This is a genomic window from Micromonospora sp. NPDC051543 (genome assembly GCF_044454415.1).
Lineage (GTDB): Bacteria > Actinomycetota > Actinomycetes > Mycobacteriales > Micromonosporaceae > Micromonospora.
In genome coordinates, this window is sequence record NZ_JBITDT010000012.1 from 1 (window position 1) to 55,028 (window position 55,028).

Sequence of the window (55,028 nt, forward strand, 5' to 3'; positions counted from 1 at the left end):
CGACTACGGCCTACTGCCCTACCGCCCCGGCCTGCTCACCCTGCAACGCTGACCTGACCCACCACCACCCGTGGGGCGGGCCCGGCACCACGCCGGGCCCGCCCTCGTGGCGGCACAGCTCACGAAGAACTACTTCCAGCGCGGGCCGTCGCGTACCAATCTGGCGCTGAGCAGGACGAGTCCGAGCAGGCCGACGAGCCACGCCGCCTCGACGAGCACGGGTCGTACGCCCACCGCCTCGGGGAAGTACGACGTGGTCTGCAACAGCGCGATGACGCTCCCGTTCGGGTGGATGACGCTGATGGTGCGGTACGGCTGCGGGAGGAGAGCGGTCGCCACGGCGCCGCCCGAGGCCGCGTTGCCGATCGCGATGAAGATCAGCCAGGTCGGAACCACGGCCCACCGGCCGATCAGGATCACCATCAGCGTGCTGAAGAGGCCGGTGACGGCGATCTGGGCGGCCAACGTACCCCAGAGGGCCGGAAGGGACGCCGGAAGCGCCCCGAGGATCGGACCCACGGTGACCGCCAGCGCGATCCCGCCCACGACGGCGAGGCCGACGAGGATGGCGAGCCAGGTCCGCAGGGGCAGCCGGCCGACGTTGATCCGCAGTTGCAGGGCCGTCAGGAAGCCGAGCAGGGTCGCGGCGATCATCACGTAGAACGCGGCCAGACCCGAGCGGTCGGTGTCGGGCAGCGGCCGGACGTCCGTCACGAGCAGTGTCCGACCGCCCTGCTCGTTGAGCTGTAGAGCGGCGTTGCGCAGCATCTGGGCGAGTGTGTTGCCGGCGGCGCTGGCGACCAGCAGCCGCGACCCGCCGGGTTCCACCACCAGCGCCGCGTAGACCCGTTGTCGCTCGATGGCGCGCTGGGCTTCCCCGGCGTTCGGATAGGTCTGGTACCGCAGCGCGCCGCGCATGCGCGACCGCAGGTCCTGCGCGATGCCCGCGTCGGCAGTCGCGTCCCCGACGAGCGCCGTCGGGATGCGGTTCGGCGGCGGTCGGTCCAACGCCAGGGTGTACGAGGCCACGAAGGCGACGGCCAGCGCGATCCCGACGGCCACGACGGTCAGCACCGTCCGGAGCTCCCCGGGTCTGTGCTCCCCGTCAGCCGTGTTCTCCGTCAAGAAGATTCCCCCTGGTTCGCTTCGCGGTAATGACGAGCATGCCCTTGTCTTGTCGCACCCGTGCCGCGAACAGGGTGATCACCTGCGGATCGAATGGGGAAAGGCGAAACCAAATGTCCACCGTACGGCTCGACGCACGTGCCGATGATCTGAATTCGGTGCGCAGGACAGCGCGACCCATCGTCGACAAGGGATACTCTGCGGGCCCACGCCGATGGTCAATTGACCTCGCGAGCAAGGAGAACCCCACCTCACCATGCCTAGAAGACTGCTCTGCGTGCTGATGTCCGCCAGTCTCGCCGTTGGTACGGCGCTCGGCGTGACACAGCCGGCGCAGGCCGCCGATCCCTCCGTCGACGGTGGTGGCCGGGCGAACGCCGGCGTCGCTCCGGGCGCGCGCAGCGCCGCGATGGCCAAGAGCGCCGCCATCCCAGCGGGTTACACGGTCCGGGGAATCGACGTCTCCAGCCACGACCACAACCTCGGCCCGATCAACTGGCCGGCCGTCGCGGCAAGCGGCGTCAAGTTCGCCTACGTCAAGGCTACGGAAGGTCGGACGTACCTCAATCCGTATTTCGCCGAGGACTACGCGGCGGCCAAGGACGCCGGACTTCTCGTCGGCGCGTACCACTTCACCCGGCCGGACAAGCGCGACCCGATCAACGAGGCGAACTTCTTCGTCGACAATGCCAAGTTCGCCAAGGACGGTCAGACCCTCGTGCCGATGGTCGACATCGAGTGGCCGTACTGGAGCGGGGCGCCGACCTGTTACGGGCTCACCCCGACCGAGATGTCGAGCTGGATCAAGTCCTTCACGGACCAGGTCAAGGCACGCATCGGCCGGCCCCCGATGATCTACACGAACACCAACTACTGGAATCCCTGCACCGGCAAGAACGCGTCGTTCGGCGCCAACCCGTTGGACATCGCCGGCTACACCACGGCTCGCCCGCCGCTGCCGGCGGGTTGGACCACGGAGACCATCTGGCAGTACGCCGCCGGCAACCCGAGCCAGGCCGGCAACTACAGCCAGAACGTCTTCAACGGCACCTACGCGGCTCTCACCAAGCTCACCGGCGCACCGGTGGCCGCGCCTCCCGTCGCCCTCCGCTCGCGGGCGAACAAGCGCTACGTGGTGGCCGAGAGCGCCGGCGCCAAGCCGCTGATCGCCAGTCGCACGACTGTTGCCCGGTGGGAGCAGTTCGACGTGATCAGTGCGGGCGGCAGCTACGTGGCACTCCGCTCACGGTCCAACGGTCGGTACGTGAGCGCGGAGAGCAAGGGCACCAAGCCGCTGATCGCCAACCGGACCAAGGTCAGCACCTGGGAGAAGTTCACCATCATCAACAACTCGGACGGCACGATCAGCCTGCGCGCCGCGGCCAACGGCAGGTACGTGGTGGCGGAGAGCAAGGGCACCAAGCCGCTGATCGCCAACCGTACGTCGATCAGTAGCTGGGAGAAGTTCGACCGGATCTCCCTCTGATCGCCGCCGCCCGCCCGGTGCCCCCTTCGCGGGGGTGCCGGGCAGGCGGTTCCGGGGCTACCGCTGCCCGCCGTCCAGGTAACGCAGCACCGCGGTGACCCGGCGGTCGGCGCGGTCGTCCGGCGGCAGTTGAAGTTTGGCGAAGATGCTCCGGATGTGTTTGTGCACCGCCCCGTCGGTGACGAACAGCCGCTCGGCGATCGCGGTGTTGCCGAGCCCTTCGGCCATCAGTCCCAGCACCTCGCGCTCGCGGGGCGACAGCTCGGCCAGCGCCGTGTCGGTCCGCCGGTTGCGGGCGAGCAGTTGGGCCACCACCTCGGGGTCGATCACGCTGCCGCCGTCGGCGACCCGGCGTAGCGCGCTGAGGAACTCCTCGACCCGGCCCACCCGTTCCTTCAAGAGGTAGCCGAGGCCGTCGGCGCCCACCGAGAACAGTTCGGTGGCGAACGCCTGCTCCACGTACGCCGAGAGGACCAGCACCGCGAGGCCCGGGCGACGTCGCCGGGCCTCCACGGCGGCCACGATGCCCTCGTCGGTGTGGGTCGGCGGCATCCGTACGTCCACGATCGCCACGTCCGGCGCGTGCTCGTCGACGGCGACCAGGAACTCGCCCGGCGTACCCGCCGTGGCCACCACGTCCAACTCCTCCGCCCGCAGCAGCAGCGCCAACCCCTCGCGCAGCAGCGGGTCGTCCTCCGCGATCACGATCCGCACGGCAGCTCCACACGCATCCTCGTCGGTCCTCCCGATGGGCTGGTCAGTGTCATCCGCCCGTCGTACGCCTCGATCCGCCGGCGGATGCCGGTGAGGCCGGAGCCACGCGCCTCGGCGGCGCCGCCGCGCCCGTCGTCCTCGACGGTCACCAGGAGCTGACCCTGTTCACGACGGACGGCGACGTCCACCTGGCTCGCGCCGCTGTGCCGGACGACGTTCGTCAGCGCCTCGGCCACCACGAAGTACGCGGTGGCCTCGACCGATGCCGCGCAGCGGACGGCCACGTCGACCGTGAGCCGGCAGGGCACCGCGCAACTCGCGGCCAGGCCCGCCAGCGCTCCGGGGAGACCTCGATCGTCAAGCACGGGCGGCAGGATGCCCCGCACCACCGTACGAAGTTCGCCGAGGGCCTGTTCCGCCGCGTCCTGCGCCTGCCCGAGGATCTCGTCGGCGCGGTCGGGGTCACGCCGCACGGCCCGCCGCGCCGCCCCCAGCAGCACGTTGACCGCGACCAGCCGATTCTGCGTTCCGTCGTGCAGCGACCGCTCGATGCGGCGAAGCTCCAGCGCGTGGGCGTCCAGCGCGGCGGCCCGGGTGGCGGTCAGCGCGGCCACCCGCAGCGACAGGTCGATCCCCGGCGGCGGAGGCAGCAGCAACCGGCCCGGCCAGGCCTGGACACGGGCCAGCGCCGGACCGAACGCGATCGCGGCGACCAGCCAGCCCACCCCGAGCAGGCCCACCAGGAGCGCTTCGGACAGCCCGTCCACGCGCCACCAGACGATCCCCGGAGCGCCGTCCTCGGGTGCGACCAGCCGGTACCACAGCGGAAAGGTGATTTCCTGGAGTGCGTTGAGCGGCAGGGTGAGGTTGACCAGCCCGGACAGCAATCCGATGACCGAGTGCAGCGTGAGCCAGCCGACTTCCCGGCGGACGAACGGATCGCCTGCCGCCTCCCGCAGCCCCTCCTGCACCGGCCCCGGCGCCGGGATCGGCGCGCCCCAGCGGGACAGCCGGGCCCGCTCCCGATCGGCCACCGAACGCACCGCGCGCAGGGCGCCGGGCACCAGTCCTCGGCCCAGTCCGGTCAGGCAGATCAGCGCCACGACCGCCGCCCACAGCAGCGCGCCCAACGCGAGCAGGGCGGTGCCGAGCCCGCCGACGAGGTGTTCGAGGGCGTCGACGGAGGCCCGGAACCGGCCTCGCACGTATGCCATCGCCACCCACCTCCCGCGCCAACATAGGTCACGGTGGGCACCCTCGGCAGCGGCCGCGGCGGAAAGTACAGCCTGCTGTACCAGCGGTTGTCGAGCTGCGGGGATCGTCGCCGCGGGCTACCGCTTCGCCGCCCAGAAGACGTAGACCGCGCCGTACGGCACCGACGTCGTGGCGCCGTCCGTGCAGGCGCCCGCCGGGGCGGCGCCGCCCGAGGTCAGGAGCCGACTGATGTACGCCACGTTGCCGAGAATGCCGGTGCCGCTGTGGCTGTCCACCGTCAGCAGCAGCTCCGGAATCGTTCCCGCTCGCGGGCTCTCCGCCGTCTTCTTGGCGGTGATCAGGGAGTTGTCGCGCAGGGACTGCCAGCTCGGTCCCTTGAAGTGGTGGATCCGGCCGCCGGTCCCGACGAGCTGGGCCTCCGGCACGGAGGCCCCGGTGAACACGCCACCGGTGCAGGTGTAGGTCTGCGTCCCCTTGGTGACGACGTACGCGCCCACCGGCCGGGCACCCGCCGGCGGCTTGATCGCCGAGGCGATACGCGGGATGTCGACCCGGCGGGCGTCGGCACCCACGGCGGCCGGGGCGGGCGCCTCGGCGGCGGACGCCTGATGGGTCACCGCACCGGCCGCCGCGAGGACACCGGCCACACCGAGGACCAGGAGTCCCCGGAGACGGGATCGAGACGTCTTGCGCATGGGATTCCTCCGATTCGGGTGGGCGAATCCGCGCCCACGTGAATCCTTACGGGCGGAGTCCGGACGGCGATCAAAACCGCGCCAGATCTGATCGACCGTTCACCCCGAAGGCGTACCGGAGACGGGTTCAGGCGGTGGTGGCCGCCACCCGCCGGACGGACCCGGCGCGGGCCGCCCAGCGCCCGTCCTCGTGGCGTACCTCGATGGGGTGCGCGAAGGCCGCCGAGACCTGCGCGGTCGTGACCGTCTCGTCGGCCGGGCCGGCGGCGACCACGCTGCCTCCGTTGATCAGCATCGCGTGGGTGGTCGTCGCCGGAAGTTCCTCGAGGTGGTGGGTGACCATGATCGAGGCGAGGCTGGGGTGGGTCTCGCGGAGCAGATCGATGGTCTCGAGCAACTGTTCGCGGGCCGCGACGTCGAGACCGGTCGAGGGTTCGTCCAGCAGCAGCAGTCGCGGCTGGCTGATGAGCGCCCGGACGATCAGGGCACGACCCCGCTCGCCCTGCGAGAGGGTCGGCCAGCGCTCGTCAGCCGTGTCGACCAGCCCGAACATGCCCAGCAGGGAATCCGCCCGGTCACGGTCGTCAGGGGTCGGCTGCCAGCGCGGCGGCAGGTCGATCGACCCGACGAGCCCGGTCAGGACGACCTCCCGGATCGTCAGGGGTGACCGCAGCGGGTGACGGGGGTTCACGTGACCGATCGTCCTGCGGAGTTGCTGCAGGTCGACGCGGCCCAGTCGTTGACCGAGGATCCGTACGGTCCCCGAGGTCGGGTGGGTCAGCGCACCGCAGAATCCCAGCAGCGTGCTCTTGCCCGCCCCGTTCGGGCCGAGCAGCGCCCAGTGCTCGCCTTCGCCCACGGTGAGGTCGATGCCGTGCAGGATCTGCTTGCCGTTCCGCCGGAACGTCACGTCGCACAGTTCGACGACGGGAGACGGCGGGTGGGGCTCGGCGGTCCTGGGGAGCATGGGCCCTCTATCGGTACGGCGACGGTCGCCCTGCACCGTGCCACAGACCGGCCGTGCGGGTCAGTGACCAGGGCCACCGTCGTCGTACGCGCCATCGGCGGTATCCCTCGGCGGGCTCACTCGTTGGTAGCCGTGTGCCGCGCGCCACCGGGTCCGGATGTCCGGCGTCGTCGCGGCGGCGTGTGCGGACGACGGCAGCGGGAGCGGCGGAGCCATGACGGGGGCGGACCCGACCGGGCCACGACGCAAACCCAGCTCGTCGGCTCGGGCCACCCTCCTGGAGTTGTTCTTCGACGTCTTCTACGTGGCCGTGTTCGCGCAGTTGTCGATGCAGTTGGCCGATGATCCGACCTGGGGTGGTCTGGGGCAGAGGCTCGTCCTGCTGTTGGCGGCCTGGTGGACCTGGTCGGTGACGGTTAACACCACCGAGTTCTACGACCCGCAGCTCCGGGCGGTCCAGGGTGTGGTCGTCGGCACGATGATCGGCGTGTCTCTGCTCGCGGTCGCCCTACCGGGGGCCTACGACGGGCGGGGCCTCCTGTTCGCCGGCGCGTACGTCGGTCTCCACCTGGCTCGCGGAGTCATGCTGATCGTGGCGCTGCGTCCACGACGGGCGCACGCGCGGGAGGAGCGCTTCCTCTTCTGGTTCGTCGTGTCCGGCGTGCTGTGGGTCGCTGGCGGCCTCGCCGAGCCGGGTTGGCGTACCGGCCTCTGGATCGGCGCGCTCACGATCGACTACCTGGCGGCGGCGCTGCGCTATCCGACGCCACTGCGCGGACGGATACCGCTGGAGCAGTACAGCCAGTTGAGCGTCCATTTCGGCGAGCGCTATCAGCAGATCGCGATCCTGGCGCTCGGCGAGCTGACCCTGATGACCACGCTGACGTTCGGCAGCACCCCGTACACCCCGGCCCGCGCCGTCGCGTTCGCCGCCGCGATCCTCACGGCGCTGCTGTTCTGGCAGATCTACGTGTTGCAGAGCAACAAGCTCGTCGACCGCTCGGCGCACTGGCGCCCACGTCACTCGGTGTACCTCGCGCCGTACGTCTACGCCGTGGTGGTGAGCGGGGTCATCGCCACGTCGGCGGGGGTGGACCTCGTACTCCACGAGCCCCTGCGAACCACCCCGGCGAGCTGGGTGGTCCTCATCGCCGGTGGACCGGTCCTGTTCGTGATCGGGCGGATGAACTCCGAGTACGTACTCCTGGGCCAGCTACCGAAGTCGCGTCTGGCCTGGCTGGCGCTGCTGGTGGGCGCGACGCCGGTGTTGATGCTGCTCGATCCCGTTCTCGTCACGGTCGCCGCGGCGGGCGTCCTGGTCGGCATCACGCTCAGCGACACCTGGCGGCTTCGCGCCCGCGCCCTGGCGAGCTAGGGGGGCCGCCGTCGAGGTAGACCAGATCGGGCCAATGAATCTACACTCGTCTCTGTTAGCGCTCACACTCGTCCCAGTGCTGAGGCAGAACGCCGTGCCGATCCGACGATCGGCGCGAGCCGGGCCACGCCCGGCAGCCGGCGGCTGCTCGGTCCGGCCGGCCCTCTCTTCGGACGTCGACTGCCCGGGTGGCCCTACCGATCGGCCAACGCCCTCGGCCAGCTCTACCAACCAAGGGGAGATCCATGCGAACGAGGGCACGATGGCTCGCGACACTCGCCGCGCTCGGTGTCGTGATCGCCGGGGTGGTGGCACCCACCAGTCCCGCCAGCGCAGAGTCCAACGGTGGGGTACGCGTGATGCCGCTCGGTGACTCCATCACCGAGGGCACACAGGTACCCGGCGGGTACCGCATCGGGCTCTGGCAGCGGCTCGCCAGCGGCCGGTACACGGTGGACTTCGTCGGATCGCAGTTCAACGGGCCAGCCAGCCTGGGCGACCACGACCACCAGGGGCATCCCGGCTGGCGTATCGACCAGATCGACGCGAACATCGTCAACTGGCTCAACACCCAACGGCCGCAGACCGTACTGCTGCACATCGGCACGAACGACATCCTGCAGAACTACAACGTGAGCACCGCGCCGAACCGGCTCTCCACGCTGATCGACAAGATCACCACCACCGCGCCCACCGCCGAGGTGTTCGTCGCGCAGCTCATCCCGCTCTCCAACAGCAACCAGGAGAACGCCGCCCGCACCTTCAACGCGGCGATCCCCGGCATCGTGCAGAGCAAGGTCAACGCCGGTAAGCGCGTCCACCTCGTCGACATGCACAGCGCCCTCACCACCGCCGACCTGATCGACGGCACCCACCCCACAGCCGGCGGATACGACAAGATGGCCGCCCGCTGGTACAGCGCGTTGCAGTCGGTCGCCGGCAGCATCGGCAACCCGAGCAGCGGCGGCGGCCAGACCACCACCGCACTCGTGGGCACGCTGTCCGGCCGGTGCGTCGACGTCCCGGGCTCGACCACCACCAACGGCACGCAACTGCAGTTGTGGGACTGCCACGGCGGCACCAACCAGCAGTGGACCTACACGACGGGCAAGACCCTGACGGTGTACGGCACCAAGTGCCTCGACGCCGCCGGCTACGGCACCTCGCCGGGCACCCTGGTCACCATCTACGACTGCCACGGCGGAACGAACCAGCAGTGGAACGTCAACGCCAACGGCACCATCACCGGCGTACAGTCCGGCCTCTGCCTGGACCCCTACAACCAGGGCACCGGCAACGGCACCAAGCTCGTCCTCTGGACGTGCACGGGCCAGACCAACCAGCAGTGGAGCCGGCGATGAAGCGGCCCGGCACGGCCAGATGGCTGACGGCCGGACTCGCGGTGGTCCTCGGTCTGGTGCTGGCCACGACCACCCGGGACGCGGCGGTCGCGGACAGCCCGTACCAGCGCGGCCCGGACCCCACCCTGGCCAGCGTGGCCGCCACCCGAGGTCCGTTCGCCACCACGCAGGCGACCGTGCCGGCCGGGAACGGCTTCAACGGCGGGTACGTCTACTACCCCACCGACACCAGCCTGGGCACCTGGGGCGCGATAGCGATCGTTCCCGGTTACTCCGCCCTGTTCGCCAACGAGGAGGCCTGGATGGGCCCCTGGCTGGCGTCCTTCGGGTTCGTGGTGATCGGCATCGAGACCAACAGCCGGACCGACGGCGCCGACGCCCGGGCCACCCAACTGCTCGCCGCGCTGGACTACCTCACCCGGACGAGCCCGGTCCGCAACCGGGTCGACCCGAACCGGCTGGGCGTCATGGGTCACTCGGCGGGCGGCGCGGGCACCCTGCTCGCCTCGCTGCGGCGGCCCACCCTGAAGACGGCGGTCGGTCTCGCGCCCGGCACCCCCGGCAACAACCTGAACATGTCCAGCACGCAGGTGCCGACCATGCTCCTGTCCGGCCAGAACGACGGGACGGTCACGCCCTCGTACGTCCAGGGCATCTACAACAGCCTGCCGGCCACGGTGGAACACGCCTGGGCCGAGCTGGCCGGCAACGACCACCTCTCCTTCACCAGGTCGAACCCGACCGAGATGCGGCTCCTGATCCCCTGGCTGAAGACGTTCCTCGACAACGACACCCGCTACACCCAGTTCCTCTGCCCGCTGGCGGACAGCCGGGGCGTGTCGCGGTACAGCGCCACCTGCCCGCTGGTGCCGCCGGGTGAACCGACACCATCCCCCACCACGGATACGCCCACCACACCACCGCCCACGACGCCGCCTCCGACGACGCCGCCACCCACCACGCCACCACCGACGACGCCACCGCCCTCCGGCGCTGCCTGCACCGCGGCCTACCACACGGTCAACTCGTGGTCGGGCGGCTTCCAGGGTGAGGTCACGGTGACCGCGGGCACGACCGCCGTCAACGGGTGGACCGTCCGCTGGACCCTGGGCAACGGGCAGAGCATCAGCCAGGTCTGGAACGGCACGCTGAGCACCAGCGGCTCGACGGTGACCGTCCGCAACGCCACCTACAACGGCTCGCTGGCCCCGGGCGGCACGGCCACGTTCGGCTTCCTCGCCACCGGTACGCCGACCAACCCGTCGCCAACCTGCACCAGCCCGTGAACAGCCGCGCGGCGGTCGTCGGCAGGTCGAGTCCGCCGACGACCGCCGCGCGCCATCACGCCTGCCGGCGCCGTCACCGATCCTCGTCGTCGAGCAGAACCGGTTCGAGCGCGGGCAGGGGCAGCCAGAAGATGGGGATCATCAGGGCGTAGATGATCAGCCCGGCGACGGGGGCGACCGTACCGACCGCCGCACCGAGGAGAGTCAGCACCGGACCCGCCAGGAAGCGTCCACCCACGAGCCTGCCCGCATGCGCACTGACCCGCGGATTCAGCAGCCTCGGCGCCCGCAGCGCGTACCACCAGAGGGCATTGAAGAAGATCGCGCCCAGGCCGAAGGAGCCGCCGAAGAACAACACGGCGAGCGGCTCACCCGACCCGTTGCGAAAGGCCGCCGCGAGTACGGAGGCCGCGAACGGCAGGAACGCCACGGTCATCAGCAGCACGGTGTTGAGCAGGAGCAGCCCTCGATCAGCCGCGACGACCTGGTCGAACATGACATGGTGGTTGGTCCAGATCGAGGCGATCAGGAAGAAGCTCAGCACGTACGCCAGGAACGAGGGCCACAGCTCGACCAGACCCCGACCGAGGTGGGAAGTGTCCTCGGGCGGGTGGATCTCCAGCACCAGAAGCGTGATGGAGATGGCGAAGACGCCATCGCTGAAGAACACGGTCCGGCTCGGGTCCCGGAGAGCGCTGCCCTGCAGCGCAGCCTCATCCCCCGGTCGTGTCCGCCGTCGGAAGCGCCAACGCCTGGACATCAGCCTGCCCAGCCGAACGGCCAAAACCCCATAGATGGGATCATGCGTCAACCTCCGACGCCGGGTGGAGAGGGCTGCTCGGGGGGTTTGCCCATCGCGCGTATCGCGTCCGAGATGGCAATGCCAGCCAGGACGGCGACGGCGGTGCCGGCCACAGCCAGCGGCGGGACGAGGATCATCGCCGGCGCGACGGCGACCAGCAGGAGAGCGCCGATCAGCCGGGAGCGGGACACCCGCGCGAACACCGCGTGTTCGACAAGCATTCGTCCAGCCAGGAACAGCACCGGTCCGCCGAGGATGGCGACGATCCAGGAGGCACCGGTGGGCCCGAACGGATGGGTGATCACGATTTCGTAGCCGACGGCGATGGCGACGGTACCGACGACCATGAGCATGTGGGCGATGAACGCCTCCCGGATGAGGTGCGCCGGTCGACGGGTCGCGGTGAGCGCCCCGGGCAGCAACTGGCCCGCCTTGAACAGGTACACCCGGAACAACAGCACGGTCGTGGCGAACGAGACGGCGAACGCCGCGGCTGCGCCACCCTCCTGGAACGACGTGTCGCTGTAGGCCGATCCGGTGGTCAGGATCAGCTCACCGAGCGCGATGATGAAGAACTGTCGGTACCGCTCGGAGATGTACTCCGCCGACACGGGCCAGCCCGGTCGGCTGGAGATGTTCCACGGTGCGGGGTAGAAGAGCAGCAGCGCAGTGCCGTCGATGGCGAGCGCGAGCGCCCACAGCACCGTCCGCGCCGCATCTGGCAGCAGCGCTCCGACGATCCACGGGACGGCGGACATCGAGAACCACAGGAGCACCCCCGCCGCCCGACTCTGAGCCTTCAGACCGCGCAGCGCCGGCACGATGACGAGGCCACGGACGATGTGCACCGCCACGTACGAACCGGCGAAGACCAGACCTCCGGCACCGAACGCCTCCGGCACCGCGACCGCCATCATCATGGCGCCGAGCATGGCCGTGTAGACCACGAACTGGACCTGTGGCAGCTCGGAGTCGTAGAGATCGGTGACCCACGCCGTGACGAACCAGAGCGACATGAAGGCCATCAGCAACAGGAACGACTCGCCGACCTCGGTGAGAACCATTCGCCCTTCGGTCAGGTCCTCGACGAGTCGATGGGAGACCCGGTTGAGCGCGAAGACGAACACCAGGTCGAAGAAGAGTTCCAGGAGGCTCGGCCGCTGCGGCTGCTCCGCCTTGCGAAGCAGCGTTGCTGCGCCTGTCGACATCCCGCCGCCCGACTTTGCCCGGATTCCTCACCTTTTGGGAATTGATACCACCTCCGGCGGCCCATCGGGGCCGGTACGACATGCCACCGCCCTTTGGCGTCACCGCCCGAGGCGTCCGGACCACGGAGACCGGTAACGCGCTCCGGTGTGCAGGGCTCAAGAACCCGCGGTCCGCGTCAACTTCGCCAGTAGGCGCTCGAGCGCCTTGCGGTCGCTGTCGGTCAGGCCCCCGAGAATGGCCGCCTCGTTCGCCAGGTGCTCCTCGATGAGCCGGTCGGTCAACGTCACTCCGGACGGGGTCAGACCCACCACCCTGCCGCGCGCGTCGACCTCGGAGACCGAGCGCGCCACGAGACCCCGGGCGATCAGCCGGTCCACGCGCTTGGTCACCGCACCGGTGGTGACGAGCATCCGTTCACTCAACTGACCCGCCGTGAGCGCGTACGGCTCGCCCTCCCGGCGTAGCGCGGCGAGCATGTCGAACTCGCCGTTACCTAGACCTGCGGCGGCAAACAGCGGCCGCAGGGCCGCGTCGAGCACCTCGGCCAGGTACTGGATCCGACCGATGACCAACAGCGGGCTGGGGTCCAGGTCAGGTCGTTCACGACGCCACTGACCCACGATGTCGGCAACCCGGTCCTCGTTCACCCTTGCACTATAGCTTCCACGGAAGCTAAAGTTCTCTTCCGTGGAAGATAAAGCACCTGAAGAGTTCGCCCCCGTGTTGACGGCCTATGTCGACCCCTCCTGTCCGTTCGCCTGGATCACCTCGCGGTGGCTCATGGAGGTCGCACGCCTACGACCGATCGCCCTACGGTTCGAGGTGATGAGCCTCGCCGTCGTCAACGAACATCGCGACCTGGAGCCCTGGTACCGGGCGTTCAACGACCGGGCCTGGGGCCCGGCGCGGGTGTGCACGGCAGCCCGCACCCGATACGGCTCCGCCGCCCTCGCCCGCCTCTACCCCGCGCTCGGTCGGCGGATCCACGACGAAGGCGACAAGGACTTCGACGTCGTCATCCCGGCGGCCCTGGCCGAGGTGGACCTTCCTGCCGACCTGGCCGACGTCGCCCGCCGGAGCGACGTCGACGACCAGATGCGGGCAAGTACCGCCCGCGCGCGGCAACTCGTGGGTGAGGACCTCGGCACCCCGACGATCGTGGTCGACGGCGTGGCCTTCTTCGGCCCCGTGCTCTCCTCGATCCCACGCGGAGAAGACGCCCTGCGCGTCTTCGACGGACTCCGCCTGCTCGCCGGCTGCCGGGCGTTCTCCGAACTCAAACGCGCCCGGGCCGATGGCCTCAGCTTCACGTAGGCACCCGCTGCCCGACCGGTGTCCGGGGCGCCAGGTGGATGTGGGGCTACCGATGAGCAGCCGGCACGCCAAGGCTCAGTCGTAGAACACCACGAACGCTGACGCGGAGTCATTCGGGATCTTGTCTCCGCCACCAGTGAAATCCACTCCACTGTGCGCGGGAACGAACGTGATCCTGCCGCCGCCGCTGCCGGCGGCGAAGCCGTGCTCGAAGACACCGATCGTGTGATTACTGCCGTTCCACACGGAGGACGCTGAATCATTCAGGTTTTTTCCGTTGGTGTACTGGTACCAGCGGAAATCGGCGAAGCTGGCACCGGCATCGACGGTCCGGAACGCCATGGTCGAACCCGTCCAGCCGAAGTTCTCGTAGAAGCAGACCTCCACATACTTCTCGGCGCACCTGTACACCGCCAGCGCGGCCGTCGGGGCGACCGTCACCGAGGCCACGACGGCTGCGGTGGTAGCGAACGTAGCCGCGAATGCTTTGCGCTTCTTCACGTCATCTCCAACAAGAAACAGCCGGCAGAAAATGTGCCACGAACCTACCGGCCAGTTCTTTATTCCTTCTGGACGTCCCGATCTTGGAAGGTCCGGAGAACCTGGCGACGCCCGCAGACGCTCGCCGTACGCCACCGGTTCCAACCCCGCACCGGCTTCCGACGGCGCGCTATCACGACCAGGTCCGGTACGTCGTCGCGAGTGATCAGGCGGCACCGCCCGCCTTGAGGCGGGCGGTGATGTCGACGACCCGGCGGGCCTGATGGCGGGCCGCCTGGAGGACCACCTCGCCGGGCGTGCCGTCGCCGACCACGTGGGAGGTGCCGTAGGGGTTGCCGGCCTGGAACTGAACGGGGTCGGTGTAGCCGGGAGGCACGATGATGCCGCCCCAGTGGCAGAAGGTGTTCATCAGCGCCAGGAGAGTGGACTCCTGGCCGCCGTGCGGCGTGTTGGATGAGGTGAAGGCCGAGTACACCTTGTCGGCGAGCTTGCCCCCGAACCACAGCGGGCCCGTGGTGTCGATGAATGCGCGGAGCTGGCTGGCCGGGTTGCCGAAACGGGTGGGAGTGCCGAAGAGCACCGCGTCGGCCCAATCCAGATCGTCGTGGTTGGCCTCGGCAATGTTCACGGTGTCCTTCAGGTGCCGGTCCCACTCCGGCCTGACGCTGACCGCCGCCGCCGGGGCGGTTTCGAAGACCTTGCGCAGTCGCACGGTGGCGCCGGCCTTCTCGGCCCCTTCGACGGCGGCTCGCGCCAACGTGTGGATGGTGCCGGTGGAGCTGTAGTAGATGATCGCTAGGTGCACGGGTTCCACGGTCGATCTCCTCCCTCTGCGGTTCCGACCGGTACGACGAGACAGCGCGAGAAGATGTGAGGCGACCTGCGACCGCACAATTCGCGGCGACGGTTCGTCGTAAGGGGTGAGCCAGATCGTCTGAAGGAGCCGATGAATTCATGGCCCACCCGTCCGACCCGCTAGATGACCGGCCCGACCCGAACCTGAGCGCGATCATCAGGGAGCGGCGTCAGCTGACCAACCTGGCGTACCGGCTGCTGGGCTCCCTGGCCGACGCGGAGGACGTCGTGCAGGAGACCTACGCCCGCTGGTACGCCATGTCCCCCCGCCAGCAGGAGGACATCAACGCACCCGGTGGCTGGCTGACGACAGTTGCCAGCCGCATCTGCCTGGACCTGCTCCGCTCGGCGCGGGTCAGGCGCGAGCGTTACGTTGGCGAATGGATCCCGGAACCGCTGCCCGACCGGGCCGAATGGATCAGCGGCCAGTCAACCGGTGACACCGACCCCGCCGACCGGGTCACCCTCGACGAGTCGGTCAGCATGGCCTTCCTCGTCGTACTCGACGCGATGACCCCTGCCGAACGGGTCGCGTTCATCCTGCACGACGTCTTCGGCTACCCCTTCGCCGATGTGGCCGCGATCGTCGGCCGTACCCCCGGGGCATGCCGACAGCTCGCCGCGTCGGCCCGGCGGCGCATCCGCGTTCCGCGGCCGGACGCGGGCGCGTCAGGCCGACGTACCGATCTAGTCCGGGCCTTCAAACGCGCCTGGGAGGCCACGGACATCGAGGCGCTCATCGGCCTGCTCGGACCCGACGCCACGGCGACCGGCGACGGCGGAGGGCTCGTCACAGCCGCGCTCCACCCGGTCGAGGGAGCCGAGCAGGTTGCCCGCTTCTTCGTCGACCGGCCCACGGCGGCGGCCGGCGTGACGCTCCAGGAATGCACGGTCAACGGCCAGCCCGGTCTCGTTGCTCTGCGGGACGGCAGCACCGTGTCGGTGATGGCGTTCGACGTCAGCGACGACCGCATCGAACACATCTGGGCCGTACTCAACCCCGACAAGCTCCGCTCCTGGGTTGCGAAGGCTTGAGTTTCCGGAGCCCGGCGGGCTGGACGAAGGGTTCCCGCCGGGCTACTGCTTCACTGCGGGCGTCCAGCTCGTACCCCTCGATCCAGGCCCATCCGTCGTACGTGATCCGGTCTTCCAGCACTCGGATGAGCCGGAAGAGGAACGGCCGGGAGAACTGGACGCTGGCCGCCTGCGTGATGTGGAGGAGGTCACCACCCTTGAATGGGGGCACGACCCACCGCCCGTCGCCAAGCCAGGATCCGCGCTCGGGCTACGGCGACCCTCGGGCACCAGCCGTCCGGATGACAGCGGCTGCATCGCTGCACGCGGTGGTAGTCGACCACCGTCCAGGAAAGCTCCACCTCGAACGGCACGCTGGTCACCGCTCGCCCTCCGTACGCGGCTTCGCGGGCCCGGATCGATCGGGCACTTCCCGACGACGAGGGAACGGCCAGAGCTTCACGAGATGGCTCCTACCTGGGCGGATGGCTGACCCTGAGGGTAGTCGAACCTATTCAGCCTGTACAGCCCGGCCAGCCTGCCTAGCCCGGGCTGCCTGTACCTGATGGCCATCCCGTGTAGCGCGTCCATATCGTGTCGATCATGATTGACGAGATGAGCCCGGTCCCCTTCTACGTTCAGCTCGCCGATCTCCTCGCCAAGCAGATCGAGTCCGGGAAGCTCAAGCCTCGTCAGCCGCTCCCGAGCGAGGCGACGTTGCAGCAGGAGCACGGCGTAGCTCGCGGCACCGTCCGCGCAGCGGTACGGCTGCTGCGGGAACGCGGGCTCGTCGTCACCTTCACCGGTCGCGGGACGTTCGTCGCCGAGAAGCCATAGCCCTTTACCACCACATACGCAGGCGTCGGTCAACTGCGCGTCGCCTCGACGGTGGTGTGCTCTCCACAGCGCGTATGCAATGCTGCTGACAGCGGATCAATGGCACACGGAGAGGGGGATATATGGGCGACGTCCGATTTACGGAAGGAATCCTCAATCTCACCCAAGCCGGGCGTCATCTCCGGGTCCCGCAGCAGACTTTTCACCGGTGGGCGCGGGGTTACCAGCGCGGCGGGCCGCTCCTGCACGTCGTCGACGGCGATCCGGACGTTCTACCGGTCACGTTCATCGCGCTGGCCGAGGCACACGTGCTGGAGGCGCTGCGCAATGCCGGCGTGCGTCCGCAGAAGATCCGCCCGGCCCTGACGGAGCTCCAGCGAGAGTTTGGGCGTGAGTACGTCCTGGTGGCACCCGAGCTGGCCACTGACGGCATCGACGTGCTGTGGGACTTCAGCAAGACCCGTTCCGGGGAAGGCCTGATCGTCGGTGGCACCAATCAGCACGTGATCAAGGAAATCGTGGCTGATCACATGGAGTACATCGCCTTCGACAGCGAGGGCGTCCCCGAGCAGCTGACGCTGTCCAACTGGCAGCCGGCCAAGGTGATCGTCAACATGCGACGGTCTTTCGGGCAACCGATCTTCGCGGCGACGGGAACCCGAGTGGCGGACGTCGCCGGCATGATGAAGGCGGGTGAGAGCGCTGAAACAGTCGCGGACGAGTTCGGAATCGACATCCACGACGCCCGCGCCGCCGCACGCGTCCTCCTGGGCCGCGCCGCCTGAGTTCTACATCGACGAGAACATGCATGGCCGGTCGCTGCGTCGATGCATCACCGACCTCGGCTACCAGGTGCACAGCCCCGCCTCCGTCTTCACTCGGGAACGGCTGGAGCAGGGCGTCAGGGACGAGGACTGGCTGCCGGTGATAGGCAAAGAGGGCTGGGTGGTGTTCGGCCGCGACCAGTACATCCTCAAGCGGGAGCTGGAGCTACAAGCCTTCCTCAAGGCCAAGGTGCACATGTTCCTGTTTCCCGGCGATGCGGCCCGCGACCACATCATCGAGTTGGTGCGGCTAAACCTGGCCCGGATCTGCACGCTGGCGTCGGCCCGCCAACCGAACGTCTACTGGCTCAGGCGAGACAGCGTGATGAGCTACGAAGAACGCCTAGCCGAGATTCAGCGCCGCCGCACATAGATGCCCCGCCCTGGCCCAGCGCAGCGCGACGACGTAGGGCAGCAATTTCCAGGGTGCCGGGGTGCCGCAGGCGCACCGTCCAACGGATTTACAAGAGCTGGTCAACGCCTAGACGACCAACTGTAACTACTGAGTGCGATCAAACCCCCACGACACTGCACTGTCGGTCATAGGTGATCAACAAAAAACGTCTGACCGCGTTTCCGCAGGTCAGACGTTTTTGATCTTGTGCGCCCGAAGGGACTCGAACCCCTAACCTTCTGATCCGTAGTCAGATGCTCTATCCATTGAGCTACGGGCGCTCGTGCTCAGCCAGTGTACACACCCGGCTTTCGCGCGGAGACTCCGGGATTCGAACCCGGGAGGGGCTTTAAGACCCCAACCGCATTAGCAGTGCGGCGCCATAGACCAGACTAGGCGAAGTCTCCCTGGTGGCCCGCAGACCACCGCGCCCGAGGATACAGGTCGGCACCCACCGGGGGCAAAACGACTTCCGGGGTACGCCGACCGGGGCGGCGCGCCCCGGTATTCCACCGCTGTGCGGGGACGTGATCGCGACTACGCTCCATCGATATGCAGGAGCAGCCGCCCAGCGAACCGACCCGCCAGGAGCCTGCTGAGCGCCCGCGTCGGCGCCCGGCGCGGGCCACGTTCACGCCGCCGCAGGTGACCGACCAGTCTGCCGAGACGGCCCCTGCGGCACCGGCGAGCCCGCGTCCCCGCCGGGCCAAGGCGGCACCGGTGATCTTCCAGCCACCGGATCCGGACCGTCCCCTGCCTCGACAGCCGAAGGCTGCCGCCGCCCACGCGGAGAGCACCCCGGTCGAGCCGCCCGCCGCCGCCAGAGACGCGCCACAGCCCACCAAGGAACCCGCCGAAGACACGGCGCAGCCCACCAAGGAACCCACCAAGAAGCCCGCCAAAAAGGCAGCTCAACCCGGCCAGGACGCAGCTCAGCCCGCCCAGGACCAGGCCCTTCCCGGCGCGGCGGGAGACCCGACCGGCCAGCCACCGAGGGCGCGGGCTCCCCGGCCCCGGAAGACCGCCACCAACACGGCGGCCGTCGCACCGACACCACCTCCGCCAGCGCCGGCCATCCCGGATGCGACGCCCGTCACACCAGCGCCGACCGAGATCACGCCAACCCCTCGCAAGCGCGCCACGCCCACCCGCGCCACGACCCAGAGCAAGACGACCCCGGCCAAGGCGACCCCGAGCGGGACGACCCCGGGCGAGGCGACCCCCAGCAGGACGGCCCCGAGCAAGACGGCCCAGGACGACGCGACTCTGGACCCTGCCACGCCGCGAAAGTCCACCCCGCGCACGGCTGAGCCGGAGAAGGTCACCCCGCGCAGAGCCGCCACGGCGAAGGCGAGCGCACCCGAAACCGCACCGACGCCCACCCCGGAAGTGGCTTTCGCGATCACCCCCGAACCGGCCGCAGCGGCAGTTCCATCGGCTGACCCGGAGACGGCTTCGACGCGTACCCCCGAATTGCCGGAGGTGGTCGCGCGCCTGCGCGACCATCCTGGCTTCGCGCCGGAGTTTTTGGCGATGGAGGCGGTGCGGACGCTCGGACCCGGCGCGGCCGAGTGGGCGCGGCGGCTGCGGGACCGCTACCCGGACGCTCCGGCGGACGGTCTGGCCCGGCTGGCGACCCGGCGGTACGTGCGGGCCGCGGGCGCGGGAGGGGCAGCGGCGGCGCTGGCCGGCCTGTTCGCGCCGCTGGCGGAGCTGGTGACGGTGCTCTGGAGCCAGTCGAACCTGGTGCTGCACCTGGCGGCGGCGTACGGCCGGGACCCGGCGCATCCCGATCGGGCCGAGGAGCTGCTGGTGTTGACCCAGGTGCATCCGGACGCGGCGAGCGCGCGGGCCGCGCTGGTCGGTGCGCGGGAGGCCGGTGATCCGGTGGAGGGGACGTGGCCGAAGGCGGCGGAGGCCGCCTGGCGGCTCGCCGCGCCGCTCACCGCGCAGGCCGGCGGATGGGTGGCGTTGCGGTTGGCGTCCCGACTGGTGCCGGGGGCGGCGGTGGTCGCCGCCACGCTTGGCGACGCGGCGGCGGCCGATCGGCTGGCGGCGCGGGCGGTGGCCGCCTACCGGCCGCACCGGCGCTGAGTGGTCACAACCAGTCGAACCATTCGCGAGGCAGCGACGCGTAGCCGACGAAGGCGACCACGTCGAGCACGGTGTGCGCGATGATCAGGGGCATCACCCGACGGGTACGCAGGTAGAAGAGGCTGAACACGACGCCCATCACCGCGTTGCCGACGAACGCGCCGAAGCCCTGGTAGAGGTGGTAGCTGCCGCGCAGCAGCGCGCTGGCCGCGATGATCGCGGCGAGCCGCCACTGGAGTTGGCGCAGCCGGGTGACGAGGTAGCCGACCACGATCACCTCCTCCAGCACGGCGTTCTGCACGGCGGCGAGGATCAGCACCGGGACCGCCCACCAGACGTGCGGTAGGGCCGCCGGCACCAGGGTCGCGTTGAGGCCGAGGTGCGCCGCCACCCAGAACAGGGCCAGACCGGGCAGGCCGATCAGCGCGGCCAGGCCGGCGCCCCGGGCCAGATCCTGGCCGGGCCGCCGCGCGTCCAGGCCGAGGGTCCGCGCCGGGTCGCCGGGGTCCCGGCTGAGCAGGTGTACGGCGAGCAGCACGGGAAGCAGCGCGAAGACGATGCCGAGGAGCTGGTACGTCAGGTCCAGCCAGGGGCGGGCCGAGGCGGAGGTGTTCAGTGCGGCGGTCTGCTTGGAGAGCGGGCCCTCGGCGGTCAGCTTCGCGATGATCGAGACCACCGCGTAGACGGCGGACTGGCCGAGGGACAAGCCCAGGACCAGCAACGTTTCGGTCCCCAGCAGCCGGCGGGACACCGGGCGGGTCAGCTCAACGGTCACCGCACCACTCTGCCCGACGGACCGGCCAGCGGGCAGGGCCGACCGGCCGGCATGAACCGATCGCACATTCTGTGCGACCGGTGCACACGCTCCGTGGAGATTCTATGGGTGCCCGATCCGCTGCCGTCTGGAGAAGGAGCACCGGTGGACGATGTCGCACGGTTGCTGAAGGAGAGCTGGACCCTGGTCGAGGAGGACCGGGAGCGGCTGACCGGGCACTTCTATGCTCGGGTGTTCCTGCTCGACCCCGCCCTGCGCCAGCTCTTCCCGGTGCAGATGGCCGGCCAGGGTGACCGCCTGCTGGAGGCGATCATCACGGCGATCCACACCGTGGACGACCCGGAGAGCTTCGACGAGTTCCTGCGCGCGCTGGGCCGCGACCACCGCAAGTACCACGTCGATGACCGGCACTACGCCACGATGGGCGTCGCGCTGCTCGACGCGCTGCGCAGCACCGCCGGCGACGGCTGGAACCTGGAGTACGACCAGGCCTGGCGGGACGCGTACGCGGCGATCTGCGCGAAGATGGTGGCCGGGGCGGCCGACGACGACAACCCGCCGTTCTGGCATGCCGAGGTGCTGACCCACGAGCGCCACGGCCCCGACATCGCCGTGCTTACCTGCCGGGCCCTGCAACATCCGCTGCCCTGGCGGGCGGGCCAGTACGTCAGCCTGGAGCTGCCCCGCTTCCACCCGAGGGTGTGGCGGAACTACTCGGTGGCGAACGCCCCGAACGACGACAACGTGCTGGAGTTCCACGTCCGGAGCCCCGGCGCGGGCTGGGTGTCCGGGGCGCTGGTCCGCCGGGTGCAGGCCGGGCACCTGCTGCGGCTGGCGGCGCCGATGGGGTCGATGACCCTGGACCGCTCCTCCGAGCGGGACATCCTCTGCGTGGCCGGCGGCGTCGGGCTCGCGCCGATCAAGGCGCTGGTGGAGGAGTTGGCCACCTACAACCGGACGCGGTGGGTGCACGTGTTCTACGGTGCCCGGCAGGCGACGGACCTGTACGGGCTGGCCGCGCTACAGGATCTGGTGGCCGCACATCCGTGGTTGTCGGTCACCGCCGCGTGCAGCGACGACCCGGAATTCGACGGCGAGCAGGGTGACATCCCGGACGTCGTGGCCCGGTACGGCCCGTGGACCACGCACGACTGTTACGTCTCCGGGTCGGCGCAGATGGTCCGGTCGACCCTGCGGGTGCTGGCCGCCGACGAGGTGCCGCCGTCGACCGTCCGCTACGACACGTTCGGCGATCTCTAGACGTTCCTCCCCCCACACCGGGGCGCGTGCCCCTGCCCCCTGGGGCGCGCGCCCCGGTCCCCTCCTGTCTCAGTAGCGCCAGGGTCGCCCGGTCTCCCGGTACTCCTCGACCGGCACCAGCGGCACGCCCGGCGCCATCCGGTCCACGTAGAGCCGGCCCTGAAGATGGTCGATCTCGTGCGCGACGAGCCGGGCCATGCCGAACTCGAACGACGTGATGATCCGGCTGCCGTCCCACTGGGCGTGTTCGACGTCTAGCCGCAGCGGCCGGGGCACCAGACCGCGGTGGTCGAAGAAGGAGAGGCACCCCTCGTACTGCTCGTCGGTCTCCGGGTCGGCGTCGACCACCCGCGGGTTGAGCAGGACGACCGGTTCCGCCGAGCGGTCGGGGGGTCGGACGACGGCGGCGGCACGGCCGATGGCGAGCTGCGGGGCGGCGATACCGACCCCCTTGCTGAACGGGTGCAGCTCGTCGAGCCGGGCCAGCGCCATGACGAGGCGATCCACGATCTCGCGGGCCGCCTGCTCCTCGCCGGGGAGGTCGAACTGTCGCACCGGCTGTCGGAGCAGGTCGTCGCCGCGCTGCACGATGCCGATCCCGCGCATGCGGTCGCTGGGCCGGACCCGGGTGGCGCCGGGGCCGGCGTCCGGCTCGGTGTCCGGCCGAGCCCGGAAGCGCCACTGCATCCGGTAGCGGGCGTTCAGCGGCGGGTCGTCGGTCTGCCAGTCGATGATCGCCCGGTCACCCTCGTCGCGCCGCTGCGGGGCCGTCCGCAGCGGGCCCTCCTCCGCCGAGAGCGAGGTCTCCACGCCCCAGACCTGCGGGTCGAACGCCGCCGGCAGATCCAGGCGTACGGCCAGACGCCGGGTGGGCAGCCGGACGGCCCGCTGGAACCAGGGGCCCCACTTGTCGTGGCCGACGCTGTACGCGTACTCGATGCTGGTCCGGTCGCCGGGGTACAGCGGGAAGCGGCGTTCGCCGTTCTCGAAGAGCAGCCAGATCTCCTTGAAGGCGTCCCGGTCGTGCTTCGCCCGCCAGTGCATCGCCTCCGGGTCGCCGGTGCCGTCGTCGCGCCGGGCCTGTAGTTGCAGCTCGGCGAAGGTGAGCGGGTGTTCCCGGTGGTGCCGGTTGGAGCGACCGGGATCGTTCGGGTAGCGGTCCACCGCGACGCGGACGAGGTAGCGGGTGACCGGCTCGGTGCCCGCGTTGTACAGCTCGCGGTGGATGACGCACCGGTAGCCGTCAGCGGTGTGGGTGAGGGAGGCCAACTCCCGCTCCACCACGAGGCCGGTGCCGGGGGGCAGCCACTGGCCGGACAGCGAGGGTTCGCGCTGCGGTTGGCCGGAGCGGGCGTGCCGGAGGTCGTCGTACTCGCGGAAACGCTGCCAGATCGCGCCGCTGGCCTCCAGGACGGCCTCGGCGCGGCGGGCGAAGTCCTCGGTCGGGCGGTGTCGGCGCCCTTCGACGTGGCTCACGTAGGACGGGTCGAAGCCCATCAGCACGGCCAGTTGCTTCTTGGAGAGGCCCCGCCCGGCGCGCTGACGGGCAAGCTCGGCCGCGAAGGACTCGGCAGCCCGTTCGAGGGGTGAGGTCGTCATCGGCTTCCTCGCGGCCGGGAGTATCAGTTTCACGTTCCGTGGCCGAGCGCACACTCATCTGGCATGTTCCCGACACACCGCTTGACAGCTCGTGCCTCGCCCTCTGTGACGGCGGTCGGCCATGGCAACCCCCGCCGGGCGGTTGGAGTCCTTATCCCCGTGAGAGTTGATCCGAGTTTCGACAGCTTCGTCGAGCAGAGGTCGGCAGCGCTCCTGCGGCTCGCGTTCCTCCTCACCGGGGACCGGGGCCACGCAGAGGATCTGCTGCAGACCGCCCTGCTGCGCACGATGCGTCGCTGGTCGAAGGCCCGCGAGGCGCCTGAGCCGTACGTCCGGCAGGTCATGGTCAACCTGTCCCGGGACCGGATCAGGGATCTGCTGCGCCGCCCGCGCGAGACGGCGCTGCCGGACAACCCCGACGCCTTCCGCTCCACCGACTCCGGGTTCGACGGCGTCGGGGAGCGGCAGACGGTCGCCGGGGCGCTCGCCCAACTTCCCGTGCGGCAGCGACAGGTGATCGTGCTCCGGTACTTCGAAGACCTCTCCATCGAGCAGACGGCGGAGCTGATCGGCTGCTCGATCGGAACGGTCAAGTCGTACACCTCCCGAGCGCTGGCGCGGCTGCGCGAACTACTCGGCGACCTTCACGAAACCGAAGAGGCAAGGACCCTGCGATGACCGCTCTCGACGACGAACAGCTGGGCCGCCTGCTGGGCGACCGGCTCCACGAGGAGACGTACACCATGACCGCACCATCGAATCTCACCGAGACCCTGCACCAGCGGAACAGGCGCCGTACCCGGGCGCTGGGTCTGGCCGTGGCCACGCCGGTGGTCGCCGCCGTGGCCGTGGGCGCCTCGCTGGCGTTCGCTCCCGGCGGTGGCGCTCCGAAGGAGGCGCCGGAGATGCTCACCGTCGGCTACGTCGCCGAGCAGACGGCCAACGCCCTGGGCCAACTACCGGGGTACGTCCAGCACGAGACCGCCAAGCACCAGGGCCGGGACGGCAAGCAGGCGAGCCTGATCGAGCTCTGGGCCGACCGCGCCACCAGCCGCGAACGGCAGGACAACAAGATCTACTACGGCGACGTCCGCTCGTACACCCTGGCGCTGGACGGCTCCACCGCCGTCGAGCTGAACCACGACAAGAAGAAGTGGTGGACCTACCAGATCGCCTCGCTCAAACCCGTCGACAGCGGCCAGATCCAGCACCTACCGCCGGCGCTCAACCCCAAGGACCTCAAGCGCGCCGTCGACAGCGGGAAGGTGACGCTCGTCGGGAAGGAGCGGCTGGACGGCAGGCAGACCGTGCACCTGCAGTGGCTGGGAGGCCCGGACAGCGCCATGGACGCGGCGAAGACCGCCGAGGAGTCCATGCAGATCTGGGTCGACGCGAAGTCCTACCAGCCGGTCCGGGTGGTCAACAAGCTGTTCAGCGGCACCACCACCAGCGACTACGAGTGGCTGCCCCGCACGAAGGAGAACCTGGCCAAGGTGACCGTCTGGCCGCCGGCCGACTACCGGAAGCTGCCGTGCACGCCCACGCCGGCGAAGGACTGCGGCTTGAACAACTGAGTCGCGTTTACGAGGCCCCGGATCGCGGTACGCGGTCCGGGGCCTCTCCGGCTGTCCGGATCCGGCAGCGCCTGTCGCTCGGATTACAGACGCTCGCGTATTCCGGCGAGCTTGGTTAGGCTAGCCTTAGCTCAGGACGGCACCTGGTCGTCCGCCGGGGAACGCCTCGGCCACTCAGACGGGGGACGGCTCAGGTGACTGCGGTGATGCCGAGGCGGGACGTGACCGCCACGCCGCTCGCCCCCGTCACGGCCGCGCTGCGGACCATGTTCGGCACCGACGACCTCCCCGGGCTCGCCCGGGGGCTGCTGGTCGACGACGAGCTGGGCTGGGCACCCGCCACGACCCTGGTCGACGGCACCCGCCTGCCGGAGCTGCTGCGCGCGGCGAGTGTCCGCTGGGGCGGCACCCCGCACGCCTGCGCCGCGCTGGCCTGGAAGTCGTACAGCTACTGGACGGCGCTGCCGGTCGTACTCGGTTGGGCCTCGGCCCGCCGGGTTCCGCTGCTCCACCCGTCCGACGTGCTGATCCACTTCGAGGACCACCGGCCCCTGATCACGCTGGGCCTGCGCCACGGCACCACGGTGGCGGTCCTGCCGAGCGACCCGCTGGCGCTGTCCGGCCTGCCGGAGGTACGCGTCGTCGCGGGTGAGGCGGAGTTGCTCGCCGAGCTGCGGGCCTCCCTGCTCGACGCCCACCTGGCCCCGCTGATCGCGGCTATCCAGGCAGAGGTACGCGTCGGCACCCGGACGCTGCTCGGCTCGGTCGCCTCGGGCATCGCGCACGGCATCCTGCGGGGTGCCGACGGGCTGCCCGGCTCGACGGTGCAGAGCATCGACACCCTGCTCGGCGCGCTCGACCTGGCCGACCTGGTCGAGCTGGTCCCCGGTCCGGCCGGCGAGCCCAGCGTCCAGCGTCGCACCTGCTGCCTGGCCTTCACGCTGCCCAGCCCGAAGGTCTGCCAGGGCTGCTGCGTCCGCCAGGGCTGACCGCGGCCGGCAGGGCGCGGGGCGGCGTCCCGCCTTCAGTCGGTCAGCGGTCGCACGTCCCACACCCAGACGCCGCCGGTGAAGGTCGGTTGGACACCGGTCAGCTCGGTCATCCCCCGGCGCAGTTCCATCTCGTGCTCGTGCGGTCCGAGGATCACCACGCCGGCCCGCCAGTAGCGCAGGTCGTCGACCGCCTTGACCCGACTCTGCGGGGTGATCGGCGGAACCGCGCCGGTCCGGCGGATGGTGGCGAAGAAGCTGCTCGTGGGCCGCGGCGGCGCGGTGAACAGCGCGACCTTCGGCGGCTGGGCGCTCGGGCGGGTGTCCGGGCCGAGGAAGTAGCCCCGGGCCAGCGGCATGTCCAGCCGGGTGACGGCAGCCCAGCGCAGCGGCTCCGCGTAGGTGGTGTCCGGCAGCGGCAAGGTAACCACACTGCGCCCACCAGCCACGTAGGGCCGCCACGCCCCGCTGGTCACGAAGGTGGGGACCGGATCCAGTTGGACTACCGGCAGCGGGGTGGGCAGGATCGGCAGCAGGGCCATCGTCAGCACGGTCGCGGTGGCGAAGCGGATCTGCGGTCGGGCGGCCGGTCGGGCGCGGGCCACCTCGCGGGCGCGCTCGGCGCCGTAGGCGAGCAACACCCCGATGATCGGGGTGATCGCCAGCGCCCACCGGGTCGGCACCACCGAGTGCAGGATCGGCAGGTTCTCCAGCGCCGCCCAGGGCCCCGGCACCCCGGTGCCGCGATTGTTGAAGCGGATCTCCCGGCCGAGCGAGAGCACCGCGAAGAGCAGCCCGAGCCCGGCCAGCGCGAGCACCACCGCCGAGCGCCGCAGCCACCAGACGAGGGCGATCACCAGCACGAGCAGCGACCAGCCGAAGAAGCTGTTCTCCTCGGTCGGGTTCTTGGCCAGGCCGGCGGCGGTGCGCGGGCTGCCGGCCAGCGACTCCCGGGAGTACGCCACGAACGAGGCCAGGTCACTGGAGTAGCCACGGATCAGGCTGGACAACCCGGAGTAGGCGCCGGGACCGAAGAACTGCACGTACAGCGGGTACGCGAGCAGCGCACCGGCGACCACGGCGGCGACGGCCAGGCCGGCGAGGAACCCTCGGGTCCGTGATCGCAGGGCAGGGCGAGCGAGGGCCAGCGCGCCGACGACCACGCCGAGCCCGATCGCGGTCATCAGCAGGATCTCCAGGTTGAGGAACGCCTGCCAGACGATCACCAACGCGAGCAGCACACCGTTACGCAGCCAGCGGCCGGGGTCGGCGAGCCGCAGCGTACGCCAGATGATCAGTGGGACGACGAACTGCGACACGATGTTCGGGTGCCCGTTGGCGTGCGACACCATGGCCGGCGCGAACGCGCAGAAGCCGGCGCCCAGCCAGGCCGGCCCCCGACTTCCGACCAGGACGCGGGAGAGCAGGAAGTACCAGGCCGTGGCGGTGGCGATCATTCCGAGAGTGAGAAAGAGCAGGAATGACGCACGTGGCCCGAACAGCAGGGTGATCGGTGTCATTGGTAATGAAATGGATAATACGGACGTATTTGCCATGAGGTTGACACCGTCCGGCACGTTCATCTGGTCCGAATGGAACGGGTACGCGAATTGCGTGACCACCCGCGCACCGTGCGCCATCATCCATTCGAACTGCGACTGGTCCGAGCGGTTGTCCCGCACTCCGCCGCCCGGGTCCCACCAGAGGCGCCCGGTGATCCAGAAGCCGAGCACCACGAAGCTCAGCACGGCGGCCAGATCGGCCCACTTCCCGTTACGGCGCAACCGATCGCCGTCGCCGGGCTCCTCCACCCGCGACGCGGTGGACGGACCGTCGCCGGGAGCGTCCGATTCGGGAGTAGTCATGACAATTCATAGGGTAGTCAGCGTATGACGGTGCCGTGACATGTTTCGAGGTACTGCCGTACTATGTGCCGGGTTCGCCGACCGCCGATCACGTGCCCACCCCCCGACCCGCAATTCGGCCAACAGCTCCCCCGATTCCTCTGCCATCCAAGCGGATGATTCACTCTGTCGGTCCAGGCACGGGTCGAGTTCATATCGTGAGGAATCGACGCATGGCAGAAATCACTGGGGACCAGCGCGTCCAGTCCGAGGTGCTTGAGGGCCTGGCGATGGCCGTCAACCACCGTCGCTGGTTCGTCGAACTGGCGGTGCCGTACCTCGGTGACGACCCGATCGAGATCGGCAGCGGCCTCGGCGACTACGCGTTGGAATGGTCGCAGCGGCTTCCCCGGTTCACGGCCACGGAGGCGGACCCCGACCGGCTCGTGCAGCTCAAGGAGCGGCTCGCCAGCCAGGCGGGCGTCGACGTCCGGCAGATGCTGCTGCCGCACAACGATCGGGGAAACTACAGCGCCGCGGTCTCGTACAACGTGCTGGAGCACATCGAGGACCACGTGGGCGCGCTGCGCAGCATGCGCGACCTGGTCCGACCCGGCGGCGCGGTGATCATCATCGTGCCGGCGTTCCAGTTCGCCATGAGCCCGGCCGACATCGCCACCGGCCACGTCCGCCGCTACACGAAGAAGACGCTCGGTACGGCGATGACCGAGGCCGGCCTGACCGTGGAAAAGATCCACTACGCGAACGCACTCGGGTTGATCGGCTACTTCATGGCCACCAAGGTCTTCCGGCTCATGCCGAAGGAGGGCCCCATGGTCAAGGTGTACGACACCCTGGTCCTCCCCGCCACCAAGGCCGCCGAGCAGGTCGTCCGCCCCCCGTTCGGCCAGTCCGTCTTCGCCGTGGCCCGCGTCCCGGCCTGACCCCCCTTTAACCGCGCCGATCTTGCACTTTCTGCTGCCGTAACGTTCCCTGTGTGGGGGTATGTCAGCGCAGAAAGTGCAAGATCGGCGCGGTGGGGTTACTCCTTGGTCTGGTGGGTGGGGCGGATTACCGCTCTTGCCAGGGTGTGGAAGGTCAGGTTGAAGCCGACGTAGGCGGGGCTCGCGTCGGGGGTCACGTCCAAGCGGTCGACGTCCAGGGCGTGCACCGCGAAGACGTACCGGTGGGGGCGGTCACCGGGCGGCGGCGCCGCGCCGCCGTAGCCCTGCTCGCCGTAGTCGTTGCGGACGGAGAACGCTCCACCGAGATCGGTGCCCGCCGCACCCCCGGCACCGGTCGGCAGCTGCGTGACGTCGACCGGCACGTTCACCAGCACCCAGTGCCAGAAGCCGCTGCCGGTCGGCGCGTCCGGGTCGTAGCAGGTGACGGTGAAGCTCTTGGTCTCGGCGGGGAAGTCCGACCAGGTGAGCTGCGGCGAGACGTTCTCACCGCCGGCGCTGCCGTGGGCGTGCCGGACGTCCATCGGCTCGCCGTTCTGCACGTCGTCACTGGTCAGGGTGAACGAGGGAACGGTCGGCAGCAGCTCGTACGGGTCCGGGGCGATCGGTCGTTCCAGGGTCATCGGTACGCGTCCTTCCGGAGTGGGCAGATACCAGCCTCTTCATACCCCTTTCCACGGCGTGGAACGACCGATTGGTCGGGGTGTGCCGGATCACGGGAGCGGGCTAGGGTGGTGCCCCTGAAGCGTTCCACGGGGGGAATTTCTTGTTCAGCATCTGGCGGGACTTTCTGGTCGCCGTCGTCGGTGTCCTGCGCAGACCGGACGAGCGGGCGCTCGCCGAGGAGCGTCGACGCGCCGTCGAACGACTCGCCGACACGACGATCCGCGAAGCCCGACGGGACGAGCCCGAGGGTAGGTAGCCGCAGACCCGCGGGGGTGACCGGAGGGCCAGGCACCGGACGCCGCCCGCTCGGACGGTGAAGATGACCGGATGGCGCGGCCAGTGGTCACGGCGGAGACCCACCGACCGACCTTGTTCGAGGTCTTCTTCGACCTGGTACTCGTCTTCGGGCTCATCCGGGTCACCTCGTTCATGAGCGAACGGCCCGCGCCGGTGACCCTGGTGCAGGGACTGCTCGTCCTCATGCTGCTGTGGAACTCCTGGCTGGTGTACGCCTGGCTCGGCAACTCCGTCCGAATCGACGTCGGGCCGAGCTGCGCTGGCGTGACCGTCGCGATGGGGGCCATCTTCCTCATCGCGCTCGTCATCCCGGAGGTCTGGGAGACCGGCCCGGGTACGACGATGCCGCGACTGATCCTGGTGCTGTCGTACGTCGTGGTGCGGACGATTCAGTTCATCCTCTTCCACTGGGTGGCCTCGGACGACCCCCGGATGCTGCGGACCGTCCGGCTCTACGCCTTCACCACCGCGCTGTCCTGGATCCCGCTCGTCCTCGGCGCCGCGTTCGGCGGCACCCCGCAGATCCTGCTCTGGGCGGCGGCGCTCCTCGTCGACATGAGCGGCGGGGTGCTCGCCCTGCTCCTGAGCGGATGGCCGGTACGCAGCCCCGGTCACTTCGTCGAGCGGCACGGCCTCGTCGTGATCATCGCGCTCGGCGAGTCCCTGATCTCGGTCAGCGCCGGTGTCGGGACCCAGATGATCCGCGGGCAGACGCTGGTGGCGGGCCTGCTCACTCTCAGTGTGACGGGAGGCCTCTACTGGCTGTACTTCGCGAGCGCGGGAAACGCCGGCCGAGCGCTAACGACCCGGTCCGGGCTACGGCGCGGGTTCGTCGCCGGCAACGCCTACAGCGTCGCCCACCTCCCCCTGCTCGCCGGGACGATCTACGTGGCCCTGGGAGTCGAGGAGGTGCTGGCCGAGCTGGGGCACGGCAGGTTGGGGTGGATCCCGGCCACCGCGCTGTTCGGCGGAACCGCCCTGTACCTCGCGGGCCGGGCGACCTTCCTCGTCCTCAGCGTCCGGTGCGTACGACCCGAGCAGTTCCTCGCGCCCGGTGTGGCGCTGCTGTTGCTCCCCGTCGGCCGACACCTGCCGGCCCTGACCGCCCTCGGCCTGCTGACCGCGTTCCTCGCCGCCCTACTCGGCTACGAGGCGTGGACGAGACGTACGAGCCGAAGCTCCGACTGACAGCGGCTGACCAGCGGAGCGCGATGAAGTTATTTGTGTTTTTGGCGTTTGCGGCGCATGCTTCACCTGTGTCGACTACGGGTGACGACCTTCTGACCACCGGTCAGGTTGCCAAGCTGCTGGGGACGTCGCGCCAGCAGGTGGTCAACCTGTGCGAGCGTGGCGAACTGCCGTTTGTGAAGGTCGGCGCGCATCGACGGCTCCGGCGAGAACATGTCGAGGCGCTGCTGCACCCCAAGCCGAAACTGACTCGTGATCAGCTCAAGTCACTGTGGCTGCACCAGGCGATAGCGGGGAGTTTGGTCACCGACCCGGACGCGGTACTGAACAAGGCCGGGGAAAATCTTGATCGACTCCTGCGGCAACACCAGGGAACCATGACCGAAGTCTGGCTCAGGCGCTGGCAGGACAAGATCAACGAGGGTGTGGGTGCCGTCCTCAAGACGTTGACCTCGGATGACCCGGAAGCTGTGGAGCTACGACAGAACTCGCCCTTCGCCGGGGTCCTCTCGCAGCCCCAGCGCACGAAGGTTCTCGACTCCTTCAGGCGCAGCGGCTGGGGGCGAGTGGCGTGAGACGCGAGCAACTGGAGCATGTCCTGCGGTCCGCGTGCCAGATCGTCGGAGACCCGGACGTCCTCGTCATCGGCAGCCAGTCGGTCCTGGGGGCCATCCCGGAGAGCAGACTTCCGCTCGAAGCCACCGCCTCGATGGAGGTCGACGTGGCGTTCTTTGACGATCCCGACGATCGGAAGGCTGACCAGGTCGACGGTGCCATCGGCGAGCTTTCGCTGTTCCACGAGACGAACGGCTACTACGCCCAGGGCGTGAGCGTGTCGACGGCGAGGCTGCCCGATGGCTGGCGGGATCGGCTGGTCCTGGTGGAGTCTCAGAGCACCCACCCGGGGCGGGGCTACACGCTCGAACCGCACGACTGCGTCGTGTCCAAGCTGGTGGCCGGCCGGGAGAAGGACCACGCCTTCGCCGACGCGCTGATCCGGGCCGGGCTCGTCGATCCGGCAGTGGTCGCGGAGCGGATCGAGATGGTTGACGTGCATCCGCTGGTGCGGAACCGACTGAGGGACTGGATCGCCAGCTACCTGCCGGCGGCCTGACGGCAGCGCGGCGTGTGCGGAGGGTGTGGGATTCGAACCCACGAAGACATCGCTGCCTTACCGGTTTTCAAGACCAGCGCCATCGGCCACTAGGCGAACCCTCCCGGACCGGCACCCGTGGGTGCGCGGCCGTGAACAGTCTGCCACGGCACCCGGCGGCCGGCTCGGCGTCCCTCCCCGAAAAGCGCCGGCCAGGCGGCAGCTCCAGCGTCCACTGTGGCTTTGATCGACTCGACGTCCTTGAAACCGGGGCGTCCCGCGCGCCGGAATACCCCGGTTTCGCGGAAGCCGAGTTGACCAAGCCCGGGGACCGCCCGGTTTCCCGCAAGCCGGGGCAACCGAGCCCGGCGGGCCGCCGCTGCGGGGGTGCGTCTGCGGCGGGGGGCGCGGCGGGTGAGACTGGGGGGATGCGAGCCATCACCGTTCCGCAGCCTGGTGGACCCGACGCGCTGGTCTGGGCCGAGGTGCCCGATCCCGAGCCCGGCCCGGGCGAGGTGATCGTCCGGGTGCGGGCCAGTGGGGTCAACCGCGCCGACCTGCTACAACGGCAGGGGCACTATCCGCCGCCGCCGGGCGCGCCCGCGTACCTCGGTCTGGAGTGTTCCGGGGTGATCGACGCGGTCGGCGCGGAGGTGACCGGGTGGGCGGTCGGCCAGGAGGTCTGCGCGCTGCTGGCCGGTGGCGGGTACGCCGAGCGCGTGGCAGTGCCCGCCGGCCAGTTGCTGCCGGTGCCGGCCGGCGTGGACCTGGTCGACGCCGCGGCGCTGCCGGAGGTGGCCTGCACGGTCTGGTCGAACGTGGTGGGCGTGGGCCGGCTCGAAACGGGTGACACGCTGCTGGTGCACGGCGGCGGCAGTGGGATCGGCACGTTCGCGATCCAGTTCGGGGCGGCGCTCGGCGCCACGGTCCTGGCGACCGCCCGGACCACGAAGCATGGTCGGCTGCGCGAGTTGGGCGCTTCGCACACGATCGACTACCGGGACCAGGATTTCGTCGAGGAGGTCCGCGAGGCCACCGACGGCCACGGCGCGGACGTCATCCTCGACATTCTGGGCGCGTCCTATCTGGGGCGGAACGTGTCCGCGCTGGCCACCGGCGGCCGGCTCGTGGTGATCGGGATGCAGGGTGGCCGCAAGGCCGAACTCGATCTCGGCGCGTTGCTGACCAAGCGGGCCAGCGTGTCGGCGACCGCGCTGCGCTCCCGGCCGCTGGCCGAGAAGGCGGCGATCGTGCGGGGCGTACGCGATGAGGTGTGGCCGTTGGTCGCGGCTGGCGCGGTCCGCCCGGTGGTGGACCGGCGGCTGCCGATGGCCGAGGCGGCCGAGGCGCACCGGCTGGTCGAGTCGAGCGACCACGTCGGGAAGGTGCTACTCACCGTCGGATGAGGCGGGCGGCAGCATGAGGCGGGCGCCGGGGCCCTGTGCGGCGAGGGTGTCGCCGGGGTTGTAGAGCATGCAGCGCTGCATCGACAGGCAGCCGCAGCCGATGCAGCCGTCGAGGTCGTCGCGGAGCTTGGTGAGCAGTCGGATCTTCTCGTCCAGCCGGCCGCGCCAGCTCGCGGAGAGGCGCTCCCAGTCCTGCGGGCTGGGGGTACGGCTGCCGGGCAGCGATTCCAGCGCGTCGCGGATCTCGTCGAGTGAGACGCCGACCTGCTGGGAGATCCGGATGAAGGCGACCCGCCGCAGCTCGGCGCGGGCGTAGCGGCGCTGGTTGCCGCCGGTGCGGTCGGCGCGGATCAGGCCGAGGCGCTCGTAGTAGCGCAGCGCGGACGGCGCCACGCCGGAGCGGACGGACAGTTCACCGATCGTCAACGCGTCCTGCATCACCGGGTCCTTGAGTTGAAGTGGACTTCAACTCAAGATTACCGGCGATCAACGAGCGGACGAGACCGCCGGGCGACGGCGGGCGCGCTCGCGACCGAGGATCCAGATCGCCTCGACGCCGTCCTTCCAGGTGATCTTCTTGCCCTCTTCGCGGCCCCGGGCCCGGTAGCTGATCGGCACCTCGTACGGGCGGATCCGGCGGCGCAGCAGCTTGCCCGTCACCTCGGCCTCCATGCCGAAGCCCCGCGAGCGCACCTCCAGCGACCGGTAGAGCTCCACCGGCATCAGCTTGAAGCAGGTCTCCAGGTCACCGATGTACGAGTTGAAGAGGACATTCGCCGCCATCGTGACGCCCTTGTTGCCCATCACGTACCAGAAGCTGTAGGCGCTGTGGCTGCCGAACGTGCGATTGCCGTAGACGACCGTGGCCCGCCCGTCGAGCACCGGGGCGAGCAGCTTCGGGATGTCCTGCGGGTCGTACTCCAGATCGGCGTCCAGGATGACCATGTATTCACCCTCGGCGCTGTCCACCGCCGTCTTGATGGCCGCGCCCTTGCCCGCGTTGCGCTGGTGCGTGATCACCCGCAGGCGCGCGTCGTCGGCGCGACCGAGGACCTCGCCGGTGCCGTCGCGGCTGCCGTCGTCGACCACGACCAGCTCGATCTCGCAGGGGTAGTCCACCGCCAATGCCTGCTTGAGGGCATCCGCGATGCGTTCTTCCTCGTTGTAGACCGGCATGAGGATCGAGAGCTTCACGGGAATCTCCACGGTGGCGACAACACGTCGGGCATAGCCTAGCCTGGCTGGTCAGCCCAACGGTGGCCGCCACCGTCGGACAGCCGGCGTGGCGGTATCAGCCCGATGGTGTTTACTTCCCGCCATGTCGGCTGCCGGCTCCCTGCTCGCGGTGCTCCCCGCCGCCTCGGTGCTCCTGCTCACGATCGCGGCGAAGCCACGCGGGACTTCTCCGCTGGCCCCGTCCCGGCTCGCCGCGGTGCGCGCCGCGCTGCTCACCGGGGCGTACGCGGTGCTCGTCGTCGAGGTGCTCGGCGCGCTGCACGCGCTGACCCGGCCGGCGTTCGTCGTCGCCTGGCTGCTCTTCCTCGTCGCCGCCGGGACGGCGGTCGCTCTGCGCCGGCGTCGCGACACCCCGGCCACACCGGCGGCCGCCGCGACACCGCAGCCGGTGCCGGTGGGCGCGGCGGTGCCCGCCGGCGCCACCCCGGACACACCCGCCCCGGCCGTCGACCACGGCCCGGTGGGTGGGCGGGAGGCCGCACCGGTCCAGCCGAATCGAGTACGCGCCAGACTGCTCGCCCGGGCAACCGAGAGCTGGCGTACGGCAGGTCGGGGTGAACGGCTGCTCGCGGGCGGCATCGGCGGCCTGGTGCTGGTGGAGCTGCTGATCGCGCTGCTGGCCGAGCCGAACAACTTCGACTCGCAGACGTACCACCTGCCGAAGGTCGAGCACTGGGTGGCCCAGGGCGACCTCGACTTCTGGCCCACCGCCATCCACCGGCAGGTGACCATCCCGCCCGGTGCGGAGTACCTACTACTGCACCTGCGCCTGCTCACCGGCGGCGACGCGCTGCACAACCTGGTGCAGTGGGCCGCCGGAGTGCTCTGCCTCCTGGTGGCCGCCCGGATCACCGCGCAGCTCGGCGGCGGCCGGCGAGCCCAGTTGATCACCGCGTTCGTGCTGGCCAGCACCCCGATGGTCGCGCTACAGGCCACCAGCACGCAGACCGACCTGGTCTGCGCGGCGTGGGTGGCGTGCGCGGCGACCCTCGCGCTGGACGGTCTGCGTCGGCGGACCGGCTGGGGAACCGTGCTCGGCCTGGGTGCGGCCACCGGGTTGACCGCGGTGACCAAGACCAGTGGCCTGATCGCGGTGGGCCCGCTGCTGGTGCTCTGGGGTCTGGCCCAGCTCCGGCTGGCCCTGGCCGACCGAGCATCGGCCACCGAGGCGGTCGGTCGGACAGCGGACGCGGGTTCAGCGGCCGTCGGGTCGACGGCCGGTCGGGCGCGGCCGGTGTTCCGGGTCGTCACCGGTTCGGTGCTGATCCTGGCGGTGGCCGCGCTGGTCGTCGGCCCGTTCCTGGCCCGGGTGACGGCCGAGTTCGGGCACCCGTTGGGTCCGCCCCGGCTGCGTGAGTCGATCCCGATGGAACGGCACGACCCGGCCTCGATCCTGGTCAACGCGCTGCGCATCGGGCACACGGCCTTCGACACCCCGATCGCGCCGCTGCGAACCGCCGGCGCGGACGCAATCATCGGCGGCGCGGAGGCGATCGGCGTCGACCCCCAGGACCGGGCGATCACCTTCGGCCGGGAGGTGTTCCCGGTGCCGGCCTGGTACCCGGACGAGGATCGGGTGGCGTTCCCGATCGCCGGGTCGGTGGCGCTGCTCGGCGCGCTGGTCGCGCTCGTCCGCCCGCGCCGGATCGATCCCGCTCAGGTAGGGCCGCTGCGGGCGTACGCCGTGGTGGTGCTGGCCGCCGTGCTGCTGCACACCTCGATGATCAAGTGGCAGCCGTGGGGCAACCGACTCATCCTCTACGCCCTGGTGCTCGCCGTCCCGCTCGCCGGCCGCTGGCTCGACGCGCTCCTGCGCCGCCACGCCGACCGGACGCCGGAGCCCGCCCACCCGGGTCGGAGGCGGCGCTCGGTGGCCGCCGGGGCGGTCGTCGTCGTGCTCGCCACCTCGGCGCTGGCCGGAGTGCTCGCGCTGTCGTACGGCTTTCCGCGCCGGCTCGTCGGCTCGGGCTCGGTCTTCACCACCTCGGACTGGGACACCCGGTTCCTGCGCCGGCCCGAGTGGGCCGACGAGTTCCGCTGGGCCGCGGCGGCGGTCCGCGAGAGCGGCGCGCGCCGGATCGGTCTGGTCGAGCGGAACGACGACTGGGAGTACCCATGGTGGCTGCTGCTGCGCCAGCCGGACGGCGGCTCGCCGGATCTGGTGTCGTTGCAGTCGGTCCTGCCGGAGCGACCGCCGGCCGACCCGGCCTCGGTGGACGCGATCGTCTGCACCGGTAGCCAACCGACCTGCGCCAAGCTGGTCCCGGCCGGATGGCGGTTGGAGTTCCGCGACTACGTCGGTTACGCCCTGCCTCCGGGCCGCTGAAACGACGACAGGCGAGGGGCCCCACACGTACGACGTGCGGGGCCCCTCGCTCTCGGCTACTTGGCGCGCGGAATGAGGACGAGCCGGGCGACGCCCTTGTCCCCGTCCTTGGTGCCGGCGACGCCGACCGTCGTACCGACCTTCACCTCGCTGGGCTGCACCGTCGCCCGCTTCTCGACGACGCGCAGGTCGTCGCCGAAGGTCCACGTCATCGTGAAACCGTCGGTGGACTTGACGGTCATCGAGTCGCCGTCGACGGCGGTCACCGCGCCACGCTGGACGGCGACGGTCTGCGTGCCGTTCTCCTTGGTCTGCACCACCGCCTCGCCGTGCAGGGTGTTCTTCCGCAGCAGCACGCGGGCCTGGCGACGCTTACGCCACTCCTCGCCGCGCTTCTGCTTACCCTTCTCGGCCGCCGAGGGGGAGGGCTCGGGCGTCGCCGGGGCGGCGACGTTCTGCACGTCCAGGTCGTTGGCGTCGAAGCCCATCGCGGTGAGCGCCTGGCCCTCCACACCCATCGCGGCGGCAACCTCGACCGCCGCGTCCCGCGCGGGCTGGCTGGCCACCTCGGCCGCGCCGCATCCGCTGACGCCGAGCACCACCGCTGCGAACAGTGCCGTGGTGCCGGTGACGAATCCCCAACGTGGCATGACTCTCCCTCTCGTCCGTGGAGCCTTCAGCCTCCCCGGGAAGGACGAGCGGACCGTCAGGCCGATGTTCGGGTCCGGTAAGGATCACCGGGCAGCCGGACCGTGAAGGCGGCCCCACCCTCGGGCGCGTGACCCGCGACGATCTCCCCACCGAGCCGGCGCACCAGCCCGGCGGCGAGCGCCAGCCCGAGCCCGCTGCCCACCTTGCGCACCCCCCGGTACCGCTCGTGCAGCGCCCCCCGCTCGAACGCCACCGCCAGGTCGTCGTCGGTGAAGCCGGGCCCACCGTCGCGGACCTCCAGCACACCGCCGTCCGCCGGGTCCGCGCCGACCGGCCGGACCGCGAGCACCACGGGCGCGCCCGGGGGTACGACCCGCAGCGCGTTCTCCAACAGCCCGTCCAGCACCTGCCGGATCCGACCCGGATCGGTGTACGCGGACACCGGCCCACCGGGCGTCTGAAGGTGGAACGGCACACCGACCGCGGCACAGCGGCCGGACCAGGTGGGCTCCGCGTCGGCGGCCAGTCGGGTCAGGTCGACGGGTACCGGCTCCAGCGGGAAGTCGGCGGCCTCCAACCGGGCCAGCGCCAGCAGGTCGCCGATCAGCCGGTCGAGGTGCTGGGCCTCGGCCAGCATGGTCCGGCCGGTGTCGGCGCTGCCGTCCGCGTCGATCACCCCGTCGGCCAGCGCCTCGGCGTACCCCCGGATCGCGGTCAGCGGGGTGCGCAGCTCGTGCGAGACGGACAGCAGGAACTCGCGCTGCCGGCCCTCGCTGGTGGTCAGTGCGGCGGCCAGACCGTTCAACGCCTCGGCCAGGTCGGCGACCTCGTCCGGCGGCTCGACCGGCACCCGTACGGCGCGGTCCCCGGCGCGCAGCCGGGCGGCGGCGGTGGCCGCGACGCGGATCGGCCGGGCCAGCCGGCGGGCCAACAGGAGACCGGCCACCACACCGGCGGCCAGCCCGGCCAGCAGCGGCAGCCACAGACTGAGCAGCACCTGCACCCACAGCCCGTCCGACGTGGCGCGGGAGAGCACCACCCCGTTGCCGCCGGGCAGCGCGCGGCCCTCCACCAGGGCGCGGTGACCGTTGACCGACCGGCGGGCCGACACGTTGCGGCCCTGCCCGATCCGCTGCACCACGCGCGGCGGCAGCCCCGACCGGTCGACCGTCCCGCGCCGGATCAGGTACGCGTCGATGCCCTGGTCACGGAGTTGCTGGATGAGCCGCTCCTCGTCGGCGGCGCGTCCCCGGTCCAGCCGGGTCCGCAGCACCTCGGCGGCGAGTCGCGCCTGGGCGGCGAGGGCGTCTTGATCGCGTCGCTCCGCGCCCCGGATCGCCAGCGGCACGGCGACGATCGCCGTGACCAGCACCGACACCAGTGCCACCGCACAGGTGACCAGCACCGCGCGGGCGGTCAGGGTCCGGCCGTACCGGCGACGCCGGGGGGCGGCCGACTGGCGGTCACCGACCACCGGCAGCGCCATGGTCGGCGACTCGACGCGTACCGACTGCTCAGGCATCGACCGCGTACCCCACGCCGCGGTGGGTGCGGATGACGCTGGCCGGGCCGAGCTTCGCGCGTACCTGGGCGACGTGCACGTCCACCGTGCGGGTGCCGGCGTGCGCGGCGTATCCCCAGACCCCGGCCAACAACTCCTCGCGGGTGAAGACCCGCCCCGGCCGGGCCATGAGATGGGCCAGCAGGTCGAACTCGGTCGAGGTGAGCTGCACCGGTACACCCCCGGCGGTGACCGTCCGGCGGGCCGGGTCGAGGGTCACCGGGCCGACGACGCGCGGGCGTTCCGCACCCTCCGGGCCACCTGCGGAGCGACGCAGCACGGCGCGTACCCGGGCGACCAGCTCGCGCGGGCTGAACGGTTTCGTCACATAGTCGTCGGCGCCCAGTTCCAGCCCGACGATCCGGTCGACCTCGTCGTCGCGGGCGGTGAGGAAGATGACCGGCGTCCAGTCGCCGGCCTCGCGCAGCCGTCGGCAGATCTCGGTGCCGGGAAGGCCGGGCAGGGCGATGTCCAGGACGCAGGCCACCGGGCGCAGCCGGCGGGCCGCGTTCAGGCCGGCCTCACCGTCGCGTTCGAGGTGGACGCCGAACCCGTCGCGGCCCAGGTAGAGCCGTACCAGGTCGGCGATGGCCGGCTCGTCCTCGACCACGAGGACGAGTCCGCGGTGCGGCGTTTCCAGAGTCACCGGCCCATGATTCCCGACCCGGTGGCTCGGCGCGATCGGTACGTGTTCGAGTTCGGTAAAGGCGGGGGTCGTACGGCGTCAGCGTGCGACGGCGGGACGGAACACGCTGGGCCGTACGGGGGCGGGAGTGTCGCCGATGGTGGCGAGAACCCGTTCGCGGGGTGCCCGCAGACGGGTCCGAAAGGCGTGGTTGAGCAGCGCGTCCAGCTGCCACACCTGCTTCGGGTGGTTGGTGCGGATGAGGAACCGCTCGCGGATCCCGTCGATCGCGGTGGCAGCCAGCTCGACCGAGTGCAGCCGCGGGTCGGGGCTCCACGTGACGTTGCTCAGCTCGCGCAGCTCGGTGTTGAGGTGCAGGCGCAGCCGGTGCAGGAGTCGGGTCTGCTGGGTCACCACCAGTCGGCGGTGCGTGAGCAGCAGCAGGTAGTCGCCGGTGACCGGACGGTCGGGGCGGCTGCAACGGGTGACGAGGATGGTCGCGTCACCGGAGCCGACGCAGCGACGGAACACCGGCATGTGCCGGCTCACGGTCTGCACGGCGAGGCCGGCCTCGGTGGCGGCCGGGAGGAACGTTCGGGAGAAGACGTCCATGACCTGCCCAACGACCTCCCCGGCGGGGTGATGTGGGTCACGGCGAATTTTTGGAAGTTCCACGCCGGCCCGTCGCACTGCCTGTCCGATTTCCGACCTCGACGGATGCCGGTCAGCTTTCGGGCTGAAGCGGGGTGGCGGCGAACAGCTCGGCGAGCCACCCGGGCACCGCCTCGGCGTACTCCGCGCGGGCCGGGTCGGTCGTGTCGAGGGCCCGCCGCCAGGAGAGCGACCGGCTCACCGCGCCCAGGTTCATCGCCAGGTCGGCGGCCTCGACGAGGGTGCGGCGGTCGTAACGGTCGGTCCACGCCTCCAGGTAGGCGTCGCGCAGCCGGGTCAGGCTGGCGTGATCGGCGGACAGCGCGGTGGCGTACCGGATGGAGCGCAGGGTCACCAGCAGCGTGCCGAACGGGTGCGCCACCGAGGCGTCGCCCCAGTCGAAGTAGCGGTACCCGGCCGGCCCGGCGAAGACGTTGCCGTCGTGCAGGTCGTCGTGCTGAACGGTCGCCTCGATGCCGATGTCCGCGAGCCGGCGGCACCGCCGCGCGTACGCCGGAACCTCCGCCCGCAGCCGCTCGTACGTCTCGACGGTCAGTCCGCCCTCCGCGCCGACGCGCAGCGACTCGGAGTCGTCGAGCAGGTCGGCGAGCAGCCCGGCCAGCACCTCCGGACGGTGGTCCGGCACGCCGAGGGCGACCAGTTCGTCGGCGCGCGACGCGGTGGCGAGTTGCAGCGCCGCGTACCCCGGCAGGGCCCGCTCCCAGTGCGTCAGGTCGGGGTCGCGGCCCAGCACGTCGCGCAGCGTCTCCCCGCCGTCGGGAAGCAGCGACCAGCCCCGTTCCCGGTCCACCCCGATCGGGGCCAGCACCCGCGCAGGCGTCAGCGCGGCCAGCGTCGCGATCAGGACCGCCTCGTGCGTCGTGCCGGAGTTGTTGGCCTTGAACCAGACCGGCCCGTCGTCGGTCGGCACCCGCCAGACCAGCGACCACGGCCGGACCCGGGGCTCGACCGGCCCACTGACCCGCCGTCCGGTGCCCGCGAGTCGCTCGTCGACCCAGGACCGGGCCTGCTCCTGCCACTGCACGCTGGACCAGTCGGGAGCGCGCTCGTCGGCGATCGTCGTCACGATGGGCACCCTAGGCCGCGTGCCCGAGCCCGGCGAGAGCATTTCCGGGGCGGATCAGACCAGCTCGACGATCGTGGCGTTGGCCATGCCGCCGCCCTCACACATGGTCTGCAGGCCGTAGCGGATTCCGTTGTCCCGCATGTGCGCCAACATCGTCGTCATGATCCGGGCGCCGGAGCCACCGAGCGGATGCCCGAGGGCGATCGCCCCGCCACGCGGGTTCAGCCGCTCCGGGTCCGCCTCGGTCTCCGCCAACCAGGCGAGCGGTACGGGGGCGAACGCCTCGTTCACCTCGTACACCCCGATCTCCTCGATGCCCAGCCCCGCGCGGCGCAGCGCCTTCGCGGTGGCCGGGATGGGCGCGGTGAGCATGGTGACCGGGTCGTCGGCGGCGACCACCGCGGTGTGGATGCGGGCCAGCGGGCGCAGGCCGTGCCGACTGGCCCAGTCGGACGTGGTCACCGCGAGCGCGGCGGCGCCGTCGGAGATCTGCGACGCGGAGCCGGCGGTGACCACACCGTCGGCGCGGAACGGGGTGGGCAGCTCCGCGAGCCGGTCCAGCGAGGTGTCCCGGCGGATGCCCTCGTCGGCCGCGACCGTGCCACCGTCGTCGAGGGGTACTGCGGCGATCTCCGGGTCGAACGCCCCGGCGTCCTGCGCGGCGGCGGCCTTCTCGTGGCTGGCCAGGGCGAACTCGTCGAGCTGCGTACGGGAGAAGCGCCAGCGCCGGGCGATCAGCTCGGCCCCGACGCCCTGGTTGAAGGGGAGCGGCGCGTCGTCCGCGAAGCCCTCCACGCCCCGGTAGCGGGCGCGGAGCTGGTCGCTGAACGGCAGGCCGTCCGCCACGCTGGAACCCATCGGCACCCGGGTCATCGACTCCACCCCACCGGCGACCACCAGGTCGGCCTGGCCGGAGAGCACGGTCGCGGCGGCGAAGTGCAGGGCCTGCTGGCTGGAGCCGCACTGCCGGTCCAGCGTGGTGCCGGGCACCGCCTCCGGCCAGCCGGCGGCGAGGACGGCGTTGCGGGCGATGTTCCACGACTGCTCGCCGACCTGGGACACGCAGCCCCAGAAGACGTCGTCGACCTGCGCCGGGTCGAGCCCCGTGCGCTCGGCGAGGGCGCGCAGCACGTGCGCCGACAGGTCGACCGGATGGACACCGGCGAGACCACCCTTGCGTCGCCCGACCGGGGTGCGTACCGCGCCGACGATGACCGCGTCACTCATGTTTACTCCCCGGTAACTTGGGCTGTCCCGATCCTACGTCGTCGGTGGACCGGCCGTCCGCCCCCGGGCATGCTGGTCGGATGGATGAGATCTCCACGGTGCGGCAGTGGCGGGTGCCGTCGACCCTGCCTGCGGCGAAGCTCGCCGGTGCCGTTCTGCTGGTCGCCCTCGGCCTGCTGTTCGCCGACGGTGACCCGGTGCGGCTGGTCGTGGCCGGTGTGGCCGCCGCCGCGCTGGCGGTCTGGGCGGTACGCGACCTGGTGGCGCCGGTCCGACTGGCGGTCGACCCGGCGGGGCTCACCGTCATCCGCGGCTTCGCCGGCCGGCTGCTGCTGCCCTGGTCGACGGTCGAGGCGATCACCGTGGACCGCCGGCAACGGCTGGGGTTGACCGGCGAGGTCCTGGAGATCGACGCGGGCGAGTCGCTGCACCTGTTCGGCAGGTACGACCTGGGGGCCACCCCGGAGGAGGTGGCCGTGGCGCTGCGGGCCGCCCGCCCGGTCAGTTGAGCAGTTGCACGGTTCGGAAGATCACCACGGCGAGCAGGATCAGCAGGATGATCGAGCCGCCGACGACCTGCACCAGCGTGCGCCGCTCCCGTGGCGCGTACGCGAGCACCGCCGCCATCGCCCCGCCGACCACCAGGCCACCGATGTGCCCGGATTTCGAGATGCCCGGCACGGCGAAGGTGAAGACCAGGTTGATGACGAGGAGCGGCACGATCGCCGAGGTGTTCAGGCCGAGACGACGCATGATCACGAAGATCGCGGCGAAGAGCCCGAAGGTGGCCGTCGACGCGCCGACGGTCGGGCCTTCGTTGGGGGCACTGAACAGGAAGACGGCGACATTGCCCCCGAGCCCCGCGATCAGGTAGAGGGCGAGGAAACGCGCTCGCCCGAGCGCGCCCTCCAACTCCCGCCCGAGCACCCACAGTGCCCACATGTTCAGCAGCAGGTGGAACACGCCGTAGTGCAGGAACATGGCGGTGACCAGGCGGTACCACTCGCCGGCCGCGACACCGTGCAGCGGGCCGAAGGCAACGTACGGGGCGTAGCCGAGCACGCCACCCCAACGGGTCAGCGGCGTTCCGTCGCCGGCCAGCCCGCCGAAGCCGGAGCCGCCCAGCACCGCGGTAAAGGACCGGGCGGAGGCGACGGAGAGCAGGAAGAACAACACGTTCAGAGCGATGAGCGCCTTGGTGACGTAGCCGTGCCGGCCGGCGGCACCGCCACCGAAGGCGGTACGCGCCGGCCGGACACTACGACGACCCTCGTTGACGCACTCCGGGCACTGGTGCCCGACGGACGCCTCCCGCATGCACTCCGGACAGATCGGCCGGTCGCAGCGGGTGCACCGGACGTAGGTCTCCCGACCGGGGTGCCGGTAGCAGACCGGGGTGGTCGGCGGGGACTCGCTCACCGGCTCGACCCTCCGTCCGCCACCGCGCGACGCACCGACGCCGGCCGGCGCGATGCTCCGGAGCGCTCAATCATGCGAGCAAAGGTACCTCGCCGGTCGCTCAGGAAGCGGATCGCTCGATCTCGACCCGCTCGATGACGACGTCCTGCAGCGGACGGTCGCTCGGGCCGGTCGGGGTGTTCGCGATCGAGTCGACGACCTTCACCGACTCCTCGTCGGCGACCTGGCCGAAGATGGTGTGCCGGTTGTTGAGGTGCGGCGTCGGGGACACGGTGATGAAGAACTGCGAACCGTTGGTGCCCGGTCCGGCGTTCGCCATCGCCAGCAGGTAGGGACGGTCGAACCGCAGCTCCGGGTGGAACTCGTCGGCGAACTTGTAGCCCGGCCCGCCCCGACCGGTCCCGGTCGGGTCGCCCATCTGGACCATGAAACCGCTGATCACACGGTGCGAAATGGTGCCGTCGTAGTACGGCCCGTTGCCCGGCTGGCCGGTGCGCGGGTCGGTGTACTCCCGGTTGCCCTCAGCCAGGTCGACGAAGTTACGGACGGTCTTCGGCGCGTGGTTCGGGAAGAGCTCCAGCCGGATCGGGCCAGCGTTGGTGTGCAGGGTGGCGTAGACAGCCTCGGCCACGGGTACTCCTCACTTGTTGGTCAGTTCCATGCGGATCCTCCCATGTGCCCGATCTGGCATCGCGGAGGCATCCGAAGGTGGAGGATGACGAAGGAACAACTCCCAGGAGGTAGGACCGTGTTTGGAATCGGGCGGCGTAAGTCCCAGGGCCAGCTCGCGAAGGCAGAGCTGAACCAGAGCATCAGCCACCTGGTGCAGGCAGCCAACCACGCCGCCAAGGGCGCCGGCGCGTCCGTCGGCCCGCGGGTCCAGGCGGCCCGGGGCTATGTCGGGCCGGCCGCGGTGAAGGTACGCGACCGCGCGTCGACCGGTTGGGGGACGACACTCACCACGCTGGCACCGCTGGCCGCGGCGGCTCGTGACGGCGCCGTGCAGGCAGGGCCGATGACCAGGAAGGCCAAGTCGAAGACCATGCGGATCACCGGGAAGAAGAAGCAGCCGCGCCGTCGCGGCTCGATGATGACCGGCCTGCTGGCCGCGGGCGCCATCGCCGGCGTGGCCGGCGCGGTCGCCCTGCGCCGCCGCCGCGAGCAGCAGGAGTGGGCCGAGTACGACCCGACCCACACCCTGGAGCCGATGCGCACCGAGGTCGACTCGATCGAGGTGCGTACCCCGGCCGCGACCAAGGGCTCCGACGGCTCCGCCATCTCCGGGATGACCGGCGCGGGCAGCTCGGCGGTGGCCGGCGGCGACAGCGCCAGCACCACCGCCACGGCCAAGCCGGCCGGTGTGCGTCCGACCGACAAGGTTCCGTCGGTCGCCGAGGGCGCCACGGACGTTTCGGGACGCCCGGCCGACGACCTCACCAAGGCGCTGGGCAAGGACACCGCCCGCACCAACGGCCGCCGCTGACCCCGGACAGCAGCGCGACGAGCGCCGGCGACGCGGGTTTGCCCCCGCGCACCGGCGCTCCGCGCGTCTGTCAGCGTCCGCCGGGCGGGCCGGTCAGAGCCAGCCGTTGCGGCGGAACCAGCGGTAGAGGGCCAGCGAGACGCCGAGCATGAGGGCCAGGGCCACCGGATAGCCGTACGTCATCTTCAGCTCGGGCATGTTCTCGAAGTTCATGCCCTCGACGCCGGCGATGGAGGTCCAGACCGCCGCGATCGCCGCCCACGCGGCGATCTTGCGCATGTCGTTGTTCTGGTCGACGGACACCTGGGCCAGCCGCGCCTGGAGGATCGAGTTCAGCAGGTCGTCGTACGAGTTCACCTGCTCGACCGTGCGGCTCAGGTGGTCCTGCACGTCCCGGAAGTACTTGCGGATCTCCTTGGGTACGTCCCGGTTGACCTGGGAGGTCAGGTTCATCAGCGGCCGCTGCAAGGGGATCACCGCCCGCTTGAACTCCACCAGCTCACGCTTCATCTGGTAGATCCGCTGGATGCGCCCGTGGCTGTTGCGGTCGAAGACCTCGGCCTCCAACTGGTCCAGGTCGTCCTCGAGCTGCTCGGCCACCTCGAGGTAGAGGTCGACCACCCGGTCGGTCACCCCGTACGCCACCGCCCACGGGCCCTGGAGCAGCAACTCCTGCTTGGTCTCCAGGTCGGCCCGGACGGGGGAGAGCCGGCAGGCGTCACCGTGCCGGACGCTGATCAGGAAGTTCGGGCCGATGAAGAGCATCACCTGACCGGTCTCGACCACCTCGGAGGTCTCGGTCAGCTCGGTGTGCTCGCAGTAGCGGGCCGTGCGCAGCACCAGGAAGCTGACGTCGCCGAAGCGCTCCAGCTTGGGCCGCTGCTCGGCCTTCACGGCGTCCTCGACGGCCAGCTCGTGCAGGCCGTACGTCTCCGCGATGGCGCTCATCTCGGCCAGCTCGGGCTGGTGCAGCCCGATCCAGACGAAGCCGTGCTCCTCGCGACGTGCGGCTTCAAGCGCCTCGGCGTACGACCAGTCACCGGGCTGCCGCTTGCCGTCGATGTACAGCGCGCAGTCGACCACTCCGCTACGCCCGGCGCCGGTGGGCGCCGGGGTGGGTGGTGAACCGTCGGCGTTGAGCATCCGGGTCATCGCCCGAACCGGGGACGGCCAGGCTCGGGGTCGCAACACCCGAGATGTGTTCAACGGCGCCGTCCGGCCCCGCTCTGCCCGATCCGTCATCGCGACACCTCCCGCGCTCGCCTGCGGCTTGCAGGCTACGCCGATGGTGGCCATCGGCAGGTGTGACGGCGGTCGCGGGTGCGGCGCCGGGCGGGCCGGGCCGCATCGGGGGGTGAAGGGACGACACGGCCCACCCGGCGCCCGTGGGGGCGGGGGTTGTGCTGCACGCGTGATCCGAGGTGGGCGGGCGGTGATCTCCGCTACACCTGACGGATGACGCTCGCAGCATTGTGGGCCGCCGGCCGCCCGCTGGGGAGACCTGGGACGGCCGGCATCGTCTTTTTGTCGGAAACCCGACAGATTTTCAGCTTCGGCTGGCCTCGACGGCCTCGGCGAGCCGGCGAACGCCCTCGTCGATCCGGTCGGCCGTCACCGCGGAGAAAGCCAGCCGCAGGGCGTGCCGCCCGCCGTCGAGGACGAAGTCGCTGCCCTTGACGACGGCGACGCCGCGGTCGGCCGCCGCCGGGGCGAGCCGGTCCACCAGCACGTCCTCGGGGAACTCCACCCACAGGAAGTAGCCGCCGTCGGGCTCGACGAACCGCGCCTGCGGCAGGTGCCGGCGCAGCGACTCGGCCAGCACCTGGGCCCGCTCGCCGAGCGCCGCCCGGACGGTCTCGATCGAGCGGTCGATGTCGCCGGAGACGCAGAACTGGTGCACGATCGCCTGCGACACCATGCCGGGCGAGATGTAGAGGCTCGTCGCGTTCTTGGCGATGTCGGCGATCAGATCCGCCGGACCGACCAGGTAGCCGACGCGGACGCCCGGGCAGACCGTCTTCGTGAAGCTCGACGCGTGCACGACGACGTTGCGGGTGTCCATCGAGAGCATCGACGGCAGCGCCTCGCCCCGGAAGCGGATGTCCGCGTACGGGTCGTCCTCGAAGATCGTGAAGTGGTACTCGGCGGCCAGGTCGAGCAGCTCACGACGCTTCTCCAGCGACAGCGTCACGCCGGCCGGGTTCTGGTAGTTCGGGATGACGTGCGCCAGCCGAGGGCGTACCCCGGACTCCAGCAGCTTGCGCAGCTCGGCGGTGTCCAGACCGTCCGGCTGGACCGTGACCCCGTGCAGCTCGCTGCCCAGCCGCTGAAGGTTGAGCAGCGTGCGGTCGTACGTGGGCCGCTCGACGACCACCGCGTCGCCGGGGCGGATCAGGTGGTCGAAGAGGAACGCGTCGGCCTGCAGCGAGCCGTTGGTGACCAGCACCTGGTCGGCCGCGACCCCGTGCTTCTCGGCGATCCACTTGCGCAGCGGCACGTAGCCGACGGAGGTGCCGTACGCCGTGACCCCCGCGGGATCGGCGTCGAAGGCGCGTACGGCGGCGGCCTTGAGCCCCTCGACATCGACGATGTCCAGCGAGGGGGCCCCACGGGCAAAGGAGATCAGCTGCTCGGCGGTCATGGATATTGAGCGTACGGGCGGCAGCGGGGGACGCGCCGACGGCACGGCGATGTCCGCATCCTGAGCCACCGGGACGGGTGACCCGGCCGGGCCGGACGGCGACAGATCAGACCGGAAGTGCGAGCGAGTCGTGCTGCGCCGCCCGGGAGAGGCCGTCAAACTGCACGCCGAGCGAGTCGAGGAGCTGGCTCCAGTCGAAGTAGGAGCGCCACGCGACGATCCGACCCCGGCGTGCCCGGACCACGTCGGCGACCTCCCAACTCACCGAGCGGCCGGTCGGGGCGACCGTGCCGTACGGCGAGTGCAACGTGCCGGTGTGGGTGCCACTGAGGCGCAGCTCCACGGCCGCGCCGCTGGACGTGCGCACCGCGCCCAGCGGGTCGACCAGGAGGTCCGGAAAGGCCCCCGTCCAGGTACGCAGCAGCGCCGGCAGCTCGATCGGTCGGACCGTGACACCCGGCATGGAGTAGAACGCCTCCGGGGCGTACAGGTCCGGCAGTCGGGCCACGTCCCGCCGCAGGAGCATCGCGTACTGCTGCTCGATCAGGCGCTCCGCGTCACGCATCGGGCCCTCCCTCGCGGGCGACGGCATCTCCGCGCCCGCGAGGGATCCTTACCCTTCGATCCGACCCGGCACACCTGCCCGGTTCAGGTCGTGGCGGCCACCTCGCTCCGGGCCCAGACGCGCATGATGTCGCGCACCGAGATCACCCCGGCCACCTCCCCGCCGTCGAGCACCACGAGGTGCCGGAAACCACCCCGGGCCATCGCGGCGGCCGCCTCGGCGACCGTCCACTCCGGCGCCGCGTACACGACGTCCCAGGTGAGGTGGGCGCCGGTGCGCTCGGTGTCGCAGTCGAGACCCGCGCCGATGGCCTTCAACACGTCGCGTTCGGTCATGATGCCGACCCCCTCGGACTCGGGATCGATCACGACCGCCGACCCGACACCGCGGGCCGACATCATCCGGGCCGCCTGACGGAGCGTGTGCTCCGGACCGACGACGAGGACCTGGCTGGACATTGCTTCCCGTACCTGCATCACGCATCACCCCTTTGGGACCGTGGCATTCGGTACGGACATGGTCGTCCGTGGATGTTTCCAGGACAAGACCGGACATCGTCGGGATGCGGCGGCGCTCGCTACTGTCGACGCGTGTCCACCGAGCCCCTGCGCTGCGCCGGCGCGTTGATCGTCGACCGCGACGGCCGCCACGTCGGTTACGACGGCCTGATCCGGCGGATCGCGGAGGAGGGCTTCGCGCTCCTGCGGTCGATCGGCCGGTGAACAGCGTCGCGCTGCCGCCGCACCGGATCGCCGGGCTGCTCGCCCCGGCCGTGGACCGGGTCTTCCGCGCCGGCATGTCCGCCGGACACGACTGGGGTGGCGCCGAACTGTCCCAGCGCTACGGCGGGGCGGCGGCGAGCGGTTTCCTCGTCGACCTGCGTACCCGGCTGGCCGCGCCCGGTGGCGCCGTCGACGGGGCGGGGTTCGCGGCGATCACCAGGTACCGGGACCCGATCGCCTGCCGACGAGCCGTGGACAAGCAGGTGGCCCACGGGATGATCTACCGGAGCCCGGACGGCGCCCTCTCCGCCACCGAGCGCGGTGCCGCCTTCCTCGGCGAGCTGTACCAGGTGCACGCCGAGGTCACCGAGGAACTCTGGTCCGGGCACGACGAGCGGGTCGCCCGACTGGTCGCCGTGCTCGGACGGCTGGTGGCGTACGCCCTCGTGCTGGCCGACGAGGAGGGGACCCGGAGCGGTTCCGCCTTCGCCGCGCTCGCGCCCCCGCACGAGCCGGACGGCACCCCGCCCGGTGTGCTGCTGCTCAACCGCCTCGGCGCGCTGCGCTACCACCGGGCGGACGCGCACGCCGCCGCCTGGACCGCCGCCGGGCACACCGCGTCCAGCGTCACCGCCCTGCCGCCCGGCCCCGAGCGGCTCGCCATCGAGCTGGAGACCGACCGCCGGGCCGCCGGCCCGTACGCCGTGCTCGCCGCCGAGGAGCGGCTGATCATGCTGGCCGACCTCGCGGCGCTGCCCGGCTGACCGGTTGGCCGGAGTCGCCGGGCTCCCCGGGGCTATCCTCCACCGGTGACGGCAGCAGGACGAGGGAGGATGTCGCGATGATCGGTTTGGTGCTCGCGGCCGGGGCGGGGCGCCGGCTGCGCCCGTACACCGACACGCTGCCGAAGGCGCTGGTGCCGGTGGACGGCGAGATCACGATCCTGGACATCGCGCTGGGCAACCTCGCCGAGGTCGGGCTCACCGACATCGTGATCGTGGTCGGCTACGCGGCGGACGCGGTCGTCTCCCGTCAGGCGGAGCTGGAGAAGAAGTACGGGGTCACGCTCACCCTGGTGCACAACGACAAGGCCGAGGAGTGGAACAACGCGTACTCCCTCTGGCTGGCCCGGGAGCACTTCGCGCGCGGGGTGCTGCTGGTCAACGGCGACACCGTGCACCCGGTGAGTGTGGAGAAGACCCTGCTGGCCGAGCGCGGTCCGGGCATCCTGCTCGCGGTGGACACCCTCAAGCCGCTGGCCGAGGAGGAGATGAAGACCACCTTCGACGCCGCCGGCCAGCTCACCCGGATCACCAAGATCATGGACCCGGGTGAGGCGTACGGGGAGTACATCGGCGCGACGCTGATCGAGCCGCAGGTCGCCGACGCCCTCGCCGACGCGCTGGAGGCGACCTGGCGGCGGGACCCGAACCTCTACTACGAGGACGGCTACCAGGAGTTCGCCGACCGTGGTGGCGAGGTCCGGGCCGCGCCGATCGGTGACGTTCCGTGGGTCGAGGTCGACAACCACGCCGACCTGGCCCGCGCGCGGGAGATCGCGTGCCGCTACTAGCCCGGAGCGTCCTCACCCCGCTGCACATCGACGTGCGACGCGGGGCGGTCGCCGACCTGGCCGCGATCCTGGCCGACGGGCGGATCTCCTCCGGCGGCGACGTCGCGGTGGTGCTCGGCCCGGGTCAGGGCGCCCAGATCGCCGAGCTGATCCAACCGTCACTGCGCTCGGCGGACGTGTTCACCGTCTCCGGCGGGACCCTCGATGCCGCCGACGACCTGGGCGGCAAGCTCCGAAGCCGCTCGTACGACGCGGTCGTCGGCATCGGCGGTGGCAAGACGATAGACGTCGCCAAGTACGCCGCCACCCGCCGAGGGCTGCCGATGGTGTCGGTGGCGACCAGCCTCGCCAACGACGGGATCGGCTCCCCGGTGGCCAGCCTCATCACGGACGGGATCAAGGGCTCCTACGGGGTGCACATCCCGATCGCGGTGATCGTCGACCTGGACTTCGTGGAGAGCGGCCCGGATCGGCACAACCGGGCCGGCATCGGCGACGTGGTCAGCAACATCAGCGCGCTGGCCGACTGGGAGCTGTCCCGGAAGGTACGCGGTGAGCCGGTCGACGGGCTGGCCGCCTCGCTCTCCCGGGCGGGCGCCGAAGCGGTGCTGAACCACCCCGGTGACATGAGCGACGACTCCTTCGTGACCGTCCTCGCCGAAGCGTTGATCTCCAGCGGCCTGGCGATGGCCGTCGACGGCACCAGCCGTCCGTGCAGCGGCGGCTGCCACGAGATCATGCACGCGGTCGACTCGCTCTACCCCGGCACCGCCTCGCACGGCGAGCTGGCCGGGCTGGGGGCGCTCTTCTGTACCTGGCTGCGCGGTGACCAACGCCGCTTCGCGGAGATGTCCGCCTGTCTGGCCCGGCACGGGCTGCCCCGGCTCCCCGCCGAGGTGGCGCTCACCGACGACCAGTTCGTGGAGGCGGTGCAGTTCGCGCCGCGTACCCGCCCGGACCGGTACACCATCCTCGAGCACCTGGCCCTGTCGCCTACCGAGACGCGGGAGCGGCTGGCAGACTACGCCGGTGCAATCCGCGACCAGCTTGGCTGACCCCCGTCCCACCGTCGCCGACTTCCACCGGGTCAACCGGGGCGGCGGCCTGTTCAGCGAGTCGATCAGCCAGTGGCTCGGCGCGGTGTTCGCGCTTGTCGCGCAACGCCTCGGGCTGCGCCCGACCGCGCTGACCCTCACCAACCTGGTGCTCGGGCTGGCCACCTCGATCTCCGTGGTCGCGCTCGCCGGGCCGGTCGCCGACGGGGACGTACCGGCCTGGGTTGTCGGCCTGATCGCTCTGGTCGGCTGGCAGGTGGCGTACGCCCTGGACTGCGCCGACGGGCAGCTCGCCCGGGTGACCGGCCAGGGCAGCGCGGCCGGGGCCCGGATCGACGTGCTCTGCGACGTGGCCGCGCAGATCGCCCTGGTGGCCGCGCTGGCCGCCACCGCCGTCGCGCAGGAGCCGTCCACCCCGACCTGGCTGGTGGCCACCTTCGCGGGTACCTGGATGGTCAACCTGGTCACCTCGGTGATGCAGGCCGGCCCGAACGCCGCCAGCATGGTCACCTCGACCTCGCTGCCCGTACGCCTCGTGAAGCTGGTCCGCGACTACGGCGCGGTCATCTTCGTGGCCGCCCTCGTCCTCGCCGTAGCCCCCGCCCTCGTCCTCTGGGTGCTTGTCGCGTTCACCATCGTCAACGGCGGCTTCCTGCTCGCCAGCATCGCCTTCTCCGCCCGAGCCTCCCTGCGCTGACCCGCCCTTGGGTGCGCCGCCAGGCCCCAACCGCGCCGATCTTGCAGTTTCGGTTGAGCTTTCGCGAAGCATGCCCCGTATTGCCGCCACCGAAGGTGCAAGATCGCGAGGGCTGGGGGCTAGGCCCGGGTTCGGGACAGGCTCGCGTAGATGTCGATGAGTTGCTTCGTCACCACGTCGGGGTGGAAGGTGCGCTCGTAGCGGGCTCGGGCCGCCTGGGTCAGCCCGGACGCGCCGGCTCGGGCGACCGGCAGGGCGGCCGCGAGCGCGGCTGGCTCCGGGGCGACGACCCAACCGGCCTCGCCCAGGCCGATCCCGGCGGGCATCGCCGGTCCGCCGGCCCCGGCGACCGCCGAGGCCGTCTCGGCCGGGCCGGTGCCGGCGGGCTCGTGCGGGGCGTCCGCTCCCACCAGGTACGGGATGCCACCCAGCGCCGTCCCCAGCACCGGACGGCCGCTCGCCAGCGCCTCGATGATCACGGTCGGCAGCACGTCGTGCCACATCGAGGCGGCGATCACCACGGCGCTGGCCTCGACCGCGGCCCGGACCCCGGCCCGGTCGAGCTGACCGAGGTAGACCACGTCCGGTCGCTCGGCAGCGGCCGCCTCCACCAGCGGGCGCAGCTCGCCGTCGCCCGCGATCCGCAGCGTGCCCAGGGTCCCCACCGGGTGCCGGCGCCAGGCGTCCAGCAGCAGGTCGACGCCCTTCTCGGGAGAGAGCCGGGCCATGTAGAGGAAGCCGTCACCGAGCGGCGCCGGCCGCCCCGGGTCGGGCACGGCGTTCGGCTTGACCACGATCCGATCGTCCGGGATGCCGTAGTCGCGCAGGTGATCGGCGATCGCCGAGGTGAGCGCGATGAAACGGTCCACCGACCGCCAGGTGCCCCGGTGCACCGCCAGGGTGGTCGCCATCAGCGCGCTCTGCGCCGCCGAGTCGCGGTAGCACCGGTGCCTGATCGCCGGCACGCCCAGCGCCCGGCCCTTGCAGTCCTGGCAGATCACCCCGTCGCGGAAGTAGATCCCCGAGGAGCAGACCTGCCGGTAGTTGTGCACCGTCTGCACCACCGGCACGCCGTGCCGGTGCGCGGTCCGCACCACCCAGGGCGAGATCAGGGGGTACGGATTGTGCAGGTGCAGGACATCCGGTCGGTGCTCGGTGAGCAGCCGGCTCAGGTCCTGCTGTGCGCGGGGCGCCCAGATCGGTGAGATCGGCAGCAGCGCCTTGGCGGCCTTCGACATCGAGGGGATCTCGTCCGAGCTGCGGATGAAGGGCAGCACCTCGACACCGGCGGCGGTGAGCTGGGCGATCTCCGCGTCGACGATGGTGTTCTCGCCAGAGGGCTGAGCTTCCCGGTACCGGTTGTGCGCCACCACGATTCTCACGGGAAAGAAGGCTACCGTTGGCTGGTGCCCGAACTACCGGAGGTTGAAGCGCTCGCGGGTTACCTGCGGCAGCGCGCGGTGGGGCGGCGTGTCGACCGGCTGGAGATCGCCGCGATCAGCGCCCTGAAGACGTACGACCCGGCACCCACCGCCGTCGCCGGCAAGGCGGTGGTCGACGCACGTCGGCACGGCAAGTTCCTCGACGTGGTGATCGAGGGTGACCTGCATCTCGTCGTACACCTGGCCCGGGCGGGCTGGCTGCACTACCGGGAGGCGTTCCCGGCCACCACCCCGCTGCGCCCGGGCAAGGGCCCGATCGCCGTACGGGTCCGGCTCGACGACGGCTCCGGCTTCGACCTCACCGAGGCCGGTACGCAGAAGAAGCTGGCCGCCTACCTGGTCACGG

Annotated in this window: 58 protein-coding genes and 3 tRNA genes (1 of these 61 running past the window's edge); 29 read left to right on the forward strand and 32 right to left on the reverse strand. The window is 70.8% G+C overall.

The window, feature by feature from the left end:
* Window positions 1–129 precede the first annotated feature (129 nt).
* Window positions 130–1,074 carry a hypothetical protein gene (locus ACIA3K_RS21925; RefSeq protein WP_396803314.1) on the reverse strand — a complete coding sequence of 315 codons (945 nt, stop codon included), beginning with the start codon at window positions 1,072–1,074 and terminating at the stop codon, window positions 130–132.
* Between the two features lie 307 nt (window positions 1,075–1,381).
* Between ACIA3K_RS21925 and ACIA3K_RS21930 the strand changes: the two genes are divergently transcribed.
* Entirely contained in the window at window positions 1,382–2,611 is a 1,230-nt protein-coding gene (locus ACIA3K_RS21930; protein ID WP_396803315.1) for a GH25 family lysozyme, read from the forward strand.
* A gap of 57 nt (window positions 2,612–2,668) precedes the next feature.
* Here ACIA3K_RS21930 and ACIA3K_RS21935 read toward each other — a convergent pair whose 3' ends face one another.
* The 4 genes from ACIA3K_RS21935 to ACIA3K_RS21950 form a co-directional block, all read right to left on the reverse strand.
* A complete protein-coding gene (locus ACIA3K_RS21935; protein ID WP_396803317.1) occupies window positions 2,669–3,325 on the reverse strand; it encodes a response regulator in 657 nt (218 codons plus the stop codon).
* Window positions 3,313–4,539 (reverse strand): sensor histidine kinase, encoded by a 1,227-nt coding sequence (locus tag ACIA3K_RS21940; protein WP_396803319.1) that lies wholly within the window; start codon window positions 4,537–4,539, stop codon window positions 3,313–3,315. The genes ACIA3K_RS21935 and ACIA3K_RS21940 overlap by 13 nt, the downstream gene beginning before the upstream one ends.
* A 117-nt stretch (window positions 4,540–4,656) precedes the next feature.
* Window positions 4,657–5,235, reverse strand: coding sequence for a DUF3455 domain-containing protein (locus ACIA3K_RS21945; RefSeq protein ID WP_396803320.1), 579 nt, complete (start codon window positions 5,233–5,235; stop codon window positions 4,657–4,659).
* A 127-nt stretch (window positions 5,236–5,362) separates the two neighbouring features.
* Window positions 5,363–6,202: an ABC transporter ATP-binding protein gene (locus tag ACIA3K_RS21950; RefSeq protein ID WP_396803322.1), complete on the reverse strand. Its 840-nt coding sequence runs from the start codon at window positions 6,200–6,202 to the stop codon at window positions 5,363–5,365.
* Between the two features lie 214 nt (window positions 6,203–6,416).
* Between ACIA3K_RS21950 and ACIA3K_RS21955 the strand changes: the two genes are divergently transcribed.
* The 3 genes from ACIA3K_RS21955 (at window position 6,417) to ACIA3K_RS21965 (ending at window position 10,224) form a co-directional block, all read left to right on the forward strand.
* Complete coding sequence (locus ACIA3K_RS21955; RefSeq protein ID WP_396803324.1) at window positions 6,417–7,577, forward strand: low temperature requirement protein A; 1,161 nt, start codon at window positions 6,417–6,419, stop codon at window positions 7,575–7,577.
* Between the two features lie 245 nt (window positions 7,578–7,822).
* Entirely contained in the window at window positions 7,823–8,938 is a 1,116-nt protein-coding gene (locus ACIA3K_RS21960; RefSeq protein WP_396803325.1) for a ricin-type beta-trefoil lectin domain protein, read from the forward strand.
* On the forward strand, window positions 8,935–10,224 hold the full coding sequence (locus ACIA3K_RS21965) for a cellulose binding domain-containing protein (protein WP_396803326.1): 1,290 nt from the start codon (window positions 8,935–8,937) through the stop codon (window positions 10,222–10,224). Before ACIA3K_RS21960 ends, ACIA3K_RS21965 begins: the two co-directional genes overlap by 4 nt.
* Before the next feature lie 73 nt (window positions 10,225–10,297).
* On the opposite strand, the gene ACIA3K_RS21970 is transcribed toward ACIA3K_RS21965, so the two are convergent.
* From ACIA3K_RS21970 to ACIA3K_RS21980, 3 genes are all read right to left on the reverse strand, one after another.
* Window positions 10,298–10,894, reverse strand: a complete 597-nt coding sequence (locus tag ACIA3K_RS21970; RefSeq protein WP_396803327.1) for a TMEM175 family protein — start codon at window positions 10,892–10,894, stop codon at window positions 10,298–10,300.
* A gap of 137 nt (window positions 10,895–11,031) precedes the next feature.
* On the reverse strand, window positions 11,032–12,234 hold the full coding sequence (locus ACIA3K_RS21975; RefSeq protein ID WP_396803329.1) for a low temperature requirement protein A: 1,203 nt from the start codon (window positions 12,232–12,234) through the stop codon (window positions 11,032–11,034).
* Between the two features lie 156 nt (window positions 12,235–12,390).
* Window positions 12,391–12,882, reverse strand: coding sequence for a MarR family winged helix-turn-helix transcriptional regulator (locus ACIA3K_RS21980; RefSeq protein ID WP_396803331.1), 492 nt, complete (start codon window positions 12,880–12,882; stop codon window positions 12,391–12,393).
* A 73-nt stretch (window positions 12,883–12,955) separates the two neighbouring features.
* Between ACIA3K_RS21980 and ACIA3K_RS21985 the strand changes: the two genes are divergently transcribed.
* A complete protein-coding gene (locus tag ACIA3K_RS21985) occupies window positions 12,956–13,549 on the forward strand; it encodes a disulfide bond formation protein DsbA (RefSeq protein ID WP_396803333.1) in 594 nt (197 codons plus the stop codon).
* A gap of 75 nt (window positions 13,550–13,624) precedes the next feature.
* On the opposite strand, the gene ACIA3K_RS21990 is transcribed toward ACIA3K_RS21985, so the two are convergent.
* Window positions 13,625–14,050, reverse strand: coding sequence for a peptidase inhibitor family I36 protein (locus tag ACIA3K_RS21990; RefSeq protein WP_396803335.1), 426 nt, complete (start codon window positions 14,048–14,050; stop codon window positions 13,625–13,627).
* A 205-nt stretch (window positions 14,051–14,255) separates the two neighbouring features.
* The gene (wrbA, locus tag ACIA3K_RS21995; RefSeq protein WP_396803337.1) at window positions 14,256–14,864 is read right to left on the reverse strand and encodes an NAD(P)H:quinone oxidoreductase; all 609 of its coding nucleotides are present in this window, start codon (window positions 14,862–14,864) and stop codon (window positions 14,256–14,258) included.
* A gap of 140 nt (window positions 14,865–15,004) precedes the next feature.
* Here wrbA and sigJ point away from each other — a divergent pair, with 140 nt between their 5' ends.
* The 4 genes from sigJ (at window position 15,005) to ACIA3K_RS22015 (ending at window position 17,953) form a co-directional block, all read left to right on the forward strand.
* Complete coding sequence (gene sigJ / locus ACIA3K_RS22000) at window positions 15,005–15,940, forward strand: RNA polymerase sigma factor SigJ (RefSeq protein ID WP_396803338.1); 936 nt, start codon at window positions 15,005–15,007, stop codon at window positions 15,938–15,940.
* A gap of 582 nt (window positions 15,941–16,522) precedes the next feature.
* The gene (locus tag ACIA3K_RS22005; RefSeq protein ID WP_396803339.1) at window positions 16,523–16,756 is read left to right on the forward strand and encodes a GntR family transcriptional regulator; all 234 of its coding nucleotides are present in this window, start codon (window positions 16,523–16,525) and stop codon (window positions 16,754–16,756) included.
* A gap of 122 nt (window positions 16,757–16,878) precedes the next feature.
* Complete coding sequence (locus tag ACIA3K_RS22010) at window positions 16,879–17,541, forward strand: DUF433 domain-containing protein (RefSeq protein WP_396803340.1); 663 nt, start codon at window positions 16,879–16,881, stop codon at window positions 17,539–17,541.
* A gap of 19 nt (window positions 17,542–17,560) precedes the next feature.
* Complete coding sequence (locus ACIA3K_RS22015; protein WP_396803341.1) at window positions 17,561–17,953, forward strand: hypothetical protein; 393 nt, start codon at window positions 17,561–17,563, stop codon at window positions 17,951–17,953.
* Between the two features lie 229 nt (window positions 17,954–18,182).
* Here the strand turns inward: ACIA3K_RS22015 and ACIA3K_RS22020 are convergent.
* Window positions 18,183–18,255 (reverse strand) — tRNA-Arg (locus ACIA3K_RS22020).
* 35 nt (window positions 18,256–18,290) lie between these two features.
* Window positions 18,291–18,381, reverse strand: a tRNA-Ser gene (locus ACIA3K_RS22025).
* 145 nt (window positions 18,382–18,526) lie between these two features.
* Here ACIA3K_RS22025 and ACIA3K_RS22030 point away from each other — a divergent pair.
* Window positions 18,527–20,068, forward strand: coding sequence for a hypothetical protein (locus ACIA3K_RS22030; protein WP_396803342.1), 1,542 nt, complete (start codon window positions 18,527–18,529; stop codon window positions 20,066–20,068).
* 4 nt (window positions 20,069–20,072) lie between these two features.
* Here the strand turns inward: ACIA3K_RS22030 and ACIA3K_RS22035 are convergent, their stop codons facing one another.
* Window positions 20,073–20,843: a CPBP family intramembrane glutamic endopeptidase gene (locus ACIA3K_RS22035; RefSeq protein ID WP_396803343.1), complete on the reverse strand. Its 771-nt coding sequence runs from the start codon at window positions 20,841–20,843 to the stop codon at window positions 20,073–20,075.
* 144 nt (window positions 20,844–20,987) lie between these two features.
* Between ACIA3K_RS22035 and ACIA3K_RS22040 the strand changes: the two genes are divergently transcribed.
* Window positions 20,988–22,103, forward strand: a complete 1,116-nt coding sequence (locus tag ACIA3K_RS22040; protein WP_396803344.1) for a globin domain-containing protein — start codon at window positions 20,988–20,990, stop codon at window positions 22,101–22,103.
* 69 nt (window positions 22,104–22,172) lie between these two features.
* On the opposite strand, the gene ACIA3K_RS22045 is transcribed toward ACIA3K_RS22040, so the two are convergent.
* The gene (locus ACIA3K_RS22045) at window positions 22,173–23,702 is read right to left on the reverse strand and encodes a peptide deformylase (RefSeq protein WP_396803346.1); all 1,530 of its coding nucleotides are present in this window, start codon (window positions 23,700–23,702) and stop codon (window positions 22,173–22,175) included.
* A 159-nt stretch (window positions 23,703–23,861) separates the two neighbouring features.
* Here ACIA3K_RS22045 and ACIA3K_RS22050 point away from each other — a divergent pair, with 159 nt between their 5' ends.
* From ACIA3K_RS22050 to ACIA3K_RS22060, 3 genes are all read left to right on the forward strand, one after another.
* Window positions 23,862–24,380 (forward strand): SigE family RNA polymerase sigma factor, encoded by a 519-nt coding sequence (locus tag ACIA3K_RS22050; RefSeq protein ID WP_396803347.1) that lies wholly within the window; start codon window positions 23,862–23,864, stop codon window positions 24,378–24,380.
* Window positions 24,377–25,276, forward strand: coding sequence for a hypothetical protein (locus ACIA3K_RS22055; protein ID WP_396803348.1), 900 nt, complete (start codon window positions 24,377–24,379; stop codon window positions 25,274–25,276). The genes ACIA3K_RS22050 and ACIA3K_RS22055 overlap by 4 nt, the downstream gene beginning before the upstream one ends.
* A gap of 206 nt (window positions 25,277–25,482) precedes the next feature.
* Complete coding sequence (locus ACIA3K_RS22060) at window positions 25,483–26,265, forward strand: IucA/IucC family C-terminal-domain containing protein (RefSeq protein ID WP_396803349.1); 783 nt, start codon at window positions 25,483–25,485, stop codon at window positions 26,263–26,265.
* Window positions 26,266–26,300: 35 nt separating this feature from the next.
* Here ACIA3K_RS22060 and ACIA3K_RS22065 read toward each other — a convergent pair whose 3' ends face one another.
* Window positions 26,301–28,130, reverse strand: a complete 1,830-nt coding sequence (locus ACIA3K_RS22065; protein ID WP_396803350.1) for a hypothetical protein — start codon at window positions 28,128–28,130, stop codon at window positions 26,301–26,303.
* A 212-nt stretch (window positions 28,131–28,342) separates the two neighbouring features.
* Between ACIA3K_RS22065 and ACIA3K_RS22070 the strand changes: the two genes are divergently transcribed.
* Window positions 28,343–29,053 carry a class I SAM-dependent methyltransferase gene (locus tag ACIA3K_RS22070; RefSeq protein WP_355048706.1) on the forward strand — a complete coding sequence of 237 codons (711 nt, stop codon included), beginning with the start codon at window positions 28,343–28,345 and terminating at the stop codon, window positions 29,051–29,053.
* 98 nt (window positions 29,054–29,151) lie between these two features.
* Here the strand turns inward: ACIA3K_RS22070 and ACIA3K_RS22075 are convergent, their stop codons facing one another.
* Window positions 29,152–29,694 (reverse strand): YbhB/YbcL family Raf kinase inhibitor-like protein, encoded by a 543-nt coding sequence (locus ACIA3K_RS22075; protein WP_396803352.1) that lies wholly within the window; start codon window positions 29,692–29,694, stop codon window positions 29,152–29,154.
* Window positions 29,695–29,837: 143 nt separating this feature from the next.
* On the opposite strand from ACIA3K_RS22075, the gene ACIA3K_RS22080 reads away from it, so the two are divergent.
* From ACIA3K_RS22080 to ACIA3K_RS22095, 4 genes are all read left to right on the forward strand, one after another.
* Window positions 29,838–29,993, forward strand: a complete 156-nt coding sequence (locus ACIA3K_RS22080) for a hypothetical protein (protein WP_396803353.1) — start codon at window positions 29,838–29,840, stop codon at window positions 29,991–29,993.
* 71 nt (window positions 29,994–30,064) lie between these two features.
* Window positions 30,065–31,222: a low temperature requirement protein A gene (locus tag ACIA3K_RS22085; RefSeq protein ID WP_396803355.1), complete on the forward strand. Its 1,158-nt coding sequence runs from the start codon at window positions 30,065–30,067 to the stop codon at window positions 31,220–31,222.
* On the forward strand, window positions 31,189–31,797 hold the full coding sequence (locus ACIA3K_RS22090; protein WP_396803356.1) for a helix-turn-helix domain-containing protein: 609 nt from the start codon (window positions 31,189–31,191) through the stop codon (window positions 31,795–31,797). Before ACIA3K_RS22085 ends, ACIA3K_RS22090 begins: the two co-directional genes overlap by 34 nt.
* On the forward strand, window positions 31,794–32,336 hold the full coding sequence (locus tag ACIA3K_RS22095; protein WP_396803357.1) for a DUF6036 family nucleotidyltransferase: 543 nt from the start codon (window positions 31,794–31,796) through the stop codon (window positions 32,334–32,336). Before ACIA3K_RS22090 ends, ACIA3K_RS22095 begins: the two co-directional genes overlap by 4 nt.
* 17 nt (window positions 32,337–32,353) lie before the next feature.
* On the opposite strand, the gene ACIA3K_RS22100 is transcribed toward ACIA3K_RS22095, so the two are convergent.
* Window positions 32,354–32,440, reverse strand: a tRNA-Ser gene (locus ACIA3K_RS22100).
* Window positions 32,441–32,743: 303 nt separating this feature from the next.
* Between ACIA3K_RS22100 and ACIA3K_RS22105 the strand changes: the two genes are divergently transcribed.
* Window positions 32,744–33,721, forward strand: a complete 978-nt coding sequence (locus ACIA3K_RS22105) for an NAD(P)H-quinone oxidoreductase (protein WP_396803358.1) — start codon at window positions 32,744–32,746, stop codon at window positions 33,719–33,721.
* Here ACIA3K_RS22105 and soxR read toward each other — a convergent pair.
* Together soxR and ACIA3K_RS22115 are read right to left on the reverse strand one after the other, a co-directional pair.
* Window positions 33,704–34,159, reverse strand: coding sequence for a redox-sensitive transcriptional activator SoxR (soxR, locus tag ACIA3K_RS22110; RefSeq protein WP_396803359.1), 456 nt, complete (start codon window positions 34,157–34,159; stop codon window positions 33,704–33,706). The two genes, ACIA3K_RS22105 and soxR, sit on opposite strands and share 18 nt — an antisense overlap.
* Before the next feature lie 48 nt (window positions 34,160–34,207).
* Window positions 34,208–34,915, reverse strand: a complete 708-nt coding sequence (locus ACIA3K_RS22115) for a glycosyltransferase family 2 protein (RefSeq protein WP_355240514.1) — start codon at window positions 34,913–34,915, stop codon at window positions 34,208–34,210.
* A gap of 124 nt (window positions 34,916–35,039) precedes the next feature.
* On the opposite strand from ACIA3K_RS22115, the gene ACIA3K_RS22120 reads away from it, so the two are divergent.
* The gene (locus ACIA3K_RS22120; RefSeq protein WP_396803360.1) at window positions 35,040–37,283 is read left to right on the forward strand and encodes a hypothetical protein; all 2,244 of its coding nucleotides are present in this window, start codon (window positions 35,040–35,042) and stop codon (window positions 37,281–37,283) included.
* A gap of 56 nt (window positions 37,284–37,339) precedes the next feature.
* Here ACIA3K_RS22120 and ACIA3K_RS22125 read toward each other — a convergent pair whose 3' ends face one another.
* The 6 genes from ACIA3K_RS22125 to ACIA3K_RS22150 all read right to left on the reverse strand — a co-directional run bounded on the left by ACIA3K_RS22125 (window position 37,340) and on the right by ACIA3K_RS22150 (window position 43,085).
* Window positions 37,340–37,933 carry a hypothetical protein gene (locus ACIA3K_RS22125; protein ID WP_396803361.1) on the reverse strand — a complete coding sequence of 198 codons (594 nt, stop codon included), beginning with the start codon at window positions 37,931–37,933 and terminating at the stop codon, window positions 37,340–37,342.
* Between the two features lie 56 nt (window positions 37,934–37,989).
* Window positions 37,990–39,420 carry a histidine kinase dimerization/phospho-acceptor domain-containing protein gene (locus tag ACIA3K_RS22130; protein WP_396803667.1) on the reverse strand — a complete coding sequence of 477 codons (1,431 nt, stop codon included), beginning with the start codon at window positions 39,418–39,420 and terminating at the stop codon, window positions 37,990–37,992.
* A gap of 28 nt (window positions 39,421–39,448) precedes the next feature.
* Complete coding sequence (locus ACIA3K_RS22135) at window positions 39,449–40,141, reverse strand: response regulator transcription factor (protein ID WP_396803362.1); 693 nt, start codon at window positions 40,139–40,141, stop codon at window positions 39,449–39,451.
* Window positions 40,142–40,219: 78 nt separating this feature from the next.
* On the reverse strand, window positions 40,220–40,732 hold the full coding sequence (locus ACIA3K_RS22140) for a hypothetical protein (protein WP_355048692.1): 513 nt from the start codon (window positions 40,730–40,732) through the stop codon (window positions 40,220–40,222).
* Between the two features lie 112 nt (window positions 40,733–40,844).
* Window positions 40,845–41,858, reverse strand: a complete 1,014-nt coding sequence (locus ACIA3K_RS22145) for an aminoglycoside phosphotransferase family protein (protein WP_396803363.1) — start codon at window positions 41,856–41,858, stop codon at window positions 40,845–40,847.
* Between the two features lie 54 nt (window positions 41,859–41,912).
* Entirely contained in the window at window positions 41,913–43,085 is a 1,173-nt protein-coding gene (locus ACIA3K_RS22150; RefSeq protein ID WP_355048690.1) for an acetyl-CoA C-acyltransferase, read from the reverse strand.
* Between the two features lie 80 nt (window positions 43,086–43,165).
* On the opposite strand from ACIA3K_RS22150, the gene ACIA3K_RS22155 reads away from it, so the two are divergent.
* Window positions 43,166–43,594: a PH domain-containing protein gene (locus ACIA3K_RS22155; protein WP_396803365.1), complete on the forward strand. Its 429-nt coding sequence runs from the start codon at window positions 43,166–43,168 to the stop codon at window positions 43,592–43,594.
* Here ACIA3K_RS22155 and ACIA3K_RS22160 read toward each other — a convergent pair.
* Together ACIA3K_RS22160 and ACIA3K_RS22165 are read right to left on the reverse strand one after the other, a co-directional pair.
* Entirely contained in the window at window positions 43,587–44,504 is a 918-nt protein-coding gene (locus tag ACIA3K_RS22160) for a rhomboid family intramembrane serine protease (protein ID WP_396803367.1), read from the reverse strand. The two genes, ACIA3K_RS22155 and ACIA3K_RS22160, sit on opposite strands and share 8 nt — an antisense overlap.
* A gap of 100 nt (window positions 44,505–44,604) precedes the next feature.
* Window positions 44,605–45,135, reverse strand: coding sequence for a peptidylprolyl isomerase (locus ACIA3K_RS22165; RefSeq protein ID WP_030331635.1), 531 nt, complete (start codon window positions 45,133–45,135; stop codon window positions 44,605–44,607).
* An 84-nt stretch (window positions 45,136–45,219) separates the two neighbouring features.
* Between ACIA3K_RS22165 and ACIA3K_RS22170 the strand changes: the two genes are divergently transcribed.
* Window positions 45,220–45,987 (forward strand): hypothetical protein, encoded by a 768-nt coding sequence (locus ACIA3K_RS22170; RefSeq protein ID WP_396803369.1) that lies wholly within the window; start codon window positions 45,220–45,222, stop codon window positions 45,985–45,987.
* 93 nt (window positions 45,988–46,080) lie between these two features.
* Here ACIA3K_RS22170 and corA read toward each other — a convergent pair whose 3' ends face one another.
* The 4 genes from corA to ACIA3K_RS22190 form a co-directional block, all read right to left on the reverse strand.
* The gene (gene corA / locus ACIA3K_RS22175; RefSeq protein WP_396803371.1) at window positions 46,081–47,229 is read right to left on the reverse strand and encodes a magnesium/cobalt transporter CorA; all 1,149 of its coding nucleotides are present in this window, start codon (window positions 47,227–47,229) and stop codon (window positions 46,081–46,083) included.
* Window positions 47,230–47,533: 304 nt separating this feature from the next.
* Window positions 47,534–48,628, reverse strand: coding sequence for a PLP-dependent aminotransferase family protein (locus ACIA3K_RS22180; protein WP_396803373.1), 1,095 nt, complete (start codon window positions 48,626–48,628; stop codon window positions 47,534–47,536).
* Between the two features lie 106 nt (window positions 48,629–48,734).
* The gene (locus ACIA3K_RS22185) at window positions 48,735–49,193 is read right to left on the reverse strand and encodes an ester cyclase (RefSeq protein ID WP_396803375.1); all 459 of its coding nucleotides are present in this window, start codon (window positions 49,191–49,193) and stop codon (window positions 48,735–48,737) included.
* 83 nt (window positions 49,194–49,276) lie between these two features.
* Entirely contained in the window at window positions 49,277–49,669 is a 393-nt protein-coding gene (locus tag ACIA3K_RS22190) for a CBS domain-containing protein (RefSeq protein WP_355048683.1), read from the reverse strand.
* A 114-nt stretch (window positions 49,670–49,783) separates the two neighbouring features.
* Here ACIA3K_RS22190 and ACIA3K_RS22195 point away from each other — a divergent pair, with 114 nt between their 5' ends.
* The 5 genes from ACIA3K_RS22195 to ACIA3K_RS22215 all read left to right on the forward strand — a co-directional run bounded on the left by ACIA3K_RS22195 (window position 49,784) and on the right by ACIA3K_RS22215 (window position 53,240).
* Entirely contained in the window at window positions 49,784–49,915 is a 132-nt protein-coding gene (locus tag ACIA3K_RS22195) for a hypothetical protein (RefSeq protein ID WP_396803377.1), read from the forward strand.
* Complete coding sequence (locus ACIA3K_RS22200; RefSeq protein WP_396803378.1) at window positions 49,912–50,679, forward strand: hypothetical protein; 768 nt, start codon at window positions 49,912–49,914, stop codon at window positions 50,677–50,679. Before ACIA3K_RS22195 ends, ACIA3K_RS22200 begins: the two co-directional genes overlap by 4 nt.
* Before the next feature lie 77 nt (window positions 50,680–50,756).
* Window positions 50,757–51,488, forward strand: coding sequence for a sugar phosphate nucleotidyltransferase (locus tag ACIA3K_RS22205; RefSeq protein WP_396803379.1), 732 nt, complete (start codon window positions 50,757–50,759; stop codon window positions 51,486–51,488).
* A complete protein-coding gene (locus ACIA3K_RS22210; RefSeq protein ID WP_396803381.1) occupies window positions 51,476–52,543 on the forward strand; it encodes an iron-containing alcohol dehydrogenase family protein in 1,068 nt (355 codons plus the stop codon). The genes ACIA3K_RS22205 and ACIA3K_RS22210 overlap by 13 nt, the downstream gene beginning before the upstream one ends.
* Entirely contained in the window at window positions 52,518–53,240 is a 723-nt protein-coding gene (locus ACIA3K_RS22215; RefSeq protein ID WP_396803382.1) for a CDP-alcohol phosphatidyltransferase family protein, read from the forward strand. Before ACIA3K_RS22210 ends, ACIA3K_RS22215 begins: the two co-directional genes overlap by 26 nt.
* 119 nt (window positions 53,241–53,359) lie before the next feature.
* Here the strand turns inward: ACIA3K_RS22215 and ACIA3K_RS22220 are convergent, their stop codons facing one another.
* On the reverse strand, window positions 53,360–54,622 hold the full coding sequence (locus ACIA3K_RS22220; protein WP_396803383.1) for a glycosyltransferase: 1,263 nt from the start codon (window positions 54,620–54,622) through the stop codon (window positions 53,360–53,362).
* 24 nt (window positions 54,623–54,646) lie between these two features.
* Between ACIA3K_RS22220 and ACIA3K_RS22225 the strand changes: the two genes are divergently transcribed.
* Window positions 54,647–55,028 carry the start of a DNA-formamidopyrimidine glycosylase family protein gene (locus ACIA3K_RS22225; RefSeq protein ID WP_357131550.1) on the forward strand. Its footprint extends 479 nt past the window's final position, so 382 of the gene's 861 nt are visible here — the first part of the coding sequence; it begins with the start codon at window positions 54,647–54,649; the stop codon falls past the right edge of the window.

Bases quoted from the DNA above. Each gene is read 5' to 3' on its own strand.
- ACIA3K_RS22070 (WP_355048706.1), top strand. From the start codon at position 28,343: ATGGCAGAAATCACTGGGGACCAGCGCGTCCAGTCCGAGGTGCTTGAG.
- ACIA3K_RS22140 (WP_355048692.1), bottom strand. From the start codon at position 40,732: ATGGACGTCTTCTCCCGAACGTTCCTCCCGGCCGCCACCGAGGCCGGC.
- ACIA3K_RS22065 (WP_396803350.1), bottom strand. From the start codon at position 28,130: ATGACTACTCCCGAATCGGACGCTCCCGGCGACGGTCCGTCCACCGCG.
- ACIA3K_RS22120 (WP_396803360.1), top strand. From the start codon at position 35,040: ATGTCGGCTGCCGGCTCCCTGCTCGCGGTGCTCCCCGCCGCCTCGGTG.
- ACIA3K_RS22170 (WP_396803369.1), top strand. From the start codon at position 45,220: ATGACGAAGGAACAACTCCCAGGAGGTAGGACCGTGTTTGGAATCGGG.
- ACIA3K_RS22075 (WP_396803352.1), bottom strand. From the start codon at position 29,694: ATGACCCTGGAACGACCGATCGCCCCGGACCCGTACGAGCTGCTGCCG.
- sigJ (WP_396803338.1), top strand. From the start codon at position 15,005: ATGGCCCACCCGTCCGACCCGCTAGATGACCGGCCCGACCCGAACCTG.
- ACIA3K_RS22005 (WP_396803339.1), top strand. From the start codon at position 16,523: ATGATTGACGAGATGAGCCCGGTCCCCTTCTACGTTCAGCTCGCCGAT.
- ACIA3K_RS22180 (WP_396803373.1), bottom strand. From the start codon at position 48,628: ATGACCGCCGAGCAGCTGATCTCCTTTGCCCGTGGGGCCCCCTCGCTG.
- ACIA3K_RS21950 (WP_396803322.1), bottom strand. From the start codon at position 6,202: ATGCTCCCCAGGACCGCCGAGCCCCACCCGCCGTCTCCCGTCGTCGAA.
- ACIA3K_RS22125 (WP_396803361.1), bottom strand. From the start codon at position 37,933: ATGCCACGTTGGGGATTCGTCACCGGCACCACGGCACTGTTCGCAGCG.
- soxR (WP_396803359.1), bottom strand. From the start codon at position 34,159: ATGCAGGACGCGTTGACGATCGGTGAACTGTCCGTCCGCTCCGGCGTG.
- ACIA3K_RS22045 (WP_396803346.1), bottom strand. From the start codon at position 23,702: ATGACGACCTCACCCCTCGAACGGGCTGCCGAGTCCTTCGCGGCCGAG.
- ACIA3K_RS22185 (WP_396803375.1), bottom strand. From the start codon at position 49,193: ATGCGTGACGCGGAGCGCCTGATCGAGCAGCAGTACGCGATGCTCCTG.
- ACIA3K_RS22010 (WP_396803340.1), top strand. From the start codon at position 16,879: ATGGGCGACGTCCGATTTACGGAAGGAATCCTCAATCTCACCCAAGCC.
- corA (WP_396803371.1), bottom strand. From the start codon at position 47,229: ATGACGGATCGGGCAGAGCGGGGCCGGACGGCGCCGTTGAACACATCT.
- ACIA3K_RS22015 (WP_396803341.1), top strand. From the start codon at position 17,561: ATGCATGGCCGGTCGCTGCGTCGATGCATCACCGACCTCGGCTACCAG.
- ACIA3K_RS21960 (WP_396803325.1), top strand. From the start codon at position 7,823: ATGCGAACGAGGGCACGATGGCTCGCGACACTCGCCGCGCTCGGTGTC.
- ACIA3K_RS22105 (WP_396803358.1), top strand. From the start codon at position 32,744: ATGCGAGCCATCACCGTTCCGCAGCCTGGTGGACCCGACGCGCTGGTC.
- ACIA3K_RS21975 (WP_396803329.1), bottom strand. From the start codon at position 12,234: ATGTCGACAGGCGCAGCAACGCTGCTTCGCAAGGCGGAGCAGCCGCAG.
- ACIA3K_RS22060 (WP_396803349.1), top strand. From the start codon at position 25,483: ATGCCGAGGCGGGACGTGACCGCCACGCCGCTCGCCCCCGTCACGGCC.
- ACIA3K_RS22150 (WP_355048690.1), bottom strand. From the start codon at position 43,085: ATGAGTGACGCGGTCATCGTCGGCGCGGTACGCACCCCGGTCGGGCGA.
- ACIA3K_RS22190 (WP_355048683.1), bottom strand. From the start codon at position 49,669: ATGCAGGTACGGGAAGCAATGTCCAGCCAGGTCCTCGTCGTCGGTCCG.
- ACIA3K_RS22130 (WP_396803667.1), bottom strand. From the start codon at position 39,420: ATGGCGCTGCCGGTGGTCGGTGACCGCCAGTCGGCCGCCCCCCGGCGT.
- ACIA3K_RS22155 (WP_396803365.1), top strand. From the start codon at position 43,166: ATGGATGAGATCTCCACGGTGCGGCAGTGGCGGGTGCCGTCGACCCTG.
- ACIA3K_RS21955 (WP_396803324.1), top strand. From the start codon at position 6,417: ATGACGGGGGCGGACCCGACCGGGCCACGACGCAAACCCAGCTCGTCG.
- ACIA3K_RS21965 (WP_396803326.1), top strand. From the start codon at position 8,935: ATGAAGCGGCCCGGCACGGCCAGATGGCTGACGGCCGGACTCGCGGTG.
- ACIA3K_RS21940 (WP_396803319.1), bottom strand. From the start codon at position 4,539: ATGGCATACGTGCGAGGCCGGTTCCGGGCCTCCGTCGACGCCCTCGAA.
- ACIA3K_RS22205 (WP_396803379.1), top strand. From the start codon at position 50,757: ATGATCGGTTTGGTGCTCGCGGCCGGGGCGGGGCGCCGGCTGCGCCCG.
- ACIA3K_RS22085 (WP_396803355.1), top strand. From the start codon at position 30,065: ATGGCGCGGCCAGTGGTCACGGCGGAGACCCACCGACCGACCTTGTTC.
- ACIA3K_RS22030 (WP_396803342.1), top strand. From the start codon at position 18,527: ATGCAGGAGCAGCCGCCCAGCGAACCGACCCGCCAGGAGCCTGCTGAG.
- ACIA3K_RS22055 (WP_396803348.1), top strand. From the start codon at position 24,377: ATGACCGCTCTCGACGACGAACAGCTGGGCCGCCTGCTGGGCGACCGG.
- ACIA3K_RS21945 (WP_396803320.1), bottom strand. From the start codon at position 5,235: ATGCGCAAGACGTCTCGATCCCGTCTCCGGGGACTCCTGGTCCTCGGT.
- ACIA3K_RS21930 (WP_396803315.1), top strand. From the start codon at position 1,382: ATGCCTAGAAGACTGCTCTGCGTGCTGATGTCCGCCAGTCTCGCCGTT.